Origin of the sequence: Streptomyces sp. NPDC013457, from assembly GCF_043089925.1 — a bacterium.
In the GTDB taxonomy this organism is placed as follows: domain Bacteria; phylum Actinomycetota; class Actinomycetes; order Streptomycetales; family Streptomycetaceae; genus Streptomyces.
Genome location: NZ_JBICBL010000007.1, coordinates 163,909 through 221,579 on the forward strand (window position 1 = coordinate 163,909; position 57,671 = coordinate 221,579).

Genomic DNA, 57,671 nt, shown 5'->3' on the forward strand with positions numbered 1-57,671 from the left:
GTACGGGTCCGGCGGCCGGCCGGGTACGGGGGCGGCCGGGACACCCCGCGTGGGCCCCCCCTCCGCCGTACCCGGCTCCCCTCGCAGTCCTGATCAGTCCTCCGCGACCGCCAGGAGGGTTTCCAGCAGCGGCCCCAGCCGGGTCGTACGCTCCTGGGGCAGCCCCTCGGCCACCGCGCGGGGCAGCGCCTGGTCCACCCCGTGGACGACCGACAGATGGCGCTCGCCGCGGCCGAAGGCCGTGTAGACCCAGGCCCGGCTCAGCCCCTGCGCCGCGTCGCCCGGCAGCACCACGACCGCCGCTGGCCAGCACATCCCGGCCGCCTGGTGCGCCGTGAGCGCCCAGCCGTGCCGCAGCGCGGACTCCACCCGCTCCTTCGGTACGACGAGCTTCTCGCCCTCGCACTCCAGGCGAAGACCCTCGGCGTCGGCCGCGACGACCGTCCCGGTCACCGTGCGCCCCGGGGCCGGAACGTACGCCACGCGGTCGCCCGGGTCGAAGCCGCCGAAGCGGCCGGGGCCGGGGTTGAGCCGCTGCTTGATCGCCGCATTCAGCGCGCGGGTGCCCGCCGAACCGCCATGGCCGACGGTGATCACCTGGGTCTGCTCGGTGGGCACGCCGATCGCGCGGGGAATCGAGTCGGCGACGAGCTGGACCGTGCGGTGGACGGCCTCGCCCGCGTCGCGGACGGGGACGATCACGACCTCCTTGCCCGGGGCCTCCACCTGGTTCAGCTCACCGACGCCGATGCCGGAGACCAGCTCGCCGATCGGTCCGGGGTCGGGGATCCGGGAGGCGATCTGCGGACACACCCGGGCCGCGAGGACGTCGCCGAACACCCGGCCCGCTCCTGCGGAGCCGAGGACGCCGGGGTCGCCTCCGAGCACCAGACGGCAGCCGTCGGCCAGCGACTCCACGAGCATCGCGGCGCTCTCGACGTCCAGCTGCGGCGCGTCCAGGACGACCAGCAGGTCGAGGGCGAAGGCGCCCTCCGCGTCCCGGCCGGGTCCGGCCGTGCCGGACAGCAGCGCCGAGACCGTCAGCGCCTCCGCGCCGAGCCGGCGGACTCCGTTCTCGCTGTGCACGGCCACGGCGGCCCGCAGGCCCCGCTCACGGGCGGCCTCGGCGAGCGCGACCGGCTCGCTGCGGGCCGCCTCGCCGCCGGTGTGCAGGACCAGGCCGTGCGCGCCGACCGCGCGCACCAGCTCGGGTCCCTCCCAGACCTCGCCGGACACGGTCTTCACCAGCCGGGCCAGGCCGTCGGCCAGGCTCTCCTCGGCGAGGGCGTACCGGTCGAGCCCGAGCAGGACCGGCACGTCGGCTTCGGCGGCCTCGCCGGTCGCGTCGGCGGTCTCGTCGTCCTCGTCGTCGACGTCCCCGGGCGCCGGCTCCTCGTCCTGGAACACCAGCACCGCGCCCTCGGAGACCGCCTGGCGCAGGGCCTCGTCCGGGTCCGGCACGGACAGCTTGCCGAGGCCCGCCCGCACGGCACCGTCCTCCAGGGCCGTGTGCCCCTTCACCGCGGCCCGTTCGAGCAGCCAGGCCACCAGGGCGACCGCCCGACGGGGATCGTCGGGACCGCACTCCGCGCCCAGCAGGGCACGCGCGAAGCCGTCGGCGTGCTCGGGCTGGACTCCGGGCACCGAGAGGAGGAGCCAGGGGTCCTCGCGCAGCGCCTCGGCGGCGCCCTCGCCCAGGGCTGCCGCGACCTGCCCGGTCAGCGACTCCGGCGCCCCGCCACGCACGAGGACGGCCCGCACGGCCTCGAGCGTCTCGGGGGCCGCCGCCTGCTCGGGGGCCGGGGGGCGCGCCGCCACGACCGGCGCGGGCGCGGGCGCCGCCGTGGGCGCGGGGCGTCGTGGCGCGGGCTCGGTCGGCTCGAAGAACGCGGTGTCCGGCTTCGTACCGCTCTCCACCGCCCGTACCGCCGCGAGCAGATCGGCCGCCGTGCCGCTGAGCTTCCCGCCCGCGTCGACCGGCGCCGCCTTCTCGGCCTTGCGCTGCTCGATCCTGGCCCGCAGCTCGCGCTGTGCGGCCAGCTCGGCCTGCGCCTCGGACACCTCCGCGGCCTTCGTCTCCCCGTCCGCGGAAGCGCTCGCGTCACCGGCCTCCGGGGTGCGCTCGGTCGCGGCCTCGTCGGCCTCGCCCGGCACGGGCTCGGTGGCCTCGGGAGGGGTCTCCCGCGAAGGCTCGGTCACAAGGTGCTCCAGTCCTGGTCCGGATAGCGGTGCACGGGCGCCGACACATCGTCGAGAGCCCGGCAGATCTCGTCAGGAAGACTAAGGCTCTCCACTGACAACGCGGCCGTGAGCTGCCGCGCGTTGCGCGCGCCGACGATCGGGGCGGTCACCCCCGGACGGTCGCGGACCCAGGCGAGCGCCACCTGGAGCGGCGTCGTCGCCAGGCCGTCCGCGGCGGTGGCGACCGCGTCGACGATCCGGCTCGCCGCATCGTCCAGATACGGCTCCACGAAGGGCGCCATGGTCTCGGAACCGCCCCGGGAGTCGGTGGGCGTGCCGTCCCGGTACTTGCCCGTCAGCACCCCGCGCCCCAGCGGTGAGGACGGCAGCAGACCTATCCCCAGGTCCAGGGCCGCGGGCAGCACCTCCCGCTCGACGCCCCGCTGGAGCAGGGAGTACTCCATCTGCGTCGCGGCGAGGCGCGTCCGCCCCGTGCCCGCGGCCCCGAGCTGCCAGGTCCCCGCCTTCGCCAGCTGCCACCCGCAGAAGTTCGACACCCCCACGTACCGTGCCCGGCCGCTGCTCACGGCGATGTCCAGCGCCTGGAGGGACTCCTCGAGCGGGGTGTACGGATCGAAGGCGTGCAGCTGCCACAGGTCCACGTGGTCCGTGCCGAGCCGGGCCAGGGAGGCGTCGAGCGCGCCCAGCAGATGGCCCCGGGATCCGTCCATCCGCCGGTCCGGGTCGGGCACGCTGCCCGCCTTGGTGGAGACGACCAGATCCCGCCGTGGCACCAGCCGCTCCATGAGCTGCCCGAGCATGTACTCGGCCTCGCCCCCGCCGTACACGTCCGCGGTGTCGACCAGCGTGCCGCCCGCGTCCCAGAACGCCTTCAACTGGTCGGCGGCGTCGTGCTCGTCGGTGTCGCGACCCCAGGTGAGGGTGCCGAGCCCGAGCCGGGACACGCGCAGGCCGGTACGTCCGAGATGCCTCTGCTCCATGGGACGCGAGATTACTGGCCAAGACCCCACGCGGAGAGAGCCTGTGGACAACCTCCCCCTGACGGATCCCGTCGCCTCGCGCTAGAGTCCGGCGCAAGGGACGTTACTGATCGGTAAAGAGGGTGTGTGGTCATGAGGCTCGGCATCAACCTCGGTTACTGGGGCGCCGGTATGGACGGCGACAACCTCGCCGTCGCCCAGGAGGCGGACCGCCTCGGATACGACGTCTGCTGGGCCGCCGAGGCCTACGGCTCCGACGCGCCCACCGTCCTCTCCTGGGTGGCCGCCAAGACCGAGCGGATCGACATCGGCTCCGCGATCATGCAGATCCCGGCCCGTCAGCCCGCGATGACGGCCATGACCGCCGCCACCCTCGACTCGCTCTCCGGGGGACGATTCCGCCTCGGCCTCGGCGTCTCGGGCCCGCAGGTCTCCGAGGGCTGGTACGGCGTCAAGTTCGACAAGCCCCTGGCCCGCACCCGCGAGTACGTCGAGATCGTCCGCAAGGCCATGTCCCGCGAGCGGCTCACCTACGAGGGCGAGCACTGGACGCTCCCGCTGCCGGACGGCCCGGGCAAGCCGATCAAGCTCACCGTCCACCCGGAGCGCGAGCACATCCCGCTCTACATCGCGGCGATCGGCCCGAAGAACCTGGAGCAGACCGGCGAGATCGCCGACGGCGCCCTGCTGATCTTCCCCTCCGCCGAGCACCTGGAGGAGACCGCCCTCCGCCCGCTCCGCGCGGGCCGCGAGAAGGCCGGGCTCACCATGGAGGGCTTCGACGTCCACCCCACCCTGCCCCTCGCCCTCGGCGACGACATCGACGCCCTGGCCGACATCTTCCGCCCGTACACCGCCCTGTACGTCGGCGGCATGGGCAGCCGCAAGCAGAACTTCTACAACCAGCTCGCCCAGCGCATGGGCTACGAGAAGCAGGCCGCCGAGATCCAGGACAAGTACCTGTCCGGGGACAAGACCGGCGCTGCCGCCGCCGTACCGCGTCAGCTGATCGACCAGACCACCCTGCTCGGCTCCGTCGAGCGGATCGCCGACCGGATGAAGGCCTACGCCGAGGCCGGAGTCACGACCCTGACCCTCGCCCCGGCCGGCTTCACCCTCGACGAGCGGGTGGCGGCGCTGCGGGCGGGCACCGAGGCCCTGGAGCACGCGGGCCTCGCCTGAGGCACGTCCTTCGCGCCCTGAGAGGTTCTGCGGCCGTGGTGGGGGCTCGGGGGTCTTCCCCGCCACGGCCGTCATGCTGCTCAACGCGCCACACGGCGCACGGTTACGAGCGGAACGCTCCATCTTTCAGCCGAACGGCCCCCCGCTCGTGTTGCCGGGAGGCCGGTACCGCACTTGACTCGTTCTCTGCGGACGTGCGGTGTGCGGACGCCCGCAGGGAGGTGGAGCCATGCTCACGGCCAAGGGCCTGTTCCAGGAGATCATCGACGACGACGAGTCCTTCCAGCTCTTCTGTTCCATCGCCGCGAGCGGCGAGGCCCAGGGCGGCTGGGAGAACGCGCGGATCGCGGCCCTCGTCCCGCCCGCCATGCGGGATCTCGCGCCCAAGATCACGCGGCACGGGGCCGACGAGGACAAGCACGGCCGGATCTTCAACGCGCTCCTGAAGAAGCGCGGACTCGACCCCGTGCCGGTGCCGCCCGACACCGACTACACGATGCTCCTGGAGAAGCGCGGGATCGGCCTCGCCCACGACACGCTCCGCCGTGACGAGCCGCTGAGCGAGGAGGACATCATCGTCTACCTCTCGCACAGCCGGGTCACCGAGCAGCGCGCCGCGGACCAGATGAACATGCTGGTCACCCACTTCGGGGAACACCCCGAACTGGGCAAGGCCATCCACATGATCGACAACGACGAGGCGAACCACCTGGCGTACTGCCACGAGGAGCTGCTGGCCCTCGCGTACGCCGGTCACGGCCGGCTCATCCAGCGCACCCTGCGCGAGTCCGCGCTCGCCGAGATCCAGGTCTACCGTGACGTCAGCCTCGCCGTGATGAGCCACATGGGACGCATCCTCGGCTGGCCCAAGGCCAGGTCGGCCGTCCTGGCCGCCGGGATCCACGGTGTGTACGCGTGGGAACGGGCCGCCGGCTGGCACAAGATGGTCGGCCTGAAGATGCCCGAGCGGCGCAACGCGCTGGGCGGTCCGATGACGCCGGCCCCCGCCTTCTGAACCGCCGGGGCCTCCACCACGGGCGGCCCGTGGCGCGGCCGCCTCGGTTACATCCAGCCGCGGCGCTTGAACAGCCGGTAAAGACCGAGGACGGCCCCGGCCATCAGCAGGATCACCGCCGGGTACGACCAGGGCCAGGTCAGCTCCGGCATGTGCTCGAAGTTCATGCCGTAGATCCCCGCCACCATCGTGGGGACCGCGGCCATGGCCGCCCATGCCGAGATCTTCCGCATGTCGTCGTTCTGCCGGACGCCCATCTGCGCGAGATGGGCCGACAGGACGTCCGACAGCAGCCGGTCCAGCCCCTCCACCTGCTCGTTGGCGCGGGTCAGGTGGTCGGCGACGTCCCGGAAGAAGGGCTTGGCGTGCTGACTCACGAACGGCACGGCTCCGGTCGCCAGCTTCTCCACCGGCGCCGCCAGCGGACTCGCGGCCCTGCGGAACTCCAGCACCTGGCGCTTCGCGGTGTAGATCCGCTCCGCCGTGGTCCCCGGATTCCCGCCCGTCGGCGCGAACACATCGGCCTCCAGCGCCTCCAGGTCGACCTGGAGCTCGCCGACCACCTCCAGGTAGTGGTCCACGACCGCGTCGCTGATCGCGTACAGGACGGCCGTCGGGCCGTGGCGCAGCACCTCGGGCTCGGCCTCCAGACGGCGGCGTACCGACGCGAGCGGAGCGCCCTCGCCGTGCCGGACCGTCACCACGAACGAGTCGCCGATGAAGACCATCAGTTCGCCCGACGTGACCCGGTCGCTCTTCGGCTCGTAGACCACCGGCTTGAGGACCACGAACAGCGAGTCGTCGTAGACCTCGAGCTTGGGCCGCTGATGGGCCTTCAGCGCGTCCTCCACGGCGAGCCGGTGCAGCGCGAACTCGGACGACACGTGATCGAACTCGGCCTCCGTCGGCTCGTGCAGACCCACCCACAGGAAGGCGTCGCCGGTGGCTCTGGCCTGCGCCAGGGCGTCGGAGAGGTCGGTGGGGCCGTCCGTACGGCGCCCGTCCCGGTAGATGGCGGAGTCGACGATCACGGGCGGTATTCTTCCCCGCTTTCCCCGTCCTGCACGTGAGCCCGGCCCGTGATCGTCGACGGGTCCGCCCCACGCGCGCGGGCGGCCGCCTACTCTTGCCGCCATGGCCACGCTGATTCTCGTCCGCCACGGACGCTCCACCGCCAACACCTCGGGTGTCCTCGCCGGGCGGACGCCCGGGGTCGCCCTCGACGAGCGGGGGGTGGCGCAGGCCGCCGCCCTGCCCGGCCGACTGACCGGGGTGCCGCTCGCCGCCGTCGTCACCAGCCCGCTGCAGCGCTGCCGCGAGACCCTGCGTCCGCTCCTCGACGCCCGGCCCGGCCTCGCGCTCCACACCGAGGAGCGGATCAGCGAGTGCGACTACGGCGACTGGTCCGGCCGGAAGCTCGCCGAACTGGCCGACGAGCCCCTCATGGAGGTCGTCCAGGCCCACGCGTCCGCCGCGGCCTTCCCCGGCGGCGAGTCGATGCGCGCCATGCAGGCGCGGGCCGTCGACGCCGTACGGGACTGGAACGCGCGCGTGGAGGCCGAGCACGGCGAGGACGCCGTCTACGCGATGTGCTCGCACGGCGACATCATCAAGTCGATCGTGGCCGACGCGCTCGGCATGCACCTCGACCTCTTCCAGCGCATCCACGTGGACCCGTGCTCGGTCACCGTCATCCGCTACACGCGGCTGCGCCCCTTCCTCGTACGGCTCGGCGACACCGGCGACTTCGCCGGCCTCGCGCCCCGGGAGACCGGCGATCGGGGTGGGGCCGCCGAGGTCGGGGGCGGTGCGGGCGCACCGTGATCCATCCGCGCAGTAGGGTGGACGGGCCGCCGTAGCGCGGGCCTCCATCACCGCCGAGACGCAAGGGAGTCCGGGACGTGTCCCGTCAGGTGTTCCTCTACGACCCACCGGAGCGTTTCGTGGCCGGTACGGTCGGGCTGCCTGGCCGCCGTACGTTCTTCCTGCAGGCGTCCGCGGCCGGCCGGGTCACCAGCGTGGCCCTGGAGAAGACCCAGGTCGCCGCGCTCGCCGAACGCATCGACGAACTCCTCGACGAGGTCGTGCGCCGCACCGGCGGCAACGCCCCCGTCCCGGCCATGGCCCCGGCCGACAACGCCGACACCGCCCCCCTCGACGTCCCCGTCGAGGAGGAGTTCCGGGTCGGCACCATGGCGCTCGCCTGGGACGGCGAGGAGCAGCGCATGATCGTCGAGGCGCAGGCCCTCGTCGAACTCGACGCCGAGTCCGAGGAGGATCTCGCCGCCGCCGAGGAACGGCTGCTCCAGGACGAGGAGAACGGGCCGCCGATGCTGCGCGTCCGGCTCACCGGCACGCAGGCCAGGGCCTTCGCCAAGCGCGCGCTGGAGGTGGTCAACGCGGGTCGCCCGCCGTGCCCGCTGTGCAGCCTGCCGCTCGACCCCGAGGGACATGTGTGCCCGCGCCAGAACGGATACCGACGCGGCGCATGAGCGGCCTTGGCAACCAGGCGGTCGTGGACCTGCTCACCAAGGGCGAGCTGACCGTGCGCGGCCAGGTCCGCGAGGCATCCAACGCCGTGCTCGTCTGTTCCGTCAGCCACGACGGCGCCGAGGCCGACTGCGTCTACAAGCCGGTCGCCGGTGAGCGGCCGCTCTGGGACTTCCCCGACGGCACCCTCGCCCAGCGGGAGGTCGCCGCGTACGAGATCTCCGAGGCCACCGGCTGGGGACTCGTACCGCCCACGGTGCTCCGGGACGGCCCGTACGGCGAGGGCATGGTCCAGCTGTGGATCGAGGCCGACCCGGCGGCGAGCCTCCTCGCCCTCACCGAGGACGAGGAGCCGGGGGCGGGGTGGAAGGCCGTCGGGCCGGCCCAGGTCGACGAGGGTCGCACCGCGCTGCTCGTCCACGCCGACAGCCCCGGGATGCGCCGGCTCGCCGTCCTGGACGCGGTCATCAACAACGGCGACCGCAAGGGCGGACACCTGCTGCCCGCGCCGGACGGCCGCCTATACGGCATCGACCACGGGGTGACCTTCCACGTGGACGACAAGCTGCGCACCCTGCTCTGGGGCTGGGCGGGCGAGGAGCTGCCCGCCGAGGCCGCCGACGTCCTCGCCCGGCTCGACGGCTCCCTGGCGCCGGGGACACCGCTCGCCACCCGACTGGCCGAACTGCTCACGGCCGCCGAGGTCGACGCGCTGCGCGGCCGGGTCACCGCCCTGCGCACCACCGGCCGCCACCCGGAGCCCTCCGGGCAGTGGCCGGCGATCCCCTGGCCCCCGGTCTGACCGATCGGATCCGGCCACCCTCGATCCTGGGGCCCGGACCCCCAGGGGGTATGCATGAACGGCTGCGAGCTGCAAGAGCGCCTTGTCGGCCAAGATCCCGGATCCGGTTCGTATCCGGAACACGTGTCCGGTTACGCTCAGGTCATGCATGCCTGGCCCGCTTCTGAGGTCCCCGCCCTTCCCGGCAAGGGCCGCGACCTCCGGATCCACGACACCGCGACCGGCGGACGAGTGACCCTCGCCCCCGGCCCCGTCGCCCGTATCTACGTCTGCGGCATCACGCCGTACGACGCGACCCACATGGGTCACGCGGCGACCTACAACGCGTTCGACCTCGTTCAGCGCGTGTGGCTCGACACCAAGCGGCAGGTCCACTACGTCCAGAACGTGACCGACGTCGACGATCCGCTCCTGGAGCGGGCGATCCGGGACGGCGTCGACTGGGTCGGGCTCGCCGAGCGCGAGACCGCCCTCTTCCGTGAGGACATGACCGCCCTGCGGATGCTGCCGCCGCAGCACTACATCGGCGCGGTCGAGGCCATACCGGGCATCGTGCCGCTGGTCGAGCGGCTGCGTGACTCCGGCGCCGCCTACGAACTCGAAGGCGACATCTACTTCTCCGTCGAGGCGGACCCGCACTTCGGTCAGGTGTCGAACTACGACACCGAGCTGATGCGCCACCTCTCCGCCGAGCGCGGCGGGGACCCGGACCGCCCGGGCAAGAAGAACCCGCTGGACCCGATGCTCTGGATGGCCGTCCGTGAGGGCGAGCCGAGCTGGGACGGCGCCAGCCTCGGTCCCGGCCGCCCCGGCTGGCACATCGAGTGCGTCGCCATCGCCCTCGACCACCTCGGGATGGGCTTCGACGTCCAGGGCGGCGGCTCCGACCTGATCTTCCCGCACCACGAGATGGGCGCCTCGCACGCCCAGGCGCTGACGGGCGAGTTCCCCATGGCCACGGCGTACGTGCACGCCGGCATGGTCGCCCTCGACGGCGAGAAGATGTCCAAGTCCAAGGGCAACCTGGTCTTCGTCTCCGCGCTCCGCCGCCAGGGCGTCGACCCGGCCGCCATCCGCCTCTCGCTCCTCTCGCACCACTACCGCGCGAACTGGGAGTGGACCGACCAGGTCCTCCAGGACGCCCTGGCGCGCCTGGACCGCTGGCGCGCGGCCGTGTCCCGTCCCGACGGGCCGTCCGCCGACGCCCTGGTCGAGGAGATCCGCGAGGCACTCGCGGACGACCTCGACACGCCGGCCGCGCTCGCCGCGGTCGACCGGTGGGCCGAGCGGCAGAACGCCGGGGGCGGTACGGACGAGTCCGCGCCCGGCCTCGCCTCCCGTGCCGTCGACGCGCTGCTCGGTGTGGCTCTCTAGGCCAGCCTCCATACGACCCGCATTCGGGCAACCGCCCTCGGACTTCTCGCGAAGTCCGAGGGCGGTTCCGTTTTGTCCTGGCCTTCATGCTCGTTTCTGCGCTAAATACCGTCCATGCAATCAACATTGCGCATGAAGGCTGCATTCGCAGGCGCTGTGCTCGGGCTCCTCGCGGTGTTCGCGGGACCGGGGAGCGCCCAGTCCGCCGAGCCCTCGCCCACCACCGTCGGCGACCTCACCGGCTTCGAGGCCGACGGCGCCGTCTACCGGCTGGCCGCCGGCGCCGCCCAGGCCCGCGTCAGCTTCGTCACCGACGAGACCTTCCGCATCGAACTGGCCCCCGACGGGCGGTTCACCGACCCCACCGGGCAGGACATCGTCCGGCCCCAGGGCCCGCCGCCGAGCACCCGCTGGCACGACCGCGGCGACCGCTACGAACTCACCACCGCGAAGGTGACCCTGCGCGCCTACAAGGCGCCGCTGCGCTTCGCCGCCGTCCGCGCCGACGGCACCCCGCTCTGGTCCGAGGCCCAGGGCCTCACCTGGAGCCAGGACCGCACCACCCAGACCCTGGCCCGGGGCGCCGGCGAGCAGTTCTACGGCGCCGGCATGCAGAACGGCCGCGGCAACACCTCGCACCGCGGCAAGACCGTCGAGGTCGGCGTCGACTACAACTGGAACGACGGGGGCCACCCCAACTCCGTGCCGTTCTACCTCTCCTCGGCCGGCTACGGCGTCTACCGCAACACCTACGCGCCGAACACCTACGTCTTCGGCGAGCCCGTCACCACCAGCGCCCGCGAACAGCGCTTCGACGCCTACTACTTCGCCGGCTCGGGGTCCGACGCGCTCAAGGACGTCATCGGGCAGTACACCAGCCTCACCGGGAAGCCGTTCCTGCCGCCCGTCTACGGACTGGAGATCGGCGACGCCGACTGCTACCTCCACAACGCCAACCGCGGCGAGCGCCACACCCTCGACGCGCTGAAGGTCGCCGACGGCTACGTCGAGCACGACATGCCCAACGGCTGGATGCTCGTCAACGACGGCTACGGCTGCGGCTACGAGAACCTCGCCGAGACCGCGACCGGCCTGAAGCAGCGCGGCATGGAGCTCGGTCTGTGGACCGAGGACGGCATCGACAAGCTCGAGGAGCAGGTGAAGGCGGGCCAGCGGGTCGCCAAGCTCGACGTCGCCTGGGTCGGCGAGGGGTACAAGTTCGCCCTCGACGGCTGCAAGGACGCCTACGCCGGCATCGAGGCCCACAGCGACGCCCGCGGCTTCACCTGGGCGCCCGAGAGCTGGGCCGGCGCCCAGCGCTGCGGAGTCCAGTGGTCCGGCGACCAGTCCGGCACCTGGGAGTACATCCGCTGGCAGATCCCCACGTACGCGGGCGCCTCCATGTCGGGCCTCGCCTACACCACCGGCGACGTCGACGGCATCTTCGGCGGCAGCGCCAAGACGTACACCCGTGACCTCCAGTGGAAGATGTTCCTCCCCGTCACCATGACCATGGACGGCTGGGCCGCCAGCGACAAGCAGCCCTTCCGCTACGGCGAGCCGTACACCTCGGTCAACCGCGACTACCTGAAGCTCCACGAGTCGCTGCTGCCCTACATCTACTCGCACGCCCACCGCGCCACCAAGACCGGTGTCGGCCTCGCCCGGCCGCTCGTCCTGGAGTACCCGGACGACCCGAAGGCCGCGTCGGACGCGGCGAAGTACGAGTTCCTGAGCGGTGAGGACTTCCTCGTCGCCCCCGTCTACCAGGACGCCGCCGAGCGCGACGGCATCTACCTCCCCGAGGGCACCTGGATCGACTACTGGAGCGGCCGCACCTACCAGGGCCCCGTCACCGTCGACGACTACAGCGCCCCGCTCGACACGCTGCCCCTGTTCGTGCGGGCCGGAGCCACCGTCCCGATGTGGCCCGGCGGCATCCGCTCGTACACCGACCGCACCCCGGACTCCCCGCTGGCGTGGGACATCTACCCCCAGGGCGACTCCTCCTTCGAGCTGTACGAGGACGACGGCGTCACCCGCGCGCACCGCACCGGCCAGTACGCCACCCAGACCGCCGAGGTCCGCGCGCCGCGGCGCGGCGCGGGTGACGTGACGGTACGGATCGGCGCGAGCAAGGGCTCCTACGCGGGCAAGTCCCCGTCCCGGCCCTACCGGTTCACCGTCCACACCGGTGACGCGCCGAGCGCCGTCACGCTCGGCGAACGCAGGCTGCCCCGCCTCACCTCCCGGGCCGCCTACGAGGCCGCGGACCAGGGCTGGTGGTACGACCGCGACGACCGCGGGGGAGTGGTGCAGGTCAAGACCGCCGCCCAGCGCACCGACCGGTCGTTCACCCTCGCACTGGAGGACACGAGCGCCGTCGGCGGCGCCGTGCCCGGAGCGTCCGCCACCGCCGCCGTCCCGGCCGGGCAGGAGCTCGGCGCGGGCGCGCCCGGCACCGTCGCCGTCGACGTCACCGCGGGGACGAAGGACGCCACCGGCGTCGAGGTGTCCCTCACCGCCCCGGCGGGCTGGCAGGTCACCCCGGCCGCGCCCGTCGCCCGCATCCCCGCCGGCACCACGCGACGGGTCGAGGTGTCCGTCACCCCGGCGAAGGACGCGAAGCCCGGTGAGGCCACGCTCACCGCGACCGTCCGCCACCGTGCGGCGGGGCAGGACCGCACCGCCGTCCAGCGGTTCGCCGTCGGAGTGATGCCCGAGCCGCCGGGCACCGGCGTCTGGGCGAGCGATCTGACCTGGCTGAAGGCCACCAACGGCTGGGGCCCGCCCGAACGCGACCGCTCCAACGGCGAGTCGGGCGCGAGCGACGGCCGCACGCTGACCCTGGCCGGAACGGCCTACGAGAAGGGCATCGGCGCGCACGCCGACTCCGACATCGAGGTCTACCTCGGCGGCCGCTGCACCGCCTTCACCGCCCAGGTCGGCATCGACGACGAGATCAACGGCTACGGCGAGGTCGCGTTCTCGGTCGAGGCCGACGGCGAGGTGCTCTGGACCTCGCCCAAGGTGACCGGCGCGTCGGCGACCGTACCGGTCGACGTCGACGTCACCGGCGCACGCCATGTCCGCCTGCGGATCACCGACACCAACGGCTCCAAGAGCGGCGACCACGGAGACTGGGCGGCCGCCCGCTTCGACTGCGCCTGAGCGACGGAGGAGGGGCCGCACCGACCCCGGTGCGGCCCCTCCTCCGTACGGCTCGACCCTCGTACGGCTTACGGCATATGGCTTCGGTCTCGGCTCACTGCTCGCCGTCGCCGTCGGCCGGGCCCTCGTCGTCCTGGGGCTGCTCCGGCTCGGGCTCCGGCGCGGGACGCTCCGGCTTCGGCGGCCGGGTCCGGCCGCTGCCGGGGTCCCGCAGATACGAGGTGTCGCCACCCTCGGTCGCGAGGCCGGGGCCCGGTCCGGGGCCCTGCCCCGGACCGCCGTCGCGCCGCCGCAGATAGCGCTCGAACTCCCGGGCGATGGCCTCGCCGGAGGCCTCCGGCAGCTCCGCCGTGTCCCGCGCCTCCTCCAGCGTCTGGACGTACTCCGCCACCTCGCTGTCCTCGGAGGCGAGTTGGTCCACGCCGAGCTGCCAGGCCCGCGCGTCCTCGGGGAGTTCACCCAGCGGGATGCGCATGTCGATCAGGTCCTCAAGGCGGTTGAGCAGCGCCAGGGTCGCCTTGGGGTTGGGCGGCTGCGACACGTAGTGCGGTACGGCGGCCCAGAGGCTGACCGCGGGCACGCCCGCGTGCGTGCAGGCCTCCTGGAGGATCCCGACGATGCCGGTGGGCCCTTCGTAGCGGGTCTCCTCCAGATCCATCGTCCGCGCCAGATCCGGGTCCGAGGTGACCCCGCTGACCGGGACGGGCCGGGTGTGCGGCGTGTCGCCGAGCAGCGCGCCCAGGATCACCACCATCTCCACGCCCAGCTCATGGGCGAAGCCCAGGATCTCGTTGCAGAACGAGCGCCAGCGCATCGACGGCTCGATCCCGCGCACGAGCACCAGATCGCGCGGCTTGTCGCCGCCGACCCGGACCACGGAGAGCCTCGTCGTCGGCCAGGTGATCTTCCGGACACCGTTGTCCAGCCATACCGTGGGCCGGTTGACCTGGAAGTCGTAGTAGTCCTCGGCGTCGAGCGCCGCGAACACCTCGCCCTTCCACTCCCGGTCCAGATGGGCGACCGCGGTGGAGGCGGCGTCGCCGGCGTCGTTCCAGCCCTCGAACGCGGCCACCATGACCGGGTCGATCAGCTCGGGTACCCCCTCGAGCTCGATCACCCAGTGCCTCCTTTTCGAAGTTCCTGTCGTACGGACCAACCTTACGGCTTTCCGACGGCCCGTCCGCAGCCCTCGTGCACCACCGGGAGCCTTCGCGGCCTTGATCGACTACCCAGGAACGGGCCTCGGCACACGAACGCGTAAGGGGCGGCCTCCCATGGAGACCGCCCCTTACACGGCGCTACTCGCCGAGCATGTCCTCGACCTTGCCGCGGATCTCGTCCGTCGCCAGACCGCGGATCGTGAGCGTCGTACGGCGACGCAGCACGTCGTCCGCCGTCTCGGCCCACTCGTGGTCACGGGCGTAGGCGACCTGCGCCCAGATCTCCGGCGCGTCCGGGTGGATGCGCCGGGCAAGCTCGGGGTTCTCGTTCGCCATCCGCGCGATGTCGAAGGAGAGCGAACCGTAGTGCGTCGCCAGGTGCTTGGCGGTGTCGGCGGCCATCCGCGGACCGGGGGCCGGACCGTCGACGAGCAGCCGGTGCGCCACCGCGTTCGGGTTGGCGATACCGGGCAGCGGGAGCCGCTTCGGCAGCGTGGAGACCGACTCGTAGTCCTCGCCCAGCGGGTGGCCCGGCAGGGACTCCAGCTTCTTCATCACCGTACGGCCGATGTGGCGGAAGGTCGTCCACTTGCCGCCGGCCACCGACAGCATCCCGCCGCGGCCCTCGGTGACGACCGTCTCGCGCTTGGCCTTCGACGTGTCGCCGGGGCCGCCCGGCAGCACCCGCAGACCGGCGAAGGCGTAGGTGATCAGATCGCGCGACAGCTGCTGGTCGCGTATGGAGAACGCCGCCTCGTCCAGGATCTGCGCGGTGTCCTTCTCGGTCACCTCGACCTTGCCGGGGTCGCCCTCGTACTCCTCGTCGGTGGTGCCGAGCAGCAGCATGTCCTCCCAGGGGAGGGCGAAGGTGATGCGGTACTTGTCGATGGGGGTCGCCAGGGCGGCCTTCCACGGCGAGGTCCGCTTCAGGACCAGGTGCGCGCCCTTGGAGAGGCGGATGGAGGGCGCCGCGTTCGGGTCCTCCATCCGGCGGAGGTGGTCGACCCAGGGGCCGGTCGCGTTGAGCACCAGGCGGGCGGTGACCCCGAACTCGTCTCCGCTCGTACGGTCCTTCAGCTCCGCGCCCGTGACCCGGCCGCGGGTGAACCGAAGCCCGGTGACCTCGGCGTGGTTGAGGACGACAGCGCCGGCGTCGACGGCGGCGCGGACCGTCATCAGCGCCATGCGGGCGTCGTTCATCTGGTCGTCGCCGTACACGGCCACGGCCTTCAGGTTGTCCGTGCGCAGCTCCGGCACGTCCTGCGCGGCCTTCGCCGGGCTGAGCAGGTGGCCGACGCCGTCACCGAAGGCGGAGAGGGCGGAGTACGCGAAGACACCGGCGCCGAGCTTGGCGGCGCCGTGCGGGCCGCCCTTGTAGACGGGCAGGTAGAAGGTGAGGGGGTTGGCGAGGTGCGGTGCCACCTGACGGGAGACCGCACGCCGCTCGAAGTGGTTCTCCGCGACCAGCTTCACCGCGCCGGTCTGCAGGTAGCGCAGACCGCCGTGGAGAAGCTTGGAGGAGGCGGAGGAGGTGGCGCCGGCGAAGTCGCCGGCGTCCACCAGGGCCACCCGCAGGCCCGACTGCGCGGCGTGCCAGGCGGTGGAGATGCCCAGGATGCCGCCGCCGATGACCAGGAGGTCGTACGTCGCCTTGGAAAGCTGCTCCCGGGTCTCGGCGCGGCTCGGAAGGGAACCGGCGGCCGGTCGCGTCCCCAGGGCGGGGACGCTCTGCAGGGTGGTCATGTCGAATTACTCCTCGTCAGATCCGTCTTCGAGCCAGCCCATGGAGCGCTCAACGGCCTTCAGCCAGCTCTTGTACTCGCGGTCACGCTTGTCGGCGTCCATGCGAGGGGTCCATTCCGCCGCGCGGCGCCAGTTGGCGCGCAGGGCGTCGGTGTCGGGCCAGAAGCCGACGGCCAGGCCGGCGGCGTAGGCGGCACCGAGGCAGGTGGTCTCGGCGACCATCGGGCGCACGACCGGCGCGTCGAGGAAGTCCGAGAGGGTCTGCATCAGCAGGTTGTTGGAGGTCATGCCGCCGTCGACCTTGAGCGCGGTCAGCTCGACGCCGGAGTCCTTCGTCATGGCGTCGGTGATCTCGCGGGTCTGCCAGGCGGTGGCCTCGAGGACGGCGCGCGCGATGTGCGCCTTGGTGACGTACCGGGTGAGGCCGGCGATCACACCGCGGGCGTCGGAGCGCCAGTACGGGGCGAACAGGCCGGAGAAGGCGGGCACGAAGTAGGCGCCGCCGTTGTCCTCGACCGAGGACGCGAGGGTCTCGATCTCGGCGGCGGACTTGATGAGGCCCATCTGGTCGCGCATCCACTGCACCAGCGAACCGGTGACGGCGATCGAGCCCTCCAGCGAGTAGACCGGCTTCTCGTCGCCGATCTGGTAGCCGACGGTGGTCAGCAGGCCGCTGTAGGAGTTGATGATCTTGTCGCCGGTGTTCATCAGCATGAAGGTGCCGGTGCCGTACGTGGACTTGGCCTCGCCCTCGGCGAAACACGTCTGGCCGAACAGCGCGGCCTGCTGGTCGCCGAGCGCGGAGGCGACCGGGACGCCGTCCAGGACGCCGCCCTTGACGGTGCCGTACACCTCGGCGGAGGAGCGGATCTCCGGCAGCACGGCGGCCGGGACCTCCATGGACTGCAGGATCTTCTCGTCCCAGGCCATGGTGTGCAGGTTCATCAGCATGGTGCGCGAGGCGTTGGTGACGTCGGTGACGTGGTGACCGCCGTCGACACCGCCCGTGAGGTTCCAGATGACCCAGGAGTCCATGGTCCCGAAGAGGATGTCGCCGCGCTCGGCGCGCTCGCGCAGGCCCTCGACGTTGTCGAGCAGCCAGCGGACCTTGGGGCCGGAGAAGTACGAGGCGAGGGGGAGGCCGGTCTCGCGGCGGAAGCGGTCCTGGCCGACGTTGCGGCCGAGCTCCTTGCAGAGGGTGTCGGTGCGGGTGTCCTGCCAGACGAGGGCGTTGTGGACGGGCTCACCGGTGTTCCTGTCCCAGAGCAGGGTGGTCTCGCGCTGGTTGGTGATGCCGATGGCCTTGACGTCGGCGGAGGTGATGCCCGCCTTCTCGATGGCGCCCGCCACGACCTCCTGGACGTTGGTCCAGATCTCGGCGGCGTCGTGCTCGACCCAGCCCGGCTTCGGGAAGATCTGCTCGTGCTCCTTCTGGTCGACCGAGACGATCCGGCCGTCCTTGTCGAAGACGATGCAGCGGGAGGAGGTGGTGCCCTGGTCGATGGCGGCGATGAACGGGCCGGCGGTGTGTGCGTCGGTCACGGTGTGCTCCAAGGAGGTCTGGGTGGAAGGACGGCTCAGGCGAACGCGATGTTGTAGATACCCGCGGCGATGGCGCCGCCCACCAGGGGGCCGACGACCGGGATCCAGGCGTACCCCCAGTCGGAGCCACCCTTGTTCGGCAGCGGGAGCAGGGCGTGCACGATGCGCGGGCCGAGGTCACGTGCCGGGTTGATCGCGTAACCGGTCGGGCCGCCGAGCGAGAGGCCGATGCCGACCACGACGAAGGCGGTGATCAGGGCGCCGATGACGCCGAGGCCCTTGCCGCTGTCGTTGAGTCCCTGCGTGAGCACCGCGAGGACCAGCACGACAGTGCCGATGATCTCGGTGGCCAGGTTCTGCCAGACGTTCCGGATCTCGGGGCCGGTGGAGAAGACGCCGAGCACGGGGCCCGCGTCGGGGGCGGACTTCTGGTCGACCATGCCCTCCTCGTGCGGCGAGGAGATGATCTCCGTGTCCGTGAGGTGGGCCTGGAACTGTCCGTAGTAGGCGACCCAGACCAGGAAGGCGCCGAGCATGGCGCCGACCATCTGACCCGCGAAGTAGACCGGAACGTTGCTCCAGTCGCCGTCCTTGAGGGCGATGCCCACGGTGACGGCGGGGTTCAGGTGGGCGCCCGAGAGGGTACCCGTCATGTACACGGCAGTCATGACCGCGAAGCCCCACCCGAAGGTGATGGCGAGCCACCCGGCGTTCTGGGCCTTCGAGCGCTTGAGCACCACGGCGGCGACGACACCGCCGCCGAGCAGAATGAGTACGGCGGTACCAATGATCTCGCCGATGAAGATGTCGGAGCTGGACACCCGCGACTCCTTTGTCCTTCGTCCAGGGGAAGGCGAACCCCGGGTCCCTCCGGTGGTCCGCGCCCTCTGATGAGGGCGTTGCCGGCCCTTGGCACTGCCACACTCTAGCGCGTATTGCCGGTAGGTGTTCGGCAATGCCGACCGATGAACGGAAGTTTTGCCCTCCGGTTAACAGCGCGTCAAGGGTTCCGGTAACGAAAAACCCGCCGATAACGGGATCGTTACCGACGGGTTCAGCGTGCCCTTTCGCGCGCTCGCGCGCCCCTGATCAGCGGCTCCGTTTCAGAAGCGGCCGGCGCCCAGGTCGCGGGAAACGGCGCGGGCGCAGTCCCGTACCGCGGCGACGAGCTCGGAGCGCAGCTCGCCCCCGTCGCAGACCCGCTCCACCGCGCCCGTGATCGCCACCGCGCCCACCGGCATCCTGCGCCGGTCGTGGATCGGGGCGGCCACCGAGGCCACGCCCTCCCAGGTCTCCTCCACGTCCGCGGCCCAGCCCCGGGCCCGCGTCATGTCGAGCAGCGTCTCGAACTCCGTGAGCTCGGTGACCGTACGGGGCGTGAAGCCCTCGCGCGGCACCTCCAGGACCTCGCTGTGCGCCACCGGGTCGTACGCCGACAGGACCTTGCCCAGGGCGGTGGAGTGCAGCGGCTGCATGGCCCCCACCTCCAGGACCTGCCTGCTGTCGTCCGGCCGGAAGACGTGGTGCACGATCAGCACGCCCTGCTGGTGCAGGACGCCGAGGTGGACGCTCTCGCCGCTGGACCGCGCGAGGTCGTCCGTCCAGACCAGTGCCCGCGCCCGCAGTTCGTGCACGTCCAGATAGCTGTTGCCCAGGCGCAGCAGCTCGGCGCCGAGCTGGTAGCGGCCCGAGGCCGCCTCCTGTTCCACGAAGCCCTCGGCCTGCAGGGTGCGCAGGATGCCGTGCGCCGTGCCCTTGGCCAGGCCCAGGGACGAGGCGATGTCCGACAGGCCGAGCCGGCGCTCGCCGCCCGCGAGCAGTCGCAGCATCGCCGCCGCCCGTTCAAGCGACTGGATGTTCTTCGCCATCGCCCGGCCCTTCTCCCTGTCCATTGATGTCCCGATCCCGGGTCGTCCCGTGGATCCTCGGGGAACAGGATCGCTTGGATCATGCTGTTCGACAATGCTGAACACTATCGGTCGATGCCGACCGATCTTTACCCACACAGTGTCGGGCATGAACGGCCGCGACCGGGAGCCCCGCGACACAGGATGCCGTCCGCCCAGTGGAACGCGATGTCCACCCCGGCATCAGCGCGGTTAGTCTGACTCCGTGCACCCTCCGCCGAGCGTGCAAAGCCGACAGCCGTCGCATCCCAGGGAGCTCATCCATGGCCTCGTCGCCGACCCCTTCCGCTGACAGCCGGACCCGCGCCACAGCCCTCCGCGAGGCACTCGCGACCCGCGTGGTCGTGGCCGACGGAGCCATGGGCACCATGCTCCAGGCACAGGACCCCAGCCTCGAGGACTTCCAGAACCTCGAAGGCTGCAACGAGATCCTCAACGTCACCCGGCCCGACATCGTCCGCTCCGTGCACGAGGAGTACTTCGCCGCGGGTGTCGACTGCGTGGAGACCAACACGTTCGGCGCCAACTTCGCCGCCCTGGGGGAGTACGACATCCCCGAAAGGGTGTACGAGCTGTCGGAATCCGGCGCCCGCATCGCCCGCGAGGTCGCGGACGAGTTCACCGCCTCGACCGGACGGCAGCGCTGGGTCCTCGGCTCCATGGGCCCCGGTACGAAGCTGCCGACGCTGGGCCACGCCCCGTACACCACCCTGCGCGACGCCTACCAGCAGAACGCCGAGGGCATGCTCGCCGGCGGCGCCGACGCGCTGCTCGTGGAGACCACCCAGGACCTGCTGCAGACCAAGGCGTCCGTCATCGGCGCCCGCCGCGCCCTGGACGCCCTCGGCGCCGACGTGCCGCTGATCGTGTCGGTCACGGTCGAGACCACCGGCACCATGCTGCTCGGCTCGGAGATCGGCGCCGCGCTCACCGCGCTCGAACCGCTCGGCATCGACATGATCGGCCTGAACTGCGCCACCGGTCCGGCCGAGATGAGCGAGCACCTGCGCTACCTTGCCCGGCACTCCCGTATCCCGCTCTCGTGCATGCCCAACGCCGGCCTGCCCGTCCTCGGCAAGAACGGCGCGCACTACCCGCTGACCCCGGTCGAGCTCGCCGACGCCCAGGAGACCTTCGTCCGCGAGTACGGACTGTCCCTGATCGGCGGCTGCTGCGGTACCACCCCGGAGCATCTGCGCCAGGTCGTCGAGCGGGTCCACGGACTCGCCCCCGGCGTCCGCGAACCGCGTCCCGAGCCCGGCGCCGCCTCGCTCTACCAGACGGTCCCGTTCCGCCAGGACACCTCCTACATGGCGATCGGCGAGCGCACCAACGCCAACGGCTCCAAGAAGTTCCGCGAGGCCATGCTGGAGGGCCGCTGGGACGACTGCGTCGAGATGGCGCGCGACCAGATCCGCGAGGGCGCGCACATGCTCGACCTCTGCGTCGACTACGTCGGCCGCGACGGCGTCGCCGACATGGAGGAGCTCGCAGGCCGCTTCGCCACCGCCTCGACCCTGCCGATCGTCCTCGACTCCACCGAGGTCGGCGTCATCAGGGCCGGTCTGGAGAAGCTCGGCGGCCGCGCCGTCATCAACTCCGTCAACTACGAGGACGGCGACGGGCCCGACTCCCGCTTCGCCAAGGTCACCCGTCTGGCCCAGGAGCACGGCGCCGCGCTGATCGCCCTCACCATCGACGAGGAGGGCCAGGCCCGCACCGTCGAGCACAAGGTCGCGATCGCCGAGCGGCTCATCGAGGACCTGACCGGCAACTGGGGCATCCATGAGTCGGACATCCTCATCGACACCCTCACCTTCACCATCTGCACCGGGCAGGAGGAGTCCCGCAAGGACGGCATCGCCACCATCGAGGCCATCCGGGAGCTCAAGCGGCGCCACCCGGACGTCCAGACCACGCTGGGCCTGTCCAACATCTCCTTCGGTCTCAACCCGGCCGCCCGCATCCTGCTCAACTCCGTCTTCCTCGACGAGTGCGTCAAGGCCGGCCTCGACTCGGCGATCGTGCACGCCTCGAAGATCCTGCCGATCGCCCGCTTCGACGAGGAGCAGGTCAGCACCGCGCTCGACCTGATCTACGACCGGCGCGCCGAGGGCTACGACCCGCTGCAGAAGCTGATGGCCCTCTTCGAGGGCGCCACCACCAAGTCGATGAAGGCCGGCAAGACCGAGGAGCTCCTCGCCCTGCCGCTGGAGGAGCGCCTCAAGCGCCGCATCATCGACGGCGAGAAGAACGGCCTGGAGGCGGACCTCGCCGAGGCCCTGCAGGAGCGCCCGGCCCTCGACATCGTCAACGAGACGCTGCTCGACGGCATGAAGGTCGTCGGCGAGCTCTTCGGCTCGGGCCAGATGCAGCTGCCGTTCGTGCTCCAGTCCGCCGAGGTCATGAAGACGGCCGTGGCCTACCTCGAACCGCACATGGAGAAGTCGGACGCGGACGGCAAGGGCACGATCGTGCTGGCGACCGTCCGGGGCGACGTCCACGACATCGGCAAGAACCTCGTCGACATCATCCTGTCCAACAACGGCTACAACGTCGTCAACCTCGGCATCAAGCAGCCGGTCTCGGCGATCCTGGAGGCCGCGGAGGAGCACCGCGCCGACGTCATCGGCATGTCCGGTCTCCTGGTGAAGTCGACCGTGATCATGAAGGAGAACCTGGAGGAGCTCAACCAGCGCGAGCTGGCCGCCAAGTACCCCGTGATCCTCGGTGGCGCCGCCCTGACCCGCGCCTATGTCGAGCAGGACCTCCACGAGATCTACCAGGGCGAGGTGCGCTACGCCCGCGACGCCTTCGAGGGCCTGCGGCTGATGGACGCGCTCATCGCCGTCAAGCGCGGTGTCCCCGGAGCCGTACTGCCGGAGCTCAAGCAGCGCCGGGTCGCCAAGCGGGACACCCCGGCCCTGCAGGCGGAGGAGTCGGAGCCGGGCGGCCGTTCCGACGTGGCCACGGACAACCCGGTGCCCACCCCGCCGTTCTGGGGCACCCGCGTCAGCAAGGGCATCCCGCTGAAGGACTACGCCTCCTGGCTGGACGAAGGCGCCCTGTTCAAGGGGCAGTGGGGACTCAAGCAGGCCCGCGCGGGCGGTGCGACGTACGAGGAGCTGGTCGAGACCGAGGGCCGGCCCCGGCTGCGCGGCCTGCTGGACAAGCTGCACACCGAGAACCTCCTGGAGGCGGCCGTCGTCCACGGCTACTTCCCGTGTGTCTCCAAGGGTGACGACCTGATCATCCTCGACGAGGCAGGGAACGAGCGGACCCGCTTCACCTTCCCGCGCCAGCGCCGCGGCCGCCGCCTCTGCCTCGCGGACTTCTTCCGCCCCGAGGAGTCCGGCGAGACCGACGTCGTCGGCCTCCAGGTCGTCACCGTCGGCTCCAGGATCGGCGAGGCCACCGCCAAGCTGTTCGAGTCCGACTCCTACCGTGACTACCTGGAGCTGCACGGTCTCTCCGTGCAGCTGGCCGAGGCCCTCGCCGAGTACTGGCACGCGCGCGTCCGCGCCGAGCTCGGCTTCGCGGGCGAGGACCCGGCCGACGTCGAGGACATGTTCGCGCTCAAGTACCGCGGTGCCCGCTTCTCGCTCGGTTACGGGGCCTGCCCCGACCTGGAGGACCGGGCCAAGATCGCGGATCTCCTCCAGCCCGAGCGGATCGGCGTCCAGCTGTCGGAGGAGTTCCAGCTCCACCCTGAGCAGTCCACCGACGCCATCGTGATCCACCACCCCGAGGCGAAGTACTTCAACGCGCGGTAACACCCGCCCCGCGGGTAAATCAGCGCACCTCAGGTGATCCGGACGTACACTGGTCGGTCCAGTGCAGGCCGGTCGCCCTACCCCCGTGCCGGGGAGGGTGACCGGCCTTCTCGTCCCTCCATGGAGGTGTGCCGGATGACCAGTACGGTCCCCGCGTCCTTGTTCCGCGCCAACGGAAGCTCCGCGCTGCAGGCGGTCTTTCTCGACATGGACGGCACCCTGGTCGACACCGAGGGGTTCTGGTGGGACGCGGAGGTCGAGGTCTTCGCCGACCTCGGACACCGGCTGGACGAGGCCTGGCGCGACATCGTGGTGGGCGGTCCCATGACCCGCAGCGCGGGCTATCTCGTGGAGGCCACCGGCGCCGACATCACGCTTCCCGAGCTCACGGTCCTGCTCAACGAGAAGTTCGAGCAGCGCATCACCCGGGGCGTGCCGCTGATGCCGGGCGCCGAGCGGCTCCTCGCCGAGCTGGCGCAGCACGGCATCCCGACCGCGCTGGTCTCCGCCTCGCACCGCCGGATCATCGACCGGGTACTCGCCTCGCTCGGCCGTGACCGCTTCACCCTCACAGTGGCCGGTGACGAGGTGCTGCGCACCAAGCCCGACCCCGAGCCGTATCTGACGGCGGCGAGCGGGGTCGGCGCGGACCCTTCGCTGTGCGCCGTCATCGAGGACACCGCGACCGGCGTGGCGGCCGCCGAGGCCGCCGGCTGCCGCGTGGTCGCCGTCCCCTCGGTCGCCCCGATCGCGCCCTCCGCCGGACGGGTCGTGGTCCGCTCCCTGGAGGACGTGGACGTGCCCTTCCTGCGGACGCTGATCGCCGGGCCGTGACCCGGTCGGCGATCGCCGGCCCGTGACACGGGCGGTGCTCCTCCCCGTACCCCTGTGACCGGCCATCCATGGAACGGGACCGGCCATCCGCGGAACGGCCGCACGCGTGACCTTCGTCACCCAGCGTGCTGGACCGCCGGTGGCCGTCCCGCACCCCATGTCCGTAACGCCGGGGTTTGACCATCGAAGTCTGTCCTGATTCGCGCGTTCCGGGCTGAATCATTCCCGCGCATGACTATCGGGCTCTCCGTATTCATGATCACTATCCGCATCCGGGCCCGCTCTTGCGCGGTCCGTCGTATCGGCGTCTCCCACTAATCTTTCGCGAGTACTCGCCGCACCCTCCGCGTGCGCCGGCGCCGCATCCAGGTCGCCGCGAACGCAGGTCCGATCGCTCACCATCCCGGCCCGATCGCCCGCCCGGAACGGGCGGAAGCGGCGGAGTGTCCGTACGCCGCTGTATCCCCGTGCGGGATGAGGAGAACGCCCCGGATGAACCGCAAGACCTTGGCCCTGCCGGCCGTCGTCGGCCTGCTCGCCCCGCTGCTCGTCGCCTGCGGCGACTCGGACGAGTCCAGAGCCATCGTCGTCGGCACCACGGACCAGTTCGTCGCCACCAGCGAGGCCCCCGCGCCCTTCGACCCGGCCTTCGCCTACGACACCGGTGCCTGGAACATCCTCCGGCAGACCGTCCAGACCCTGATGCACGTGCCCCGCGGCGGTGGCGAGCCCGTCCCCGAGGCCGCCGAGAGCTGCGGCTTCAGCGACCGCGCCAGCGAGAGCTACCGCTGCAAGCTCCGCGAGGGACTCACCTTCGCCGACGGCTCGCCCCTCACCGCCGCGGACGTCAAGTTCTCCGTCGAGCGCGTCCTCGCCATCAAGTCGGACAACGGCACCGCCGCGCTCCTCGCCAACGTCGACACCGTCGAGACCAACGGCGAGCGCGAGGTCGTGTTCCACCTCACGACCCCCGACGCGACCTTCCCGTACAAGCTCTCCACCCCGGTCGCCGGCATCCTCAGCAAGGACAAGTACAGCGCCAAGAAGCTCCGCGAGGGCTTCGACGTCGACGGCTCCGGCCCCTACGTCATGAAGACCGAGCGCGACGGCCAGCGCATCCGCAAGGCCGTCTTCACCAAGAACCCGAACTACAAGGGCGACATCGCCCTGAACAACGACAAGGTCGAGCTGCGCTCCTTCCCCGACGCCGACGTCATGGGCAAGGCCCTGGAGAGCCGCGAGATCGACATGATGACCCGCTCCATGTCGCTCGACCAGGTCAAGTCGCTCACCGAGAAGCCCAAGGACGGCATCGAGCTCACCGAGGTCCCCGGCCTGGAGATCCGCTACCTCGCCTTCGACACCGACGCCCCGTCCGTCAAGGACAAGGCCGTCCGGCAGGCCATGGCCACCGTCATCGACCGCGGCGCGATCGTCAACTCGGTCTACGGAGCGACCGCCCAGCCGCTCTACTCGCTGATCCCCTCCAGCGTCACCGGCCACTCCACCGCCTTCTTCGACGCCTACGGCGAGCCCAGCAAGAGCCGGGCGGCCGGCATCCTCCGCAAGGCCGACATCACCGCCCCCGTCGCGCTCACGCTGCACTACACCACCGACCACTACGGCGCCGGCACCAAGGCGGAGTTCGAGGCGCTGCGCGACCAGCTCAACGCCACCGGGCTCTTCGACGTGACCGTCAAGGGCAGCGAGTGGTCGACCTTCCGGCCGGCGCAGAAGCGCGGCGACTTCCCCGTCTACGGCCTCGGCTGGTTCCCGGACTTCCCGGACCCGGACAACTACGTCGCCCCCTTCCTCGACGCCGACAACTTCCTGAACACCCCCTACGTCAACGCGTCCGTACGCGACCAGCTGATCCCGCGCTCCCGCCGCTCGGCCGACCGCAGCGCCGCGAGCCCCGTCTTCGGACAGATCCAGAAGATCGTCGCCCAGGACGTACCGGTCCTGCCGCTCTGGCAGGGCAAGCAGTACGTCGCCGCGCACGACGACCTGACCGGTGTCGAATGGGCGCTGAACACCTCCTCGGACCTGCTCCTGTGGGAGCTCGGCCGCGGCAGCGCCTGACCCTCCTCCACCCGTTCGGCTACACCGGCCGCGCACCCGCGCGCGGCCGGCCTGGCAAGAGATCAAGAGGCACGTTCTGTGAAGCACAACAAGTGGCTGACGGCCCCCCTCGCCGCGGGCCTGTCCGCCGCCCTGCTCAGCGGCTGCGGCACGGAGCAGGGCGGAGGCGCCGCGAACTCCGGTGACAACGTCCGCGTCGGCATGTCCGACGAGGTACTGGCCACCGACCCGGCCGCCGGCTACGACCCGGGTTCCTGGCTGCTGTTCAACAACGTCTTCCAGTCCCTGCTCAGCTTCCCCAAGGGCACCACCGAGCCCCAGCCGGAAGCGGCCGAGAAGTGCTCCTTCGCAGGCGGCAGCAAGGTCTACACCTGCACCCTGCGCGAGGGGCTGAAGTTCTCGAACGGCAACCCGCTGACCTCGAAGGACGTCAAGTTCTCCTTCGACCGCGCGCTGAAGATCGACGACCCGGCCGGCCCGGCGCCGCTGCTCTCCTCGATCGCCTCCATCGAGACCCCTGACGACCTGACGGTCGTCTTCCGCCTCAAGACCGCCGACGCCACCTTCCCGAGCAAGATCGCCTCGGGCGCCGGCTCGATCGTGGACCACCGCGAGTACGACGAGAACGCGCTGCGCACCGACGGCAAGGCGGTCGGCTCCGGCCCGTACAAGCTGGACTCCATCAGCGACACCGAGGCCGTCTTCTCGGTCAACGCCGACTACCGGGGCAGCGCCAAGCCGCAGAACGGCGGTGTCACCCTCAAGCTCTACGGCGGTGACCGCGCCGCCCTCTCCAAGGCCTTCGCCGAGAACGAGGTCGACGTCGCCTACCGAGGCCTCAACGCCGACGAGATCGCCACCCTCGAAGCCTCCGCGGACGACCAGGGCGTCGAGGTCGTCCAGGGCACCAGCGCCGAGGTCCAGCACCTCGTCTTCAACGTCAAGGACCCCGTCGTCGGCAAGCTCGGCGTCCGCCAGGCGATCGCCCACCTCGTCGACCGCGAGGCGCTCGTCCAGAACATCTACAAGTCGACCGCCACGCCGCTCTACTCGATCGTCCCCGCGGGCATCGCCGGCCACAACACCGCCTTCTTCGACACCTACGGCGGCCCCGACGCGGCCAAGGCCAAGAAGGCGCTGCGCAAGGCCGGCATCACCGACAAGGTGAAGCTCACCCTCTGGTCCACGCCGAGCCGGTACGGCCCCTCCACCGACCAGGAGCTCAAGGCGATAGCCGAACAGCTCAACCGCAGCGGCCTGTTCCAGGCCGACGTGAAGTCCGTCGAGTACGAGCAGTACGAGAAGGACATCGCGGCCGGCAAGTACGGCGTGTACGTGAAGGGCTGGGTGCCCGACTACCCGGACGCCGACAACTTCACCGCCCCGTTCTTCGGCGAGGGCAACGTCCTCGGCAACAACTACGCCAACGACACGATCACCAACACCCTGCTCCCGAAGACCGCCGCGTCCACCGACCGCGCCGGCACCGACCAGGACTTCGGCAAGCTCCAGGACCTGGTCGCCGAGGAGCTGCCCCTCCTGCCGCTGTGGCAGGGCAAGCAGTACGCCGTCGCCCGGGACGGCATCACGGGTCTCGACTGGACGCTCGACGCCTCGACCGTCTTCCGCTTCTGGGAGATCAAGAAGGGCTGACGGGGTCACCCGGAGGCGCCCGGAGCCACGGTGCACCGTCCCGTGGCGCCGAGCGAAAGGGCCCGGCACGCATCACGCGTGCCGGGCCCCTTTCCGTTCCCGTACCGGCTGTGCCGGTCCGCCGCCTACTGCGCGCCGGGGCGCACCAGTCCGCTCTCGTACGCGTACACCGCGGCCTGGACCCGGTCGCGCAGGCCCAGCTTCGTCAGCACATGGCCCACGTGCGTCTTCACGGTCGTCTCGCTGACGAACAGGTCCGCCGCGATCTCCGCGTTCGACAGACCGCGCGCCACCAGCTTCAGGACCTCGACCTCGCGGTCGGTCAGGGTGTTCAGCGTGTCCGGCACCTGCTCGTCGCCCGACGGCAGATGGGCCGAGTACTTGTCGAGCAGCCGGCGCGTGATCGACGGGGCCAGCATCGCCTCGCCGGCCGCCACCACCCGGATCGCCTGCACCAGCTCGTTGGCCGGCGCGTCCTTCAGGAGGAAGCCGCTGGCTCCCGCCCGCAGCGCCTCCACCACGTACTCGTCCAGGTCGAAGGTGGTCAGCACCAGCACCTTCGCCGGGCCGTCCCGTCCCGGACCCGTGATCTGGCGCGTCGCCTCGACCCCGTCCATCCGCGGCATCCGGATGTCCATCAGCACCACGTCGGGCTGGAGCGCCCGGACCTGGTCGAGGGCCTGCAGACCGTCCCCGGCCTCACCGACGACCGCGATGTCCTGCTCGGCCTCCAGGATCATCCGGAAACCGGTGCGCAGCAGCGGCTGGTCGTCGACCAGTAGGACGCGGATAGCCACGAGAACTCCTTCACGGCGCGGGCTGGACCGGGTCCATTCTGCCCTGCCCCGAATCGCCCGACTCCGGCGGGCGCGCGGAGACGATCTCGCCCCGGACCTCCTCCTGGATCTCCTCCCGGGTCTTCTCCCCGATCTCCTCCAGAGTCCTCTCCCTCACCCCGTCCCGAGCCACCCCGCCGATCTCCAGCGGATACACCGGGGGAGTGCCGCCGAACTCCGGACAGACCGCCTGGTGGTCGCACCAGCCGCAGAGCTTCGTCGGGCGGGGCCGCCAGTCGCCCGTCTCCGTCGCGAGCCGGATCGCCTCCCACAGCGCCAGCAGCTTCCGCTCCACCCGGAGCAGATCCGCCTCCACCGGGTCGTACGTCAGCACGTCACCACTGCCCAGGTACACCAGCTGCAGACGGCGCGGGATCACCCGCTTCAGCCGCCAGATCACCAGCGCGTAGAACTTCATCTGGAACAGCGCGCCCTCGCTGTACTCCGGGCGCGGAGCCTTGCCCGTCTTGTAGTCGACGATGCGCACCTCGCCCGTCGGCGCCACGTCGATCCGGTCGATCACCCCGCGCAGCCGCAGCCCCGAGTCGAGCTCCGTCTCGACGAACAGCTCACGCTCCGCCGGCTCGAGACGCGTCGGATCCTCCAGCGTGAACCACCGCTCCACCAGCCTCTCGGCCTCGACCAGCCACCGCGACAGACGCTCCCCCTCCGCGTCCTCGGCGAACAGCTCGCCCAGCTCGGGCCGCGACTCCAGCAGCCGGTCCCACTGGCCCGGGATCAGCGCCTTCGCCCGCGGCGCCGTCCGCTCCGCCGCGGGATGGTCGAAGAGCCGCTCCAGGACCGCGTGCACCAGCGTGCCCCGCGTCGCCGCCTCGCTCGGCTTCTCGGGCAGCCTGTCGATCACGCGGAACCGGTACAGCAGGGGACACTGCATGAAGTCGCTCGCCCGCGAGGGCGACAACGACGTGGGCGTCCGGGCCCCCACGGGCGGCTGCTCGCTCGTACTCATGACACAGACCCTACGACCCGCCACCGACAGCGAGCCGAATACCATCGACGCCGGACCCCGTCACGCTGCATGATCGAAGAGTGACGCACGACAGGGGTCGCGCGGAAGGCTACGAGAGGAACCCGTGAACCAGGACGACGAGCGCGGCGAGAAGAAGCGGCCGCGGTCCGGCGACCCGGAACCGCCGGCCAACGCCGACGCCCGCACCCGGCGGAGCGAGGAACCCGGCGGAGGGCTCCTCATGGGCCGCCCCTTCGGCGTGCCCGTCTACGTCGCGCCCAGCTGGTTCCTCGTCGCCGCGCTGATCACCTGGGTCTTCGGCGACCAGATCCAGCGCGTCCTGCCCGACCTCGGCGCCGCCCGCTACCTGGTCTCCCTCTTCTTCGCGATCGCCTTCTACGCCTCCGTGCTCGTGCACGAACTGGCCCACACCATCGCCGCGCTCCGCTTCAAACTCCCGGTGCGCCGCATCCAGCTCCAGTTCTTCGGCGGAGTCTCCGAGATCGAGAAGGAGACGGAGACCCCCGGCCGCGAATTCGTCCTCGCCTTCGTCGGCCCGCTCCTCTCCCTGATCCTCGCGGGCGTCTTCTACCTCACGATGTACGCCGTCGAGCCCGGCACCGTCCCCGGTGTCCTCCTCGCCGGCCTGATGATCTCCAACCTGATCGTCGCGATCTTCAACCTGCTGCCCGGCCTCCCGCTCGACGGCGGCCGCATGCTGCGCGCCGTGGTCTGGAAGATCACCGGAAAGCCCATGACCGGCACCGTCGCCGCCGCCTGGGTCGGCCGCGCCCTCGCCGTCGCCGTCCTCATCGGCCTCCCGCTCCTCACCCGCACCGGCCTCCTCGGCAACTCGACCGACGAGATCAGCGGCATGGACACCGTCACCGACGCCCTGCTCGCCGCGATCCTGGCCGCGATCATCTGGACCGGCGCGGGCAACAGCCTCCGCATGGCCCGGCTCCGCGAACACCTCCCCGAACTCCAGGCCCGCACCCTCACCAGGCGCGCCATCCCCGTCGAACCCGCCACCCCGCTCTCCGAGGCGCTCCGCCGTGCCAACGAGGCCGGGGCCCGCGCGCTCGTCGTCGTCGACGGCCAGGGCAACCCCACCGGACTCGTCCGCGAGACCGCCATCGCCGGCGTCCCCCAGCACCGCCGCCCCTGGGTCGCCGTCAGCACACTCACCCAGGACCTCACCGACGGCATGAGGGTCCCCGCCGAACTCACGGGCCAGCCCCTGCTCGACCACCTCCGCACCAGCCCGGCCTCCGAGTACCTCGTCGTCGAGGAGAACGACGAGATCTACGGAGTCCTCTCCGCCGCGGACGTGGAGCGCGCCTTCGTCAAGGCCATGGCACGACCCTCCGCATAACCCCGGTACTCTGGTCACATGTCCGAACCGACCGGTGCCGCCCGCCGTCGCGGGCCCTTCAAGGTCGGGGACCAGGTCCAGCTCACCGATCCCAAGGGACGCCACTACACGTTCACGCTCGAGGCCGGGAAGAATTTCCACACCCACAAGGGTTCCTTCCCCCACGACGAGCTGATCGGTGCTCCCGAGGGCAGTGTTGTCCGTACCACGGGAAACGTCGCCTACCTCGCGCTGCGCCCCCTGCTCCCCGACTACGTCCTGTCCATGCCCCGCGGCGCCGCCGTGGTCTACCCCAAGGACGCGGGGCAGATCCTGGCCTTCGCCGACATCTTCCCCGGCGCGCGCGTCGTGGAAGCCGGTGTGGGATCGGGCTCTCTCAGCAGCTTCCTCCTGCGCGCCATCGGAGACAGCGGCATGCTGCACTCCTACGAGCGCCGCGAGGACTTCGCCGAGATCGCCAAGGGCAACGTCGAGCGTTACTTCGGCGGCCCGCACCCCGCCTGGGAGCTGACCGTCGGCGACCTCCAGGACAACCTGTCCGACACCGACGTCGACCGCGTCATCCTGGACATGCTCGCTCCCTGGGAGTGCCTGGAGGCCGTCTCCAAGGCCCTCGTCCCCGGCGGCATCCTCTGCTGCTACGTGGCGACCACCACCCAGCTCGCGCGCACCGTGGAGTCCATCCGCGAGTTCGGCTGCTACGCCGAACCCCAGCCGTGGGAGTCCATGATCCGCAACTGGCACGTGGAGGGCCTGGCCGTCCGCCCCGACCACCGCATGATCGGGCACACCGGCTTCCTCGTCACCGCCCGGCGCCTCGCCGACGGCGTCGAGCCCCCCATGCGCCGCCGCCGCCCCGCCAAGGGCGCCTACGGCGAGGACTACGAAGGCCCCAACAAGGGCTGACGCCCCCGAGGCTGACGCCCCGACAACGAACGCGTGCCGCCGTCGAGTTCCGCCCCATGGGCCGGGAACTCGACGGCGGCACCTTCACGTTCGGCATCTTTGCGCAGAGCCCGCACCCCACCTGTTCCGCCCGCCTGTGACGTATGGCACGATGCCCGCAACTCCTTCCGCACCACCCTCACAGGAGACATCCCGCGTGCAGCCCCCCGCCGTCCCGGACCTCGCGCACACCCACGCCCGGCCGGTGCACTGGCTGGCCACCGCGACCGCGATGGCCGCCGTCGTGGCCGCCGCCGGACTGCTGCAGCCCGGCCCCGCCACCGCCACCACCACCGCCGCCTCGGGCACCGCGCCGGCCGCCGCACGGCCCGCACCCGACGCCTCGGCGGCCGAGTACCCGCTGGAGTGCGGGGGAGCCCCCGTCAAGATCGCGCAGCGCGCCTCCGGGGACCTCGACGGCGACGGAAAACCCGAAACCGTCGCAGTCGTACACTGCGAAGCCGGCTCGGGAACGCCGCCCCACGCCCTCTACGTCCTGACCCACGCCAAGACCGGCCCGGGGGCGCGGGTGGTCGCGACCCTCGTCGAGACCGGCCGGCAGAAGAACGTCGCCGACCTCGCCGTACGCGACGGAGCGGTCGCCGCCACCCTGCTCGGCTACTCCTCCCCGGACGTACCGAGTTGCTGCCCCGACGAGCGGGAGCGCGTCAGCTGGCGGTGGAAGGGCGGAAGCTTCGTCCGCTCCGCCCGGTCCGACGCACGGAGCGTGTGATCCGTCACTCCGCGTCAGGGCCGTAGACCTCGACCCTGTCCGCGACCCTTCGGACGTGGATGCAGTCGCCGGGACACTCCTTCGCGGAGTCCACCACGTCCTGGAGCAGCGGCAGCGGCACCGGCGTCGTGGCCCCGGCGTCCTGCAGCAGCTCGTCGTCCGCGCTCTTCACGTACGCCAGGCCGTCGATGTCCAGCTCGAAGACCTCGGGAGCGTACTGCGCGCAGATCCCGTCCCCCGTGCAGAGATCCTGGTCGATCCAGACCTCCAGCGCCTCGCCGGCGCCCTCCGTCGGGGCCTCGTGCTGCACGGTCATGTCTCCTGCCGTTCCTGAGCGTCGAAAAAGAGATCGTTCTTCTAAGTCCGGTCAAGCCTGACGGGTGTTGACCACTGACGACGATACAACCGGCTGCTTTCCGATGTTGATGGGTGGGTATTCCCTTGGCGTGAGGGGAAGCGCAAGGGTGAAGATCGGACACACCCCGACAGTCTTTGTGATCTAGGGGTTTCAATCACCACCCACGCAGGTAGGGTCAGGAAGCGTCCAGCTCCCCTTGGAGGAGGTGAGGACCGTGGCAGCCCACGACGACGACATCAACCGCGGCATCCGGCCGGGGCGGGGGTCTGAAGACCCCGCCGGCCAGGTTGCCTATCTTGAGCAGGAAATCGCCGTCCTGCGCCGCAAGCTCGCCGACTCTCCGCGTCATACGAGGATTCTCGAAGAGCGGATCGTCGAGCTGCAGACAAACCTGGCCGGCGTGTCCGCGCAGAACGAGCGGCTCGCGAACACACTCCGTGAGGCCCGCGACCAGATCGTGGCCCTCAAGGAGGAGGTCGACCGGCTCGCACAGCCGCCGGCCGGCTTCGGTGTCTTCCTGCAGGCCAACGAGGACGGCACGTGCGACATCTTCACCGGGGGCCGCAAGCTCCGGGTGAACGTCAGCCCCAGCGTCGAGCTCGACGAGCTCCGGCGCGGCCAGGAAGTCATGCTCAACGAAGCGCTCAACGTGGTCGAGGCCATGGAGTTCGAGCGCGCCGGGGACATCGTCACCCTCAAGGAGATCCTCGAGGACGGCGAGCGCGCCCTGGTGATCGGGCACACCGACGAGGAACGGGTGGTCAGGCTCGCCGAGCCGCTGCTGGACATCACCATCCGCCCCGGCGACGCCCTGCTGCTCGAACCCCGCTCCGGCTACGTCTACGAGGTCGTGCCGAAGAGCGAGGTCGAGGAACTGGTCCTGGAAGAGGTCCCGGACGTCGACTACGACAAGATCGGCGGCCTCGGCGGCCAGATCGAGATGATCCGGGACGCGGTCGAGCTTCCGTACCTCTACCCGGACCTCTTCAAGGAGCACGAGCTCCGGCCGCCGAAGGGCATCCTGCTCTACGGTCCGCCCGGCTGCGGCAAGACGCTGATCGCGAAGGCCGTCGCCAACTCCCTTGCCAAGAAGGTCGCCGAGGTGACCGGGCAGCCCGCCGGGAAGTCGTACTTCCTGAACATCAAGGGTCCCGAGCTCCTCAACAAGTACGTCGGCGAGACCGAGCGGCACATCCGCCTCGTCTTCCAGCGTGCCCGGGAGAAGGCGAGCGAGGGCACCCCCGTCATCGTCTTCTTCGACGAGATGGAATCCCTCTTCCGCACCCGTGGATCCGGAGTCAGCTCGGACGTCGAGAACACGATCGTCCCTCAGCTGCTCGCCGAGATCGACGGCGTGGAAGGCCTGGAGAACGTCATCGTCATCGGCGCCTCCAACCGCGAGGACATGATCGACCCCGCGATCCTGCGGCCCGGCCGGCTCGACGTCAAGATCAAGATCGAGCGTCCGGACGCCGAGGCGGCGAAGGACATCTTCGCGAAGTACCTCACCGCCACGCTGCCGCTCCACTCCGACGACCTCTCGGAGCACCACGGCTCCAAGGAGGCCGCGGCCCACGGAATGATCCAGTCCGTGGTCGAGCAGATGTACGCGGAATCCGAGGAGAACCGCTTCCTCGAGGTCACCTACGCCAACGGCGACAAGGAAGTCCTGTACTTCAAGGACTTCAACTCCGGAGCGATGATCCAGAACATCGTCGACCGGGCCAAGAAGATGGCCATCAAGGCCTTCCTCGACCACAACCAGAAGGGCATCCGCGTCTCCCACCTCCTCCAGGCCTGCGTGGACGAGTTCAAGGAGAACGAGGACCTGCCCAACACCACCAACCCCGACGACTGGGCCCGGATCTCCGGAAAGAAGGGCGAGCGGATCGTGTTCATCCGCACCCTCGTCACCGGAAAGCAGGGCGCGGACACCGGACGCTCCATCGACACGGTGGCCAACACCGGTCAGTACCTCTAGATCGCACACCGGCTGCGGAGGTCCGGACCCACGGACCTCCGCAGCCGGACGCTTTTCCCCGCAGTTTTTCCTCGCAGGAATGACGTAATCGATCTCCCCACCGGCGCGGAGTCGCTCTAGGCTCGTCGGTACTTGTAGCGCCGCACCCGAAGGGGAGCGCCGCCGGGCAAGGAGGGCCGCATGACCGTACGGCGAGTAATGGGCATCGAGACGGAGTACGGGATCTCCGTTCCGGGCCACCCGAACGCCAATGCCATGCTCACCTCGTCCCAGATCGTCAACGCCTACGCGGCGGCGATGCACCGGGCGCGCCGCGCCCGCTGGGATTTCGAGGAGGAGAATCCGCTGCGGGACGCCCGCGGCTTCGACCTCGCCCGCGAGGCCGCCGACTCCAGTCAGCTCACGGACGAGGACATCGGCCTGGCCAACGTGATCCTCACCAACGGCGCCAGGCTCTACGTCGACCACGCCCACCCCGAGTACAGCGCCCCGGAGGTCACCAACCCCCGCGACGCCGTCCTCTGGGACAAGGCCGGCGAACGGATCATGGCGGAGGCCGCCGAGCGGGCCGCCCAGCTCCCCGGCGCCCAGCCCATCCATCTGTACAAGAACAACACCGACAACAAGGGCGCCTCCTACGGCACCCACGAGAACTACCTGATGAAGCGGGAGACGCCCTTCTCGGACATCGTCCGCCACCTCACCCCGTTCTTCGTCTCCCGCCAGGTGGTCACCGGCGCGGGGCGGGTCGGCATCGGCCAGGACGGCCGCGAGCACGGCTTCCAGATCAGCCAGCGCGCCGACTACTTCGAGGTCGAGGTCGGCCTGGAGACGACCCTGAAGCGGCCGATCATCAACACCCGCGACGAGCCCCACGCGGACGCCGAGAAGTACCGCAGGCTCCATGTGATCATCGGCGACGCCAACCTCTCGGAGATCTCCACCTACCTCAAGCTGGGCACGACGTCGCTGGTCCTCTCCATGATCGAGGACTCGTTCATCAACGTGGACCTCGCCGTCGACCAGCCCGTCCGCACCCTCCACCAGGTCTCCCACGACCCCGGCCTGCAGTACCTCGTCACGCTGCGCAGCGGCCGCACACTCACCGCGGTCCAGCTCCAGATGGAGTACTTCGAGCTGGCCAGGAAGTACGTGGAGGAGCGCTACGGCGTGGACGCCGACGAGCAGACCAAGGACATCCTGGTCCGCTGGGAGGACACCCTCAACCGGCTCGAGAACGACCCGATGAGCCTGGCCGGCGAGCTGGACTGGATCGCCAAGCGGGAGGTCATGGAGGGTTACCGGCGACGGGACGGCCTCGACTGGGACGCGGCGCGGCTGCACCTCGTGGACCTGCAGTACGCCGACGTACGCCCCGAGAAGGGCCTGTACAACCGCCTGGCGGCCCGGGGGCGCATGAAGCGGCTCCTGGACGAGACCGAGGTCGAGAGGGCGGAGACGAAGCCTCCGGAGGACACCAGGGCCTACTTCCGTGGCCGCTGCCTGGAGCAGTACGCGGACGATGTGGCGGCCGCGTCCTGGGACTCCGTGATCTTCGATCTTCCCGGCCGCGACTCACTCCAGCGGGTGCCGACGCTGGAGCCCCTGCGGGGCACCAGGAACCACGTGAAGGAGCTCCTTGACCGGTGCAGGACGGCCGAGGAACTGGTGCGTGTGCTGTCCGGCAATTGATCGACGGCCGCTGCGCGCCTGAAATGGCCGGCCACTGGGAATCATGGGACTAGTGCCCGGACGTTGTAGCGAACTGCGGGGCCGATGTCAGACCTGGCTTGTAGGGTCTGATCTTGAGAGACCCAACCGAGCGGGCCGATTCGAGCGGGGTGAGGGATATGGCGACCAAGGACACCGGCGGCGGACAGCAGAAGGCGACGCGTTCCACGGAGGAGGTCGAGGAGACGACCGCGGAGGCGAGCTCCGACCTCAAGGAACGCCAGGAGAAGCTGAGCGACGACGTGGACTCCGTCCTGGACGAGATCGACGACGTCCTCGAGGAGAACGCCGAGGATTTCGTGCGCTCCTTCGTTCAGAAGGGTGGCGAGTGATTTCACCTTCGATGTGAAGGTGAAGGGCTCCGGGGGCTGAATGTCGGAAGCGAGTAAGCGGTGCGGTCGGTGCGGCAAGATCAAGCCGCGGGAAGCTTTCGCCAGTAACGAGTCCACGCGTGACGGCCTGCAGTGCGACTGCAGGCCGCGCGCGGCGGACTGTCACCGGCAGAGGCGGATCGCCAGGGGCAAGAACGTCCGCCCCGAGGTCAAGGCGCCCGACGGGCACACGTACTGCCGACGCCGCGGCGAGCTCGAACCTCACTCGGAGTGGGATCGCAACAGGTCGGCCTCCGATGGCTTCTCGACCCGCTGCAAGGCGTGTCGTGCAATCGAAGGCCGCGCAGGCCACCTGCAGCGGAGATACGGCATCACGGAAGCCGAGCGCGACGAGATGATCTCCTCGCAGATGGGTATCTGCACGATCTGCCTGGCCGCTCCGGCGGTCCATGTTGATCATTGTCACGGGGCGGGTAGGGTCCGTGGCGTACTGTGCTTCAACTGTTATTCGGCCATCGGCAAGTTGGGAGACGATCCCGACACTCTGCGGCGGGCCATCTCATCCTTGGAGGGACACGCGTGGAAGCCAACACTCGTAGCACCGGGCGTCTACCAGCTGCCTTCCTGACGCCGGGCTCGTCCTCGTTCATGGACTTCCTCTCCGCCCACTCGCCGGAGATGCTCCCGGGCAACCGGCGGCTGCCGGAGGGTGTCGTCGAGGCGCCGCACGGCACGACGATCGTCGCCGTGACCTTCCCCGGCGGAGTGGTCCTCGCCGGTGACCGGCGGGCGACCATGGGCAACATGATCGCGCAGCGCGACATCGAGAAGGTGTTCCCGGCCGACGAGTACTCGGCCGTCGGCATCGCCGGCACCGCCGGTCTCGCCGTCGAGATGGTCAAGCTGTTCCAGCTTGAGCTGGAGCACTTCGAGAAGGTGGAGGGCGCGACGCTCTCCCTGGAGGGCAAGGCGAACCGCCTGTCCACCATGATCCGCGGCAATCTGGGCATGGCCATGCAGGGTCTGGCCGTCGTGCCGCTCTTCGCGGGCTGGGACGAGGGCAAGGAGAAGGGCCGGATCTTCTCCTACGACGTGACCGGCGGCCGCTCCGAGGAGCACGGCTTCGCCGCCACGGGCTCCGGTTCGGTCTTCGCGCGCGGTTCGATGAAGAAGCTGTACCGCCCCGACCTCACGGAGGAGCAGGCCACCACGCTGGTCGTCCAGGCGCTGTACGACGCCGCCGACGACGACTCGGCGACCGGCGGCCCGGATCTGTACCGCCGCATCTTCCCGATCGTCACCGTCATCACCGACGAGGGCTTCCGCAGGCTCACCGAGGAGGAGTCCTCCTCGCTCGCCCGCTCGGTCACCGATCGGCGCCTGGAGCAGCCCGACGGCCCGCGCGCGGCCCTGCTCTGATCCCTCGTCATCCGTAGAACCCCAGAAGAAAGGGACGGGTAGCCGGTGTCGACTCCGTTCTACGTCTCACCCCAGCAGGCCATGGCCGACCGGGCGGAGTACGCCCGCAAGGGCATCGCCCGAGGCCGCAGTCTGGTCGTCCTGCAGTACACCGACGGCATCGTGTTCGTCGGCGAGAACCCGTCCCGCGCGCTGCACAAGTTCAGCGAGATCTACGACCGGATCGGGTTCGCCGCGGCGGGCAAGTACAACGAGTACGAGAACCTCCGCATCGGCGGTGTGCGCTACGCCGACCTGCGGGGCTACACCTACGACCGTGACGATGTGACGGCCCGGGGCCTGGCGAACGTGTACGCGCAGACGCTGGGCACGATCTTCTCCAGCGCCGGCGAGAAGCCGTACGAGGTGGAGCTGGTCGTCGCCGAGGTCGGCGAGGAGCCCGAGGGCGACCAGATCTACCGGTTGCCGCACGACGGTTCGATCGTGGACGAGCACGGCTCGGTCGCGGTCGGCGGCAACGCGGAGCAGATCAGCAGCTTCCTCGACCAGCGGCACCGCGACGGCATGTCGCTCGCCGAGGCGCTGAAGCTGGCCGTGCAGGCCCTGTCGCGGGACACCAACGGCAGCGAGCGGGAGATCCCCGCGGAGCGTCTGGAGGTGGCGGTCCTCGACCGCAAGCGTCCGCAGCAGCGCAAGTTCAAGCGGATCGTCGGGCGCCAGCTGGCGCGTCTCCTGGACGCGGACAACGCGGCGATCGCCAAGACGGACGATCCGTCCGACGAGATCGCGGAGGACTCGGAGGAGTAGAACTCCTGGCGAACACGAAGCACCGAAGGCCCCGGCCCCGCGAAAGCGGCCCGGGGCCTTCGTCGCGTCCGGGGGTCGGCGGCATCCGGGGCCTTCGTCGCCGCCGGGACCGGTGTGGCCGGGGTCGGCGGGACCGGTGTGGGCGGGGTGGTCAGGACCGGTCGAGCATGCGTGCAGGCTGTGCGCGCGGCTGAGCGGCCGGGGCCGGGACCGGCGTGCGTGCCCTCCGGCCCGGTGTGCCGCCGGCCGGACGGGTGGGGCCTCAGGCCGGCGCCGGGCCGGAGGAGGCCCGGGGGATGAGGGTCACCGGGAGGTCGCCGGGGTCCGGGCTGTCGCCCGCCAGGACGGCCAGGAGGGCGGCCATGCCGCGCTCGCCGATGTGCTCGGCGGGCAGCCTGACGGTGGTGAGCTCCGGCTCCACGGCGGTGGCGAGCGCCAGATCGTCGAAGCCGGTGACCGAGACGTCCTCGGGGACGCGCAGGCCGAGACGGCGCGCGGCCTTGCAGGCGCCGGCGGCGAGGATGTCGTCGTCGCAGATCAGCGCTGTGGGGCGGGGTCCCGGGGCGGTGAGGGCGCGTTCGGCGGCCGCGCGGGCGCCGTCCACGTCGAGGGGTGCGCGGACCGTCCGTACGTCGGCGTCGCCCAGCGCGTCGGCGAGGGCCGCCGCGCGGACGTCGAACGTCCAGGACGGTACCGCCGAGGCCAGGTGGACGAAGCGGCGGTGCCCCAGGGCCCTGAGGTGGGCGGTGACCTGGCGCATGCCGTCGGCGATGTCGAGGTTGACGTGGGCGGCCGCGCCGGTGTCGGAGGGGTCGCTGTCGAGCATGACCAGCGGCAGGTCGGTGCCGTGGAAGGCCTTCAGGGCGTCCGCGGCCATGGACGAGGCGATGATCCCGTCGAGCGCGGCCCGCGCGGAGGCGAAGGGGTCCTTGGCCGGGCCGACGCCGTCGGGGGAGGGGTAGAGCACGACGCCGAAGCCGTGGCGGGCGGCGACCGTGGCGGCGCCGGTGTAGACCCGGGCGAAGAACTCGTTGGTGAGCGCCGGGACGACGAGCAGCGCCGTCCTCGTGCGGCCGAGGCGGAGGTTCCGAGCGGCGAGATTCGGCCGGTATCCGAGCGTGCGGGCGGCCTCGCGCACGGCCTCCGCGGTGCGCTCCGAGACCCGGCCCCGCCACTTGTCGCCGAGGACCAGGGAGACGGTCGCCTGCGACACCCCGGCGGCCTTCGCGACGTCCCGACTGGTGGGCCGCGCCGAGCCGGGGGAGTCTGGGGTCTGCACTCGTGCCTCCGCGAGAGGTGGTCCACTGCCCGCGGGGTGGACCCGTGGGATCCCCACATGGTACGTATGACCCGAGGCGTTATACGTAAAACCTCGGGGGTGGACTACCGGGGGAGAGGAGACGGACATGGCCACCGAGGCCAAGGAGAGCCGCGGTTATCGCGACATACTCAGGGCGCCGCACGCGATGCGGCTGCTCGCCGGCACGCTCATCGGCCGGCTCCCCAACGGCACCGGGCCCATCGCCATCGTGCTCTTCGTCCGCTCCGAGGGCGGCAGCTACAGCCTCGCGGGCGGGCTCACCGCCGCGTACGGCATCGCGACCGCCGTCGGACAGCCGCTCCTCGGCCGCGCCGTCGACCTGAAGGGGCAGCCGCGCGTCCAGCTCCCCGCCGCGCTCGTCTCCGCCCTCGGCATGATCGTCCTGGCCCTGGCCGGAATCAGCCCCCTCGTGCTCGCCTATGCGGCGGTCGTCGTCGCCGGACTCTTCACCCCTCCGCTCGAAGGCGGACTGCGTGCCCTGTGGCCGAGCGTCCTCGGCCGCGAGGACCGGGTCCACCGGGCCTACGCCCTGGACGCCGTGGCCCAGGAGGTCATGTTCACCGTGGGCCCCCTGCTCGTGACCCTCCTGGTGGCCCTCTGGTCGCCCGCGGCGGCCCTGTTCGTCATCAACGTCATCGGCGTCCTCGGGGCGCTCTCCGTGGTCCTCTCCGAGCCCTCGCGCGCGTGGCGCTCGGAGCCCCGCGAGGCGCACTGGCTCGGCGCCCTGCGCTCGCCCGGTCTCCTGGCCCTGCTCGGCTCGTTCTTCTTCGTCGGGCTCGCCCTCGGCTCCATCACGGTCGCCGCCCTCGCGTACGCCGACGGCCGGGGCAACGAAGCCGCGTACGGCTGGCTGATGGCCGCCCTCGGCCTCGGCGCGCTGACAGGCGGCGTCCTCTACGGCGCCCGTCGCTGGACGGGCGCCCCCGAGCGGCGGCTGACGATCATCGTCGGTCTGCTCGCCCTCGGTTACCTCCCGCTCATGCTCACCCCCGGTGTCATGCCGATGACCGCCCTCGCCGCGCTCTCCGGCGTCTTCCTGGCGCCCGCCCTCGCCTGCGGCTTCATCGTCGTCGACCGGCACGCCCCGAGCGGTACCGTCACCGAGGCCTTCTCCTGGCTCGTCACGACCTTCGGCGTGGGCGCCGCGCTGGGCTCCGCTGTCGCCGGGCCCGTGGTCGAACTCGCCGGAACCACCGCGGGCTTCGCCGTCGCCGGAGCCGGCGGCACGGTTGCCCTCCTGGTCCTGCTGGCCACCGGCCGGGTGCTCGCGGCGCCCGCCCGCCGTGAGCGACACGCCGTCAGCGCGGCCACGGGCGGGGCGGGCCGCACCGAAAAGAACACGCACTCATCGGAAAATGATCGAAACGGGGCCGTCGAACCCGGTTTCAGCTCAGGCCTTCAGGCGTAATGTTCAGACATGGACCGCCGCATTTTCGGGCTGGAGAACGAGTACGGCGTCACGTGCACGTTCAGGGGACAGCGCCGACTGTCTCCTGACGAAGTGGCGCGCTACCTCTTCCGCCGTGTCGTGTCATGGGGCCGCAGCAGCAATGTCTTCCTGCGGAACGGCGCCCGCCTGTACCTGGACGTGGGTTCGCATCCGGAATACGCAACGCCGGAATGCGACAACGTGACCGAACTGGTCACCCACGACAAGGCCGGTGAGCGCATTCTCGAAGGCCTGCTCGTCGACGCCGAACGCCGCCTGCACGAGGAGGGAATCGCGGGCGACGTCTATCTCTTCAAGAACAACACCGACTCGGCGGGAAACTCCTACGGCTGCCACGAGAACTATCTCGTCGCCCGCCACGGAGAGTTCTCCCGGCTGGCGGACATCCTCATTCCCTTCCTCGTCACCCGACAGCTCATCTGCGGCGCCGGAAAGGTGCTGCAGACCCCGCGCGGCGCGGTCTACTGCGTCTCCCAGCGGGCCGAGCACATCTGGGAGGGCGTCAGCTCCGCGACGACCCGATCCCGCCCCATCATCAACACCCGTGACGAGCCGCACGCCGACGCCGAGCGCTACCGCCGGCTCCATGTCATCGTCGGCGACTCGAACATGTCCGAGACGACCATGCTGCTCAAGGTCGGCGCCACCGACCTCGTGCTGCGCATGATCGAGGCGGGCACCGTCATGCGCGACCTCACGCTGGAGAACCCGATCCGGGCCATCCGCGAGGTCAGCCACGACATCACCGGCCAGCGCAAGGTCCGTCTCGCCAGCGGTCGCGAGGCCTCCGCCCTGGAGGTCCAGCGCGAGTACTACGAGAAGGCCGCGGACTTCGTCGACCGCAGGGGCATCCGTACGGGCACGGTCGCCCAGGTCCTGGAGCTGTGGGGCCGCACGCTCGACGCGATCGAGGCCGAGGACCTGGACCGGATCGGCACCGAGATCGACTGGGTCATGAAGTACAAGCTCATCGAGCGGTACCGGGCGAAGAACAACATGACCATGTCGCACCCCCGGGTCGCGCAGATAGACCTCGCGTACCACGACATCCACCGCCGCCGCGGGCTCTACTACCTGCTGGAGCGCAAGGGGCAGGCGGCAAGGATCTGCAACGACCTGAAGATCTTCGAGGGCAAGTCCGTGCCCCCGCAGACCACCAGGGCGCGCCTGCGCGGCGACTTCATCCGCCGCGCGCAGGAGCAGCGACGGGACTTCACCGTCGACTGGGTCCACCTCAAGCTCAACGACCAGGCGCAGCGCACCGTGTTGTGCAAGGACCCCTTCCGGTCCGTCGACGACCGGGTGGAAAAGCTGATCGCCGGAATGTAGGACATCGGCGTACGAAGTGCCGGGGCTCCGCGCGATTCCACGCGCGGGGCCCTCGGCCTGTCCGGACGGTCCCCTAAGGGGTGTCTCGCCGGTCATGCCGGGCTGGCGGGGTCTGGCACGCACTTCCCCGTAGCCCTTCGGGCACGGGAGGTGCCCCCACGCCGCGTTGTCGTCGGTCGCCGACGCTCCGCGTCGGCTCCCTCCTCCGCCTGGGGATCGCACGCACCAGCCCCCGCTCCCTGATCCGGCCTGATCGACGAGACACCCCCTAGAGTGTCGAGCAACTAATGTGCCGTCTGAGATCTGAGGAACACGTGCGCCGACTTGCCGGCCTACTGGTCGTCCCACTGCTGCTGCTCTCGACCGCGGCCTGCGGCAGCGACGACGGAGGCTCCGATTCCGCCTCGATGAAGAACGGGCTGCCCGCCATCACCGCGGGTGAGAAGTTCGGGGAGAAGCCCACCCTCTCGAAGGGCGAGGGCGACCCGCCCAAGGAACTCAAGGTCAACGTGATCAGCGAGGGCGACGGCGCGGTCACGAAGAAGGGCGACGCGCTCCAGGTGAACTACCTGGGTCAGGCCTGGGACTCCACCACCCCCTTCGACAACAGCTTCGACCGGGGGACGCCGTTCGACCTGACCCTCGGCGCCGGCCAGGTCATCAAGGGCTGGGACCAGGGCCTGGAGGGCCAGAAGGTCGGCAGCCGCGTCGAGATCGGCATCCCGCCGGAGCTCGGCTACGGCGAGCAGGGCCAGGGCGACATCAAGCCCAACGCCACCCTCGTCTTCGTCGTGGACATCCTGAAGTCCACGACGATCCCGAAGTCCGCCGAGGGCACCGAGGTCGCCCAGGACAACAAGGACCTGCCCAAGGTCGGTACGAACACCGACGGCAAGGCCCCCTCGCTCACCGTGCCGAAGGTCGACCCGCCGACCAAGCTCGTCTCCAACTACATCCTGGAGTCCAAGGGCGAGGTCGTGCAGGGCACCGACACGGTCGTCGTGAACTACGTCGCGGCGCTGTGGAAGGACGGCAAGGTCTTCGACTCGACGTACGCGACGGGCAAGACCGCGAACTTCCCGCTGTCGCAGCTGACGTTGAAGGGCCTCAAGAACGGCATCACCGGCAAGAAGGTCGGCAGCCGCATCCTGATCGTCGCCCCGCCGGCCGAGGCCTTCGGCGACCAGGAGCAGCAGGGGATCCCTAAGAACTCCACGCTGGTGTTCGCCGTCGACATCCTGGCGAAGATGTAAGACTGTCCCGGTCGCGCACTTCACCGTTGCGCGGTTCATCAGTTTGAGGAGCACACTGCAGTGAGCATCGAGAAGCCCGAGGTCGACTTCCCGGGCGGCGAGCCGCCGGCCGACCTGGAGATCAAGGACATCTGGGAGGGCAACGGCGAGGTGGCCGGCGCCGGCGACTTCGTCAAGGTCCACTACGTGGGTGTGGCCTTCTCCACCGGCGAGGAGTTCGACGCGTCCTGGAACCGCGGCAGCGCGCTGGACTTCCAGCTCGGTGTCGGCCAGGTCATCGCGGGCTGGGACCAGGGCGTGCAGGGCATGAAGGTCGGCGGCCGCCGCCAGCTGGTCATCCCCGCGCACCTCGCCTACGGCGACCGGGGCGCGGGCAGCGCGATCGCCCCCGGCGAGACGCTGATCTTCGTCTGCGACCTGGTCGCGGTCAAGAAGCGCTGACCGGAACCGCTCGAACGAGGGCCCGTGCCTGTCCAGGCACGGGCCCTCGCTTTTGCCCGGACACCCCGGGGCGGTACGGTCGGATGTCCCCAGAAGTCAATCCGGCAGAAGAGGTGCAGGGCGTCGATGGCGATTGCCAAGGCCGAGCGGCTGATGAATCTGGCCCTCTGCCTGCTCGGGACCCGCAGGCCGCTCAGCAAGCGCGAGTTGCGCGGCTCCATCGAGGCCTACATGGAAGCCGGAACCGACGACTCCTTCAACCGGATGTTCGAGCGCGACAAGGACGATCTGCGCGAGCTCGGCCTGGTCATCGAGACCGTCGAGAACCTGGAGGGCGAGACCGGCTACCTGGCCCGCCGCGACTCCAACCGCCTCCCCCCGATCACCCTCGACGCCGAAGAGGCCGCGGCGCTCGGCCTGGCCGCCAGGGTCTGGCAGCAGGCCCGTCTCGCCGGAGCCGCCAGCGGCGCCCTGCAGAAGCTCCGCGCGGCCGGTATGCCCGAGGCCGAGGACTCGTACGACGCCCAGCACAGCGCCCTCGAACCGCGCATCCCGGTCCACGAGGCCGCGTTCGAGCCGCTGATGCTGGCCTGCCGCGACCGGCGCCCGGTCGTCTTCGACTACCGCAAGGCGACGGCGGCCCGCCCCGAGACCCGCCAGGTCGAGCCGTGGACCCTGGAGTGCTGGCGCGGCCACTGGTACCTGGCCGGCTGGGACCGCGACCGTGGTGCCGAGCGCGTCTTCCGCCTCTCCCGCATCACCGGCAAGGTCCGCTCCCGGGCCGGCGCCTTCACCGCGCCCGTGCCGGACGTGGTCACCGTCCGCGAGACCGTGGAGAGCTGGGCCGGTGAGACCGCCACCCGCTCCGCCCGCATCCGTCTGCGCGCCGGCTGCGGCTACCCGCTGCGGGCGCGCGCACAGTCCGTGCACGAGGGCGCGGACGGCTGGGACGAGCTGGAGATTCCGTACGGGCACGGCCTGGACGCCTGGCTCGTGGAGTTCGGTCCCGATGTCGTCGTACTCGAGCCCGCGGATCTGCGGGCCGACGTGGTGGACCGGCTGCGCGCCGTGGCCAAGGGCTGAAGGGGGAGACGTACAGCATGGCTGCGAACGCGATCGACCAGACGAGGCGGATGCTCTCCCTCGTCACGTACCTGCGGGAACGCCCCGGCGCGCATGTCGCCGACGTGGCCCGCGCCTTCGGGATCACCGAGGACGAGCTGATCTCGGACCTCGACGTGCTGCCGATGTGCGGCACGAGCTTCCGCGGCGGTGACCTGCTCGACATCGACACCGACGGCGACCGGATCTGGTGGCACAACCCGGACGACGTGGCCGAACCCCTGCGCCTCGCCGCGGACGAGGCGACGGCGCTGCTGGTCGCCGCGCGGGCCGTGGCGACGCTGCCCGGGCTGCGGGAGGGCGACCGGGAAGCCCTGCTGCGGGCCACCGCCAAGCTGGAGACGGCGGCCGGTGAGGCCGCCGGGGCGAGCGCGCGGCTCTCGGTCACCTTCGAATCCGAGGGCGGTGTCTTCGCCGAGGTGGACCGGGCGATCTCGGAGCGCCGGCGGCTGTGGGTGCGGTACTACTCGCCCGCCCGTGACGAGCTGACCGAGCGCGAGGTCGACCCGATCCGGCTCTTCGCCGTCGGGCACACCTACATGGAGGCGTGGTGCCGGCTCTCCGAGGCGCGCCGCACCTTCCGTCTCGACCGGGTCGCCGAGATCCGGATCCTGGACGAGCACGCCGCGCCACCGGAGCTCGAGCTCCGCGATCTGTCGGAAGGGCTCGTCCAGCCGTCCGCGGAGGACCCGGAGGTCGTCGTCGAGGTGGGACCCGGTGGCCGCTGGGTCGCGGAGTACTACCCGCACGACCGGGCCGAGGAGCTGTCCGACGGGGGGCTTCGCATCACGCTGCGTACGCCGACCCCCGCCTCGCTGCGGCGGCTGGCGCTGCGGCTCGGCAGCGACGGGCGGATCGTCTCCCCGCAGGACCTCGCCGACAGTGCTCGGGAGGCGGCGTCCGCGGCGCTCGCCGCGTACGAGGGCCAGGCGTAGGGCACGGGGAACGGGGAATGTGAGATTCCCCGCCGAGCCGACACAGGCGTCCGGAGGGCGACGACGCGGTGGCGGGGGACGCGGTACCGAGTACAGGGCAAGCGAGAGCGCGGGAACGAGAGGTACGAGGGAAATGTCCGTGATGCACGGAATGACAGCTTCGATCGCACCGGTCTTCTTCAAGGCCGCCTGCCCGGACTGCCGCGCCGGCTTCGAACTCTCCGCGGGCGCCCTGCGCCTCGCCATCGGCGCCAGCCGCCGTACGACCTTCTACTCGTTCACCTGCCCCGAGTGCGGCAGCTCCGTCCGCAAGCCCGCGGGCGAGCGGATCGTCGAACTCCTCACCGGCGGCGGCGTCCGCACCCTGCGCCTGCACTCCTCCACCGTCTGACGTCCCGTCCGTCGGCCGTCCCGTGCCTCGCGGGACGAGCCTGCCTCCGGACAGCGTCTAGGCTCGGCACATGTTCTGGCCCATGCTCGCCATCGCTCTCGGCTTCCTCGGCATCGCCGTCCTCGGCGTCCTCGCCATCAGGGTCTTCATCGAGGCCCAGCGGCTCGGCCGCGAGGTGGCCCGTACCACCGAGCGCATCAACCGCGCCGCCGAAGACCTCGAACGTGCCGCCACCGACCTCGGCCGGACCGGCGGGGCCCTGCGCTAGCACACCGAATCCGCGGCCGCGCGGCGGCGCTCCGGGGGCGCGGTGGTGGTCTCCTCGCCTGCGGCAGCGCGGGGTACGCTGCTGATCGCGGCCCAGATTCCGGAGGTGCGGGTCGCAAACGGGTGTACGCACGGGGATTGCCCTGCGTTTACTCGTGCGCGTTACGATCGCTGACGGTCGGGTTCGGACACAGGTCCGGGCGGCGACCGCCAGACCAGCACCACGCCGCCTCGATGAGAAGGTAGACCACGCTTATGTTCCGTCAGATCGGTCCCCTCGAGATCAGCCTGATCCTCCTTGTCATCGTGCTGCTCTTCGGAGCCAAGAAGCTGCCCGAGATGGCCCGTTCCCTCGGCAAGTCGGCACGCATCCTGAAGAGCGAGGCCAAGGCGATGAAGTCGGAGGGCCAGCAGCCCGCCCCCGCCGACCCGCCGGCCGAGCAGCCCCCGGCCGCGCAGCGCACCATCAAGGCCGCCCCCGGCGACGTCTCCTCCGCCCGGCCCGTCACCGAGCCGTCCGACACCACCCAGCGCTGACCCCGCTCGACCCCCAGGGCCGCTGCACGACGGCCTGCCGCACGAGATGAGGACGTGGGTTGCTCAAGCCTGCCCGCACGAAGAAGGAGAAGGACCCCGAGGGGCGGATGCCGCTCGTGGAGCACCTGCGCGAGCTGCGCAACCGCGTCGCCAAGGCGATGCTCGCGGTCATCGTGACCTCGGTGGTGGCCGCGTTCTTCAGCCAGCAGCTGATGGACTTCCTCTCCTCGCCCGTCCCGAAGTGCCCGCCCGGCACCTCGATCGCCGACAACACCGGCGGGCGCTGCGTCGTCATCGCGTACCAGACCGTGCTGTCGCCGTTCACCTCGACGGTGAAGGTGGTCATGCTGGCGGGTGTCATCGCCGCCTCCCCGGTCTGGCTGTACCAGCTGTGGGCGTTCGTCGCGCCCGGCCTGCACAAGAGTGAGAAGCGGTACGCGTACTACTTCGCGGCCGTCGCCGTGCCCCTCTTCGCCACCGGCGCCTACGTCGCTTACCTGATCATGCCGGTCAGCGTGAAGGTCCTGATCAGCATCACGCCCGACGTCGCCTCGAACTTCGTCTCCCTCGACGACATCCTGGACTTCACCACGCGTATGGTGCTCGTCTTCGGACTCGCCTTCGAACTTCCCCTGCTGCTGATCATGCTCAACTTCGCCGGCGTCGTGACCGGCAAGCGCATGGCCGGCTGGTGGCGCGGCGTGATCATGGGCGTCTTCGTCTTCGGTGCGATCGCCACCCCGTCGACCGACCCCTTCGGCATGATCGCCCTCTCCGGGCCGATCATCGTCCTGTACTTCATCGCCGTCGGCATCGCGATGCTCAACGACCGGCGCCGCGCCCGGAAGAACCCGGACGCCGAGCTCGACGACGACGAGGCCTCCGTCCTCGACCTCACCCCCGAGCCCGTCGGAGCCATCGGAACGGTGAGCGCCGCCCGCGCCCTGCCCGAGCAGTCCGCCGGTGAGGCCGACGGCGCAAGGTCGCTCCGTCCCGGCGGTTACGACGACATCACCTGATCTTGTAGGGTCCTGCCCCCAGCTCCGTCCGGGGGGACGCCCATGACCCGCGAGATCACCCTCTTCGTCAACCCCACCGCGGGACGCGGCCGGGGCGCGCACGCCGCGCGACCGGCCGCTCGCGCCTTCGAGGACGCCGGATTCACCGTCCGTACCCTTCTCGGCGCAGACGCCGCCGATGCCCTGCGGCGCGCCCGTGAGGCCGTCGAGGGCGGAACCGGTGCGCTCGTCGCCGTCGGCGGCGACGGCATGGTCTCCCTGGCCCTGCAGGCCGTGGCCGGCACCCGCACCCCGCTCGGCGTGGTCGCCGTCGGCACCGGGAACGACTTCGCCCGCGCGCTCGGCCTGCCCCTGCGCGAACCGGCGGCCGGGGGCCGTCTCGCCGCCGGACTGCTCCAGGGCGGGGGCGGGCGCGACATCGACCTCGGCAGGGTCGGCGACCGGTGGTTCGGCACCGTGCTCGCGTCCGGCTTCGACTCCCGGGTGAACGACCGGGGCAACCGTATGCGGCTGCCCGTCGGCCGCTTCAGATACGACCTCGCGATGATCGCCGAGCTCGCCGCCTTCCGGCCCGTCCCGTACCGCCTCACCTTCGGCGACGGCACGGAGCGGCGGGTCGAGGCCACGCTCGTGGCCGTCGGCAACGGCACCTCGTACGGGGGTGGCATGCGGATCTGCGCCGGGGCGAGCATGGACGACGGTCTCTTCGACGTCACCGTCGTCGGCGACTGCAGCCGTACGACGCTGATCAAGGTCTTCCCCCGGGTCTACCGGGGCACCCACCTCGACCACCCCGTCGTCACCGTCCACCGCGTCCGCTCCCTCACCCTCGACGCGCCCGGAGTCACCGGCTACGCCGACGGCGAGCCGCTCGGACCGCTTCCGCTGACCGCGGAGTGCGTGCCCGGAGCGCTGCGGGTCCTGGCGCCTCCGGCCGGGTCCGCGGTCCCTCATTAAAGATCGCGTCACTGTCAGAGGTGGCGGGTAGGCTCGACAACAAGATGACAGAGGACCTCACACCAGCCGAAGCGTACGCAGCCGCCCGGGCCCGCAACGCCGAGCAGGCCACGGCGCTGGCCCCCTTCCGCGAGATGTACGAGTTCGGTCTGGACCCCTTCCAGATCGAGGCCTGCCAGGCCCTCGAAGCGGGCAAAGGCGTGCTCGTCGCCGCGCCCACGGGCTCCGGCAAGACCATCGTCGGCGAGTTCGCCGTCCACCTCGCCCTGCTCCAAGGGCGCAAGTGCTTCTACACGACACCGATCAAGGCGCTGTCGAACCAGAAGTACGCCGACCTCGTGAAGCGGTACGGCCCGGGCAAGGTCGGCCTCCTCACCGGCGACAACAGTGTCAACGGGGACGCCCCGATCATCGTCATGACCACCGAGGTCCTCCGCAACATGCTGTACGCGGGGTCCCAGGCGCTCAGCGGCCTCGGCTACGTGGTCATGGACGAGGTGCACTACCTCTCGGACCGCTTCCGCGGCGCCGTATGGGAGGAGGTGATCATCCACCTCCCCGAGTCGGTGACGCTCGTGTCGCTCTCCGCGACCGTCTCCAACGCCGAGGAGTTCGGCGACTGGCTCGACACCGTCCGGGGCGACACCGAGGTCATCGTCTCCGAGAGCCGCCCCGTGCCGCTCTGGCAGCACGTCCTGGCCGGCCGCCGGATGTACGACCTCTTCGAGGAGGAGACCGACCACGGCGGCCGCGGCGCGGCCCGCCGCGAGGTCAACCCCGACCTGCTGCGCCTGGCCCGCACCGAGAACTCCCGTACGTACAACCCGCGTGAGCGCCGCCGCGGCAAGATGGTCCGCGAGGCCGACCGCGAGCGCGAGCGCCGTCAGCGCTCCCGCATCTGGACGCCCGGACGGCCCGAGGTCATCGACCGCCTCGACGCCGAGGGGCTGCTGCCCGCGATCACCTTCATCTTCAGCCGGGCCGGCTGCGAGGCCGCCGTCCAGCAGTGCCTCTACGCGGGCCTGCGCCTCAACAACGACGAGGCGCGGCAGCGGGTCCGCGAGATCGTCGAGGAGCGCACGGCCGCCATCCCCTCCGAGGACCTCCACGTCCTCGGGTACTACGAGTGGCTGGAAGGCCTGGAGCGCGGCATCGCCGCCCACCACGCCGGCATGCTGCCCACGTTCAAGGAGGTCGTGGAGGAGCTGTTCGTACGCGGCCTCGTCAAGGCGGTCTTCGCGACCGAGACCCTCGCGCTGGGCATCAACATGCCCGCCCGGTCCGTGGTCCTGGAGAAGCTCGTCAAGTGGAACGGCGAGCAGCACGCCGACATCACCCCCGGCGAGTACACCCAGCTCACCGGACGCGCCGGACGGCGCGGCATCGACGTCGAGGGTCACGCCGTCGTCCTCTGGCAGCGCGGTCTCGACCCGGGGCACCTCGCCGGACTCGCCGGCACGCGTACGTACCCACTGCGCTCGAGCTTCAAGCCGTCGTACAACATGGCCGTCAACCTGGTCGACCAGTTCGGCGCCCACCGCTCGCGCGAGCTCCTGGAGACCTCGTTCGCACAGTTCCAGGCGGACCGGTCGGTCGTCGGCATCTCCCGTCAGGTCCAGAAGAACGAAGAGGGCCTGGAGGGCTACCGGGAGGGCATGACCTGCCACCTCGGGGACTTCGAGGAGTACGCGCGACTGCGCCGCGACCTCAAGGACCGCGAGACCGAACTGGCCAAGCAGGGCGTCGCGCAGCGGCGCGCGGCGGCCGCGGCCTCCCTGGAGAAGCTGAAGCCGGGCGACGTCATCCACGTGCCCACGGGCAAGTTCGCCGGACTCGCCCTCGTCCTCGACCCGGGGATCCCGGCGGGGCGGACCAACGGCCACCGCGGCTTCGAGTCGCACGACGGGCCCCGCCCGCTCGTGCTCACGGCCGAACGGCAGGTCAAGCGGCTCGCGTCGATCGACTTCCCGGTCCCGGTCGAGGCCATGGAGCGCATGAGGATCCCCAAGTCCTTCAACCCGCGCTCCCCGCAGTCCCGCCGTGATCTCGCCTCCGCACTGCGCACCAAGGCGGGCCACCTGAACCCCGAGCGGCACCACAGGCAGCGCGCCGCCGCGGCCGACGACCGCGAGATCAGCAGGCTCCGTACCGAACTGCGCGCGCACCCCTGCCACGGCTGCGACGAGCGGGAGGACCACGCCCGTTGGGCCGAGCGCTATCACCGGCTGCAGCGGGACACCCGGCAGCTGGAACGGCGCATCGAAGGCCGGACGAACACGATCGCCCGGACCTTCGACCGGATCGTCGCGCTCCTCACCGAGCTCGACTACCTGCGCGGCGACGAGGTCACCGGCAACGGCAAGCGGCTCGCCCGGCTCTACGGCGAGCTCGACCTGCTGGCGAGCGAGTGCCTGCGCGACGGGGTGTGGGAGGGACTGACCCCGCCCGAACTGGCCGCGTGCGTCTCGGCGTTGGTCTACGAGGCACGTCAGCCCGACGACGCCGTGGCGCCGAAGGTGCCCGCAGGGAAGGCCAAGGCCGCGCTCGGCGAGATGGTACGGATCTGGGGACGTCTCGACGCCCTGGAGGAAGAGTTCAAGATCAACCAGGCGGAAGGGGTGGGACAGCGCGAGCCGGACCTCGGCTTCGCCTGGGCCGCCTACCAGTGGGCGTCCGACAAGGGGCTCGACGAGGTCCTGCGGGAGGCGGAGATGCCCGCCGGTGACTTCGTGCGCTGGTGCAAGCAGGTCATCGACGTCCTGGGGCAGATCGCGGCCGCGGCGCCGAAGGAGAACAGCACCGTCGCCAAGAACGCGCGCAAGGCGGTGGAATCGCTGCTGAGGGGAGTCGTCGCGTACAGCTCGGTGGGCTGACGCCTCGCTTCCGAACTCACCTGCGGGGGCCCGTGGCCGATGCCACGGGCCCCTTGGCGTGCGTCAACATGGCGTGCTTCATCGCGGATGGTGCGGTACGTCGTCCGGGCGGGGCCGAGCAGCCCGGACGAGCGTTGTCCACAGGGGGTTGTCCACAGGGGTGGCGGAGTGTCAGGCCTCTCCGATTCCATGGACTCACACACCGGGCAAGACCGCTGGGAGGGGACGCACGTGACCACGCAAGCCGGTTCGGCCGCCGTCGAGGAGACGGCCGACGGACACACGATCGTGCCGGGGCCACGAGGTGTACCGCTGCTCGGAAACCTTCCGGAGTTCGGCAAGGACCCGCTCGCCTTCTTCGAGCGGCTGCGCGAGCGCGGCGATGTCGTCAGCTGGCGCTTCGGACGCGGCCCGGCGCTCTTCATCGCGCACCCCGACACCATCGGAGAGCTCCTCACCCAGGTCGAGAGCACCTTCGACCAGCCCGACCTCGGCATAGCCTTCCGCACGCTGCTGGGGAACGGAGTCGTGGTCGCCAAGGGTGCCGACTGGCGCCGCAAGCGCTCCCTCGTCCAGCCTTCCGTCCGGCCCAAGCAGGTCCGTTCCTATGCCGCCACGATGGCCGAGTGCGCCGTCGCCCTGGCCGACCGGTGGAGCGACGGACAGCACATCGACATCAAGAAGGAGATGGCCGCCCTCACCCAGCTGATCGCCGTCCGGACCATCTTCGGCGTGGACACCGCCGCCGACGCGGAATCCATCGGCCGTGCCATGGATGTCGCCCAGAAGGAGATCGGTGCCGAATTCAGCGGCGTCGGAGCCCTGTTGCCCGACTGGGTGCCCACGCCCGGACGGGCGCGCATCAAGCGAGCGACCGCGGTCATCGACGCCGAGGTCGGCCGGGTCGTCGCCCGCCACCGCGACGGCGAGGGAGAGCGGCCCGACCTGCTCAGCCGGCTCCTGGCCGCCCAGGACGAGACCGGCGCGCACCTCTCCGACCAGGAGATCCGCGACGAGACCGTCACGCTCTACATCGGCGGACACGAGACCACCAGCTCCACCCTCGTCTGGGCCTGGCACCTGCTCTCCCGCAACCCCCGCGTGCGGGACGCGCTGGGGGAGGAGCTGGACCGGGTCCTCGGTGACCGGGAGCCGGGCTTCGACGACTACGCACAACTGACGTACGCGCAGGCGGTCGTGAAGGAGACGCTCCGGCTCTACCCGACGATCTGGCTCCTGACCGGTGTGGCCAGGGACGGTGCGAAGCTCGGCGGGATGCCGATAGCGCCCGGGACGCGGGTATGGAGCAGCCAGTGGGCCACGCATCGGGACGGGCGCTGGTTCCGCGATCCGGATGAGTTCCGCCCGGAGCGCTGGGGGACGACGGAGGGCGAGGCCGGCGAGGACATACCGGAGTACGCGTGGTTCCCGTTCGGAGGTGGACCCCGGGCATGCCTCGGGACGCGGTTCGCGATGGTCGAGGCCGTCCTGATCCTCGCCGTCCTCGCCCGTCGGTTCCGGCTCGACCTCGACCCCGGCGAGATCCGCCCCGTGCCGAGCCTGACCCTCCAGCCCGACCGCGAGGTCCTCGCCACGGTCCGCACGCGCCGCCCGTGAGGTGCGGGATGATCTCCGTATGAAGATCAGTGCCCGGGGGCTCAACCGGTCCACTCTCGCCCGGCAGTTGCTGCTCCGCCGAGAGGACATCGGTGCCGCCGACGCGGTACGGCGGGTGGTCGCGCTGCAGGCCCAGCAGCCGGCCTCGCCGTACCTGGCCCTGTGGAACAGGATCGCCGGGTTCGACCCGTCCGGACTCGACGACGCCTTCACCCGCGGGTCGGTGGTCAAGACGACCCTCATGCGGATCACCCTGCACGCCGTCCACACCGACGACTACCGGGCCTTCCGTACGGCCCTGCACCCCGTGCTGAGGGCCGCGAAGCTCGGTGACCGCTTCACGGTGTCGGGTCTGACCCCGGCCGACGCCGACATGCTCGTCCCCGAGCTGCTGGCCTTCGCGGACCGGCCCCGGACGAACGCGGAGTACGAGGCCTGGCTGGAGCAGCGGGTGGGGACCGCGCCGAAGTCCGGGGCCTGGTGGGGGCTGCGGCAGTACACACCGCTGCTGCACGCACCCACCACGCCGCCGTGGTCGTTCGGGGAGCGCCCCTCGTACGTCGCACCCCCGGACCCGCCGACCCCTCCGACCCCGGAGGAGTCGGACGCCGCGCTGGGGACGCTGCTCCTGCGCTATCTCGAAGGGTTCGGGCCCGCGTCCCCGGCGGACATGGCGCAGTTCGCCATGGTCCAACGGGCCAGGGTCAGAAGGGCGCTGGCGGTGCTGAGCGACGAGCTGGTACGGAAGGAGGGACCGGACGGCGAAGAACTGTTCGACGTGCCGGACGCGCCCTGCCCGGACGAGGACACGCCCGCCCCGGCGCGACTGATGGCCATGTGGGACAGCACGCTGCTGGCCTATGCCGACCGCAGCCGGGTCATCCCGCCCGACTACCGGCCGGTGGTCATCCGCAGGAACGGAGACGTGCTGCCGACCCTGCTGGTGGACGGCCATGTCGCCGGGGTGTGGCGCCCTACGGAGGCAGGCATCGAGGCGACCGCGTTCCACGCCCTCCCGGACGACGCCTGGGAGGACCTCGCCGCCGAGGCCCGTTCCCTGACGGCGTTCCTCGCCCCGCGCGAACCACGGGTCTACAGCCGCTACGCCCACTGGTGGAGCAGACTCCCGGCAGGCGAGAGACGCCTCCTGCCGGGCACGTGAGGCACGGACCCGCGGGGTCAGGCGGGGTCCGGTGTCGGGGTCGGGGTTGCGGGTGTGGGCTTCCTCCTGGTTGCTCGCAGGGCCAGGAACACGAGCACTCCGAAGGGGGAGAGCAGGATCGTCAGGACCAGCAGCGGGCCCATCAGCAGGGGCGAGATGCCGCGCAGGCGGGCCTCTCGGTACATCCACTGGCCGACCAGCAGATCCCAGGCGATCACCTGGGCCCAGACCGCCGCGGCTCCGTTCGCCAGGGCGGTGAGTTCCCGGAAGCGGTCGAGGTCCGGGCTGCTGACCGCCGCCCACAGCTCGGGGAAGACCGGGAGCGCCAGGGCGAGGTACACCGCGAGGATCGGTACGACGGTCAGCGGCGAGGCCGCGATCCGCTCGGTCCAGTGCCAGCGTGGCGCGAAGATCATGAGCAGCCAGACGGGGGCGGCGAGGTAGAAGCTGAGCTCGAAGAGGAAGCCGGTCATGAGGCGAACTCCTTGGCGGTTGGGGCGGTCACGGTGTGGTTGGTGGTGCGCAGGGCGGCCCACGTGGCTCCCGCGCCGAGGAGCGCGATCGCGCCGGCCGCTCCGAGGGTGGCGCCGTCCGGGTCGAGCAGCGCCTGACCGCGCAACGCCTGCCAGGTGACGAGGGCGAAGAGCGCCGCGTACGTCCCCGAGGCCACGAACGTCAGCCGCAGACGTACCCGTTCGTCGCGCAGCCGGGCGAACCGCGGGGCGAGCGTGACGAGCAGGAGCAGCACGAGCGGGATCGCCTGGAGGGCGTGCATCCCGAAGAAGTGGGCGATGCGCAGATCACCGCCCGTGGTGGACCAGCCGGTCAGGGCCATGGAGGGGCCGCCGTCCGGGACGCCGACGCTGTGCGCGCCCACCATGCCCGTGTCGTCCCCGACCGCGAGCTGTTCGGGCGTGGGCCGCGTCATGACGAACCCGATCGCGGCCCCCGTCAGGGCGATCAGGGAGGCGAGCCGTACCGCCCAGGCGGTGGCGCGGTCCAGGATCCGGGCGCGCAGCAGCAGGACCGCGATGACCAGCGCGGCCAGCCACAGGAGGGCGACGGTGGCGCCCATGACCCGGAAGACGGCGGAGTCGAAGGACGTCTCGTGGTTGAAGTGGCTCTGCCGCCCGCGGATCACCTGCATCGTGATCAGTACCATCTCGACGAGACTCGTCACGGCCACCGCCGTGCCCGCCCACCAGCCGACCCGGCGGCCCCGGGGGAGCAGGGTGAGCATCCAGGCGAGTGTCATGCAGTAGGCGACGAACGACACCGCGAACTTGAACGGCTTCGTCCAGATCGGCACGCCGACCAGGACCCGGTCGTCGAAGAGCACGCCGCCGAAGGCGACCAGGGCGAGTAACGCCATCGACGCGGAGAACCAGACCAGAGGCCGGTGGAGCTCGCGCACACGCGGAAAGGATGAGGACATGGGTACCCCCGTTGCAGCATGGATAGCAATACTCGCTGCTATCTGATAGCGACACTATCTAGGATGGAGGGGTCGCTCGGCAAGTCCGGAGCGGGACGGGAAAGGTGAACGCAGAGTGCGCATCGGAGAATTGAGTCGCCGGACCGGGGTGTCGGTACCGACGAT

The 57,671-nt window shown here is 70.8% G+C and carries 49 protein-coding genes (1 of these 49 running past the window's edge); 35 read left to right on the top strand and 14 right to left on the bottom strand.

Features of this window, described 5'->3' with window-relative positions:
- Positions 1 to 93 precede the first annotated feature (93 nt).
- Complete coding sequence (locus tag ACF1G2_RS20270; protein ID WP_391799598.1) at positions 94 to 2,199, bottom strand: helix-hairpin-helix domain-containing protein; 2,106 nt, start codon at positions 2,197 to 2,199, stop codon at positions 94 to 96.
- Positions 2,196 to 3,182 (bottom strand): aldo/keto reductase, encoded by a 987-nt coding sequence (locus ACF1G2_RS20275; RefSeq protein WP_391799599.1) that lies wholly within the window; start codon positions 3,180 to 3,182, stop codon positions 2,196 to 2,198. Before ACF1G2_RS20275 ends, ACF1G2_RS20270 begins: the two co-directional genes overlap by 4 nt.
- A 132-nt stretch (positions 3,183 to 3,314) precedes the next feature.
- On the opposite strand from ACF1G2_RS20275, the gene ACF1G2_RS20280 reads away from it, so the two are divergent.
- Positions 3,315 to 4,364, top strand: coding sequence for an LLM class F420-dependent oxidoreductase (locus ACF1G2_RS20280; protein ID WP_391799600.1), 1,050 nt, complete (start codon positions 3,315 to 3,317; stop codon positions 4,362 to 4,364).
- A 229-nt stretch (positions 4,365 to 4,593) separates the two neighbouring features.
- Positions 4,594 to 5,379, top strand: a complete 786-nt coding sequence (locus ACF1G2_RS20285; protein ID WP_391799601.1) for a ferritin-like domain-containing protein — start codon at positions 4,594 to 4,596, stop codon at positions 5,377 to 5,379.
- A gap of 47 nt (positions 5,380 to 5,426) precedes the next feature.
- Here ACF1G2_RS20285 and corA read toward each other — a convergent pair whose 3' ends face one another.
- A complete protein-coding gene (gene corA / locus ACF1G2_RS20290; protein WP_391799844.1) occupies positions 5,427 to 6,419 on the bottom strand; it encodes a magnesium/cobalt transporter CorA in 993 nt (330 codons plus the stop codon).
- A gap of 94 nt (positions 6,420 to 6,513) precedes the next feature.
- Between corA and ACF1G2_RS20295 the strand changes: the two genes are divergently transcribed.
- From ACF1G2_RS20295 to ACF1G2_RS20315, 5 genes are all read left to right on the top strand, one after another.
- A complete protein-coding gene (locus ACF1G2_RS20295; protein WP_391799602.1) occupies positions 6,514 to 7,203 on the top strand; it encodes a histidine phosphatase family protein in 690 nt (229 codons plus the stop codon).
- A 77-nt stretch (positions 7,204 to 7,280) separates the two neighbouring features.
- Positions 7,281 to 7,871, top strand: a complete 591-nt coding sequence (locus tag ACF1G2_RS20300; RefSeq protein ID WP_391799603.1) for a DUF3090 domain-containing protein — start codon at positions 7,281 to 7,283, stop codon at positions 7,869 to 7,871.
- A complete protein-coding gene (locus ACF1G2_RS20305; RefSeq protein ID WP_391799604.1) occupies positions 7,835 to 8,671 on the top strand; it encodes an SCO1664 family protein in 837 nt (278 codons plus the stop codon). The genes ACF1G2_RS20300 and ACF1G2_RS20305 overlap by 37 nt, the downstream gene beginning before the upstream one ends.
- A 144-nt stretch (positions 8,672 to 8,815) precedes the next feature.
- A complete protein-coding gene (gene mshC / locus ACF1G2_RS20310) occupies positions 8,816 to 10,045 on the top strand; it encodes a cysteine--1-D-myo-inosityl 2-amino-2-deoxy-alpha-D-glucopyranoside ligase (protein WP_391799605.1) in 1,230 nt (409 codons plus the stop codon).
- Between the two features lie 132 nt (positions 10,046 to 10,177).
- Positions 10,178 to 13,216, top strand: a complete 3,039-nt coding sequence (locus ACF1G2_RS20315) for an NPCBM/NEW2 domain-containing protein (RefSeq protein WP_391799606.1) — start codon at positions 10,178 to 10,180, stop codon at positions 13,214 to 13,216.
- Positions 13,217 to 13,310: 94 nt separating this feature from the next.
- On the opposite strand, the gene ACF1G2_RS20320 is transcribed toward ACF1G2_RS20315, so the two are convergent.
- The 5 genes from ACF1G2_RS20320 to ACF1G2_RS20340 all read right to left on the bottom strand — a co-directional run bounded on the left by ACF1G2_RS20320 (position 13,311) and on the right by ACF1G2_RS20340 (position 19,529).
- A complete protein-coding gene (locus ACF1G2_RS20320) occupies positions 13,311 to 14,333 on the bottom strand; it encodes a PAC2 family protein (RefSeq protein WP_391799607.1) in 1,023 nt (340 codons plus the stop codon).
- A gap of 181 nt (positions 14,334 to 14,514) precedes the next feature.
- On the bottom strand, positions 14,515 to 16,119 hold the full coding sequence (locus ACF1G2_RS20325) for an FAD-dependent oxidoreductase (RefSeq protein ID WP_391799608.1): 1,605 nt from the start codon (positions 16,117 to 16,119) through the stop codon (positions 14,515 to 14,517).
- A 6-nt stretch (positions 16,120 to 16,125) separates the two neighbouring features.
- A complete protein-coding gene (glpK, locus tag ACF1G2_RS20330) occupies positions 16,126 to 17,661 on the bottom strand; it encodes a glycerol kinase GlpK (RefSeq protein ID WP_391799609.1) in 1,536 nt (511 codons plus the stop codon).
- 35 nt (positions 17,662 to 17,696) lie between these two features.
- The gene (locus tag ACF1G2_RS20335) at positions 17,697 to 18,482 is read right to left on the bottom strand and encodes an MIP/aquaporin family protein (RefSeq protein ID WP_391799610.1); all 786 of its coding nucleotides are present in this window, start codon (positions 18,480 to 18,482) and stop codon (positions 17,697 to 17,699) included.
- A gap of 282 nt (positions 18,483 to 18,764) precedes the next feature.
- Complete coding sequence (locus ACF1G2_RS20340) at positions 18,765 to 19,529, bottom strand: IclR family transcriptional regulator (protein ID WP_361439325.1); 765 nt, start codon at positions 19,527 to 19,529, stop codon at positions 18,765 to 18,767.
- Between the two features lie 302 nt (positions 19,530 to 19,831).
- On the opposite strand from ACF1G2_RS20340, the gene metH reads away from it, so the two are divergent.
- The 4 genes from metH (at position 19,832) to ACF1G2_RS20360 (ending at position 27,910) form a co-directional block, all read left to right on the top strand.
- Positions 19,832 to 23,341: a methionine synthase gene (gene metH, locus ACF1G2_RS20345; protein ID WP_391799611.1), complete on the top strand. Its 3,510-nt coding sequence runs from the start codon at positions 19,832 to 19,834 to the stop codon at positions 23,339 to 23,341.
- 135 nt (positions 23,342 to 23,476) lie between these two features.
- On the top strand, positions 23,477 to 24,175 hold the full coding sequence (locus tag ACF1G2_RS20350) for an HAD family hydrolase (protein ID WP_391799612.1): 699 nt from the start codon (positions 23,477 to 23,479) through the stop codon (positions 24,173 to 24,175).
- Between the two features lie 492 nt (positions 24,176 to 24,667).
- Positions 24,668 to 26,257 (top strand): ABC transporter substrate-binding protein, encoded by a 1,590-nt coding sequence (locus ACF1G2_RS20355; protein ID WP_391799613.1) that lies wholly within the window; start codon positions 24,668 to 24,670, stop codon positions 26,255 to 26,257.
- Positions 26,258 to 26,335: 78 nt separating this feature from the next.
- Positions 26,336 to 27,910, top strand: coding sequence for an ABC transporter substrate-binding protein (locus ACF1G2_RS20360; protein ID WP_391799614.1), 1,575 nt, complete (start codon positions 26,336 to 26,338; stop codon positions 27,908 to 27,910).
- Between the two features lie 125 nt (positions 27,911 to 28,035).
- On the opposite strand, the gene ACF1G2_RS20365 is transcribed toward ACF1G2_RS20360, so the two are convergent.
- Together ACF1G2_RS20365 and ACF1G2_RS20370 are read right to left on the bottom strand one after the other, a co-directional pair.
- Positions 28,036 to 28,707, bottom strand: a complete 672-nt coding sequence (locus ACF1G2_RS20365) for a response regulator transcription factor (protein WP_361439024.1) — start codon at positions 28,705 to 28,707, stop codon at positions 28,036 to 28,038.
- 10 nt (positions 28,708 to 28,717) lie between these two features.
- Positions 28,718 to 29,716: a RecB family exonuclease gene (locus ACF1G2_RS20370; protein ID WP_391799615.1), complete on the bottom strand. Its 999-nt coding sequence runs from the start codon at positions 29,714 to 29,716 to the stop codon at positions 28,718 to 28,720.
- 124 nt (positions 29,717 to 29,840) lie between these two features.
- On the opposite strand from ACF1G2_RS20370, the gene ACF1G2_RS20375 reads away from it, so the two are divergent.
- From ACF1G2_RS20375 to ACF1G2_RS20385, 3 genes are all read left to right on the top strand, one after another.
- Positions 29,841 to 31,091 (top strand): site-2 protease family protein, encoded by a 1,251-nt coding sequence (locus tag ACF1G2_RS20375; protein WP_391799616.1) that lies wholly within the window; start codon positions 29,841 to 29,843, stop codon positions 31,089 to 31,091.
- 18 nt (positions 31,092 to 31,109) lie between these two features.
- Positions 31,110 to 31,997 carry a tRNA (adenine-N1)-methyltransferase gene (locus ACF1G2_RS20380; RefSeq protein WP_391799617.1) on the top strand — a complete coding sequence of 296 codons (888 nt, stop codon included), beginning with the start codon at positions 31,110 to 31,112 and terminating at the stop codon, positions 31,995 to 31,997.
- A 196-nt stretch (positions 31,998 to 32,193) separates the two neighbouring features.
- The gene (locus ACF1G2_RS20385) at positions 32,194 to 32,769 is read left to right on the top strand and encodes a hypothetical protein (protein ID WP_391799618.1); all 576 of its coding nucleotides are present in this window, start codon (positions 32,194 to 32,196) and stop codon (positions 32,767 to 32,769) included.
- Between the two features lie 4 nt (positions 32,770 to 32,773).
- Here the strand turns inward: ACF1G2_RS20385 and ACF1G2_RS20390 are convergent, their stop codons facing one another.
- Positions 32,774 to 33,085: a ferredoxin gene (locus ACF1G2_RS20390; protein WP_391799619.1), complete on the bottom strand. Its 312-nt coding sequence runs from the start codon at positions 33,083 to 33,085 to the stop codon at positions 32,774 to 32,776.
- 256 nt (positions 33,086 to 33,341) lie between these two features.
- Here ACF1G2_RS20390 and arc point away from each other — a divergent pair, with 256 nt between their 5' ends.
- The 6 genes from arc (at position 33,342) to prcA (ending at position 39,397) form a co-directional block, all read left to right on the top strand.
- A complete protein-coding gene (gene arc / locus ACF1G2_RS20395; RefSeq protein ID WP_352186418.1) occupies positions 33,342 to 35,108 on the top strand; it encodes a proteasome ATPase in 1,767 nt (588 codons plus the stop codon).
- Between the two features lie 180 nt (positions 35,109 to 35,288).
- The gene (gene dop / locus ACF1G2_RS20400) at positions 35,289 to 36,800 is read left to right on the top strand and encodes a depupylase/deamidase Dop (RefSeq protein ID WP_391799620.1); all 1,512 of its coding nucleotides are present in this window, start codon (positions 35,289 to 35,291) and stop codon (positions 36,798 to 36,800) included.
- 158 nt (positions 36,801 to 36,958) lie between these two features.
- Entirely contained in the window at positions 36,959 to 37,171 is a 213-nt protein-coding gene (locus ACF1G2_RS20405) for a ubiquitin-like protein Pup (RefSeq protein WP_030759619.1), read from the top strand.
- A 40-nt stretch (positions 37,172 to 37,211) separates the two neighbouring features.
- On the top strand, positions 37,212 to 37,799 hold the full coding sequence (locus tag ACF1G2_RS20410) for an endonuclease VII domain-containing protein (protein ID WP_391799621.1): 588 nt from the start codon (positions 37,212 to 37,214) through the stop codon (positions 37,797 to 37,799).
- On the top strand, positions 37,751 to 38,590 hold the full coding sequence (gene prcB / locus ACF1G2_RS20415) for a proteasome subunit beta (RefSeq protein WP_391799622.1): 840 nt from the start codon (positions 37,751 to 37,753) through the stop codon (positions 38,588 to 38,590). Before ACF1G2_RS20410 ends, prcB begins: the two co-directional genes overlap by 49 nt.
- A gap of 45 nt (positions 38,591 to 38,635) precedes the next feature.
- A complete protein-coding gene (gene prcA, locus ACF1G2_RS20420) occupies positions 38,636 to 39,397 on the top strand; it encodes a proteasome subunit alpha (RefSeq protein WP_391799623.1) in 762 nt (253 codons plus the stop codon).
- 262 nt (positions 39,398 to 39,659) lie between these two features.
- Here the strand turns inward: prcA and ACF1G2_RS20425 are convergent, their stop codons facing one another.
- The gene (locus ACF1G2_RS20425; RefSeq protein ID WP_391799624.1) at positions 39,660 to 40,676 is read right to left on the bottom strand and encodes a LacI family DNA-binding transcriptional regulator; all 1,017 of its coding nucleotides are present in this window, start codon (positions 40,674 to 40,676) and stop codon (positions 39,660 to 39,662) included.
- A gap of 127 nt (positions 40,677 to 40,803) precedes the next feature.
- On the opposite strand from ACF1G2_RS20425, the gene ACF1G2_RS20430 reads away from it, so the two are divergent.
- The 14 genes from ACF1G2_RS20430 to ACF1G2_RS20495 all read left to right on the top strand — a co-directional run bounded on the left by ACF1G2_RS20430 (position 40,804) and on the right by ACF1G2_RS20495 (position 56,071).
- The gene (locus ACF1G2_RS20430) at positions 40,804 to 42,126 is read left to right on the top strand and encodes an MFS transporter (protein ID WP_391799625.1); all 1,323 of its coding nucleotides are present in this window, start codon (positions 40,804 to 40,806) and stop codon (positions 42,124 to 42,126) included.
- Between the two features lie 9 nt (positions 42,127 to 42,135).
- Entirely contained in the window at positions 42,136 to 43,497 is a 1,362-nt protein-coding gene (gene pafA / locus ACF1G2_RS20435; protein ID WP_137990376.1) for a Pup--protein ligase, read from the top strand.
- A 314-nt stretch (positions 43,498 to 43,811) separates the two neighbouring features.
- A complete protein-coding gene (locus ACF1G2_RS20440; protein WP_391799626.1) occupies positions 43,812 to 44,750 on the top strand; it encodes an FKBP-type peptidyl-prolyl cis-trans isomerase in 939 nt (312 codons plus the stop codon).
- A gap of 60 nt (positions 44,751 to 44,810) precedes the next feature.
- A complete protein-coding gene (locus ACF1G2_RS20445; protein ID WP_391799627.1) occupies positions 44,811 to 45,191 on the top strand; it encodes an FKBP-type peptidyl-prolyl cis-trans isomerase in 381 nt (126 codons plus the stop codon).
- Positions 45,192 to 45,317: 126 nt separating this feature from the next.
- Positions 45,318 to 46,274: a helix-turn-helix transcriptional regulator gene (locus ACF1G2_RS20450; protein ID WP_383224741.1), complete on the top strand. Its 957-nt coding sequence runs from the start codon at positions 45,318 to 45,320 to the stop codon at positions 46,272 to 46,274.
- A gap of 17 nt (positions 46,275 to 46,291) precedes the next feature.
- Positions 46,292 to 47,248 (top strand): helix-turn-helix transcriptional regulator, encoded by a 957-nt coding sequence (locus ACF1G2_RS20455; protein WP_391799628.1) that lies wholly within the window; start codon positions 46,292 to 46,294, stop codon positions 47,246 to 47,248.
- Between the two features lie 151 nt (positions 47,249 to 47,399).
- Complete coding sequence (locus ACF1G2_RS20460) at positions 47,400 to 47,639, top strand: hypothetical protein (RefSeq protein WP_391799629.1); 240 nt, start codon at positions 47,400 to 47,402, stop codon at positions 47,637 to 47,639.
- Positions 47,640 to 47,709: 70 nt separating this feature from the next.
- Positions 47,710 to 47,907, top strand: coding sequence for a hypothetical protein (locus ACF1G2_RS20465; RefSeq protein WP_391799630.1), 198 nt, complete (start codon positions 47,710 to 47,712; stop codon positions 47,905 to 47,907).
- A 254-nt stretch (positions 47,908 to 48,161) separates the two neighbouring features.
- Positions 48,162 to 48,443 carry a Sec-independent protein translocase subunit TatA gene (tatA, locus tag ACF1G2_RS20470; RefSeq protein ID WP_391799631.1) on the top strand — a complete coding sequence of 94 codons (282 nt, stop codon included), beginning with the start codon at positions 48,162 to 48,164 and terminating at the stop codon, positions 48,441 to 48,443.
- Between the two features lie 107 nt (positions 48,444 to 48,550).
- A complete protein-coding gene (tatC, locus tag ACF1G2_RS20475) occupies positions 48,551 to 49,462 on the top strand; it encodes a twin-arginine translocase subunit TatC (RefSeq protein ID WP_391799845.1) in 912 nt (303 codons plus the stop codon).
- A 42-nt stretch (positions 49,463 to 49,504) separates the two neighbouring features.
- Complete coding sequence (locus ACF1G2_RS20480) at positions 49,505 to 50,419, top strand: diacylglycerol kinase (RefSeq protein WP_391799632.1); 915 nt, start codon at positions 49,505 to 49,507, stop codon at positions 50,417 to 50,419.
- A 44-nt stretch (positions 50,420 to 50,463) separates the two neighbouring features.
- Positions 50,464 to 53,292: a DEAD/DEAH box helicase gene (locus ACF1G2_RS20485; RefSeq protein WP_391799633.1), complete on the top strand. Its 2,829-nt coding sequence runs from the start codon at positions 50,464 to 50,466 to the stop codon at positions 53,290 to 53,292.
- A gap of 231 nt (positions 53,293 to 53,523) precedes the next feature.
- On the top strand, positions 53,524 to 54,909 hold the full coding sequence (locus ACF1G2_RS20490; protein WP_391799634.1) for a cytochrome P450: 1,386 nt from the start codon (positions 53,524 to 53,526) through the stop codon (positions 54,907 to 54,909).
- Between the two features lie 19 nt (positions 54,910 to 54,928).
- A complete protein-coding gene (locus ACF1G2_RS20495; protein ID WP_391799635.1) occupies positions 54,929 to 56,071 on the top strand; it encodes a winged helix DNA-binding domain-containing protein in 1,143 nt (380 codons plus the stop codon).
- A gap of 17 nt (positions 56,072 to 56,088) precedes the next feature.
- On the opposite strand, the gene ACF1G2_RS20500 is transcribed toward ACF1G2_RS20495, so the two are convergent.
- Both ACF1G2_RS20500 and ACF1G2_RS20505 read right to left on the bottom strand, forming a co-directional pair.
- Entirely contained in the window at positions 56,089 to 56,544 is a 456-nt protein-coding gene (locus ACF1G2_RS20500) for an ABA4-like family protein (protein WP_391799636.1), read from the bottom strand.
- The gene (locus ACF1G2_RS20505; RefSeq protein ID WP_391799846.1) at positions 56,541 to 57,443 is read right to left on the bottom strand and encodes a hypothetical protein; all 903 of its coding nucleotides are present in this window, start codon (positions 57,441 to 57,443) and stop codon (positions 56,541 to 56,543) included. Before ACF1G2_RS20505 ends, ACF1G2_RS20500 begins: the two co-directional genes overlap by 4 nt.
- A 178-nt stretch (positions 57,444 to 57,621) precedes the next feature.
- Here ACF1G2_RS20505 and ACF1G2_RS20510 point away from each other — a divergent pair, with 178 nt between their 5' ends.
- Positions 57,622 to 57,671, top strand: partial view of a MerR family transcriptional regulator gene (locus tag ACF1G2_RS20510; RefSeq protein ID WP_391799637.1) — the start only. The gene runs 583 nt beyond the window's last position; the window shows 50 of its 633 coding nt (coding positions 1-50); the start codon lies at positions 57,622 to 57,624; its stop codon lies beyond the right edge, outside the window.

Coding starts and splice junctions, on each gene's coding strand:
- ACF1G2_RS20275 (WP_391799599.1), bottom strand. CDS start 3,182: ATGGAGCAGAGGCATCTCGGACGTACCGGCCTGCGCGTGTCCCGGCTC.
- ACF1G2_RS20280 (WP_391799600.1), top strand. CDS start 3,315: ATGAGGCTCGGCATCAACCTCGGTTACTGGGGCGCCGGTATGGACGGC.
- ACF1G2_RS20285 (WP_391799601.1), top strand. CDS start 4,594: ATGCTCACGGCCAAGGGCCTGTTCCAGGAGATCATCGACGACGACGAG.
- ACF1G2_RS20295 (WP_391799602.1), top strand. CDS start 6,514: ATGGCCACGCTGATTCTCGTCCGCCACGGACGCTCCACCGCCAACACC.
- mshC (WP_391799605.1), top strand. CDS start 8,816: ATGCATGCCTGGCCCGCTTCTGAGGTCCCCGCCCTTCCCGGCAAGGGC.
- ACF1G2_RS20315 (WP_391799606.1), top strand. CDS start 10,178: ATGAAGGCTGCATTCGCAGGCGCTGTGCTCGGGCTCCTCGCGGTGTTC.
- ACF1G2_RS20325 (WP_391799608.1), bottom strand. CDS start 16,119: ATGACCACCCTGCAGAGCGTCCCCGCCCTGGGGACGCGACCGGCCGCC.
- ACF1G2_RS20340 (WP_361439325.1), bottom strand. CDS start 19,529: ATGGCGAAGAACATCCAGTCGCTTGAACGGGCGGCGGCGATGCTGCGA.
- metH (WP_391799611.1), top strand. CDS start 19,832: ATGGCCTCGTCGCCGACCCCTTCCGCTGACAGCCGGACCCGCGCCACA.
- ACF1G2_RS20350 (WP_391799612.1), top strand. CDS start 23,477: ATGACCAGTACGGTCCCCGCGTCCTTGTTCCGCGCCAACGGAAGCTCC.
- ACF1G2_RS20355 (WP_391799613.1), top strand. CDS start 24,668: ATGAACCGCAAGACCTTGGCCCTGCCGGCCGTCGTCGGCCTGCTCGCC.
- ACF1G2_RS20370 (WP_391799615.1), bottom strand. CDS start 29,716: ATGAGTACGAGCGAGCAGCCGCCCGTGGGGGCCCGGACGCCCACGTCG.
- ACF1G2_RS20380 (WP_391799617.1), top strand. CDS start 31,110: ATGTCCGAACCGACCGGTGCCGCCCGCCGTCGCGGGCCCTTCAAGGTC.
- ACF1G2_RS20390 (WP_391799619.1), bottom strand. CDS start 33,085: ATGACCGTGCAGCACGAGGCCCCGACGGAGGGCGCCGGCGAGGCGCTG.
- dop (WP_391799620.1), top strand. CDS start 35,289: ATGACCGTACGGCGAGTAATGGGCATCGAGACGGAGTACGGGATCTCC.
- ACF1G2_RS20405 (WP_030759619.1), top strand. CDS start 36,959: ATGGCGACCAAGGACACCGGCGGCGGACAGCAGAAGGCGACGCGTTCC.
- ACF1G2_RS20410 (WP_391799621.1), top strand. CDS start 37,212: ATGTCGGAAGCGAGTAAGCGGTGCGGTCGGTGCGGCAAGATCAAGCCG.
- ACF1G2_RS20430 (WP_391799625.1), top strand. CDS start 40,804: ATGGCCACCGAGGCCAAGGAGAGCCGCGGTTATCGCGACATACTCAGG.
- pafA (WP_137990376.1), top strand. CDS start 42,136: ATGGACCGCCGCATTTTCGGGCTGGAGAACGAGTACGGCGTCACGTGC.
- ACF1G2_RS20450 (WP_383224741.1), top strand. CDS start 45,318: ATGGCGATTGCCAAGGCCGAGCGGCTGATGAATCTGGCCCTCTGCCTG.
- ACF1G2_RS20455 (WP_391799628.1), top strand. CDS start 46,292: ATGGCTGCGAACGCGATCGACCAGACGAGGCGGATGCTCTCCCTCGTC.
- ACF1G2_RS20460 (WP_391799629.1), top strand. CDS start 47,400: ATGACAGCTTCGATCGCACCGGTCTTCTTCAAGGCCGCCTGCCCGGAC.
- ACF1G2_RS20465 (WP_391799630.1), top strand. CDS start 47,710: ATGTTCTGGCCCATGCTCGCCATCGCTCTCGGCTTCCTCGGCATCGCC.
- tatA (WP_391799631.1), top strand. CDS start 48,162: ATGTTCCGTCAGATCGGTCCCCTCGAGATCAGCCTGATCCTCCTTGTC.
- tatC (WP_391799845.1), top strand. CDS start 48,551: ATGCCGCTCGTGGAGCACCTGCGCGAGCTGCGCAACCGCGTCGCCAAG.
- ACF1G2_RS20480 (WP_391799632.1), top strand. CDS start 49,505: ATGACCCGCGAGATCACCCTCTTCGTCAACCCCACCGCGGGACGCGGC.
- ACF1G2_RS20485 (WP_391799633.1), top strand. CDS start 50,464: ATGACAGAGGACCTCACACCAGCCGAAGCGTACGCAGCCGCCCGGGCC.
- ACF1G2_RS20495 (WP_391799635.1), top strand. CDS start 54,929: ATGAAGATCAGTGCCCGGGGGCTCAACCGGTCCACTCTCGCCCGGCAG.
- ACF1G2_RS20500 (WP_391799636.1), bottom strand. CDS start 56,544: ATGACCGGCTTCCTCTTCGAGCTCAGCTTCTACCTCGCCGCCCCCGTC.
- ACF1G2_RS20505 (WP_391799846.1), bottom strand. CDS start 57,443: ATGGCGTTACTCGCCCTGGTCGCCTTCGGCGGCGTGCTCTTCGACGAC.